Below are 57671 nucleotides of genomic sequence, written 5' to 3' on the forward strand. Positions count from 1 at the left end.
CCGTACGGTAGGTAGAATTCTCCACCCCACAGGAGGGACATACCTTCGCAAAAGGATTACCCGAAGGCGGGGGACGCAACGAACGTTGCCCATAGACAGAAGGGGCTTCCCTTTCCTGGACAGTGGCAGTTTTTTCTTTTTCCTCCCTTTCTTCTTTTTGTATGGCCGTTTTTGGAGTCACAGTAGATTCCATCTGCACCGTTCCCACGGGCAATATGACCGGCATCCCAACCCCCGCAGGATTAATACCAGAAGGATTCGCCAAATTCACATTGATGGTTTGTCCAGAGGCGCTTTTTACTTCTTTATCCTCTTCCGAAGAACCCCGTATAGAACGATGAAGTAATTCTTTATAGATTAAAAGAAGCTCTATTGCTATGAGCAACAAAAAAGCAATCACCGCAATGTTAAAGAATACTTCCATACAATTATTATTCTCCCGGATCTCTAAAAAATCAACCTTCTAGAAGGACGACCATTCTTTTCTTCAGCATAAGAATAGAGAAATGGCTGTTTTTATCCAGGCGGAACATATCTACATACTTTACGGTTGCTTTTTAAAGAGTCGGTATACCTTTAACGTGGGCCGCCCTTATGCGTGTTTCACGTGAAACATCATATATGACAATAAAAAAACAGATATTCAATAATTCCCTAAAAAGGGATAGGGCTAGGGTTTTTATTCCATTCCCTAATCATCGATGTTTTTTGTTTCACGTGAAACAATAGAGAGGTCCCCAGGATTCATACTTTTTGAATAAACCGCCGCTTATTATGTGGGACCAGCTCCGCAGATTACCCCTGCCCTTACCAAAACGATTACCTTATTCCAGGCTCAATACCATCACTTTTTACTAAGGTGGCGCCCATCACCTGGTCGCCACCCCAAGAGATTCCTGCCACCAAACACTTTATTCTTCTTCGTTGGCGATTCTATCCACCCCTATCACAAAATCGGGCCGCTCTATCTGAAGCAAGCGGACGCCCTGGGCAGAACGGCCCATGACAGAAATTTCTTTCGCCGCCAGTTTTATAGACTTTCCCTGGCTCGTAATACACATGATATCATCATCCTCTTTTACGCTCACACAACTCACAATTTCACCGGTTTTTTCAGTAATGGTATACACCCGCTGACCGCCGGTAGCCCGATTATGGGCAGAAAACTCAGCGTATTCCACCCGTTTACCATAACCATACTCGGTAACGATTAGCATCTTTTCTTCATCGTTTACCCGTAAAAGACCAGCAAGTTCATCATCCACATCCAGCTTCATACCGGTAACACCTCGAGAAGAACGACCCATGGGACGAATTTGTTCTTCATGGGTACGAAGGGCCTGCCCTTTACGGGAAATCATCATAATTTCATCGGAACCACCGGTCAAAAGAGCACTCACCAGGGTATCACCCTCATCCAAAGAAATGGCTATTATTCCCCTTGTTTTAGCATTGGAAAATTCACTAGTTTGAACTTTTTTCACAATCCCCCTGGTGGTTGCTAAAAGGAGATAGGTATCATCCCTGAATTCCCGAATATCTACTACCGTCGTTATTTCCTCATTGGGAGAAACCATTAAGAGAGACTTAATGTGCACTCCCTTAGAGGTTCTCGAGCCTTCAGGTATCTCATGGACTTTAAGCCAATAGGCCCGTCCCTTGCTGGTTATAAACATAAGATGGTCATGGGTAGTGGCCACGAACAACTGCTCAATAAAATCTTCCTCTGCTAGCTTAGCGCTGGCCATCCCTTTACCACCCCGCCCTTGACTCTTATACGACGAAACCGGAACCCGCTTGATATACCCAAGATTAGAAATCAGAATAACCATCTCTTCTTTCTGAATAAGATCTTCAATATTTATGCTTTCTATTTCATCGGCCACTATCTCGGTCCGACGGGGATCTCCATATTTTTCTGCGACGCTTCTTAGTTCGTCTTTGATAACCCCCATCAATTTAGCTTTATCTTCCAAAAGGCTCTTAAGATAGCTAATGAGGGTACGAAGCTCTTCCAGCTCTTTTTGTAGTTTCTCTACTTCAAGGCTGGTAAGGCGCCCAAGACGCATATCCACAATGGCCTGCGCCTGAATTTCAGTCAGAACAAAGCGCTGTATTAAATTTGTTTTTGCAAGCTCCACATCTCGAGAGGCCTTAATAATGGCCACCACCTCATCGATATTGGCTAAGGCTATCATGAGCCCTTCCAGAATGTGGGCCCGCTCTTCCGCTTTTTGTAAATCGTACTTCGTGCGGCGAGTAACGACATCCACACGATGCTCTACGTAATACGCTATTAATTCTTTAAGGGACAAGCATTTAGGCCGAAGCCCCACAAGGGCAAGATTGATAACCCCAAAAGTCGATTGCAATGCGGTATGAGAAAAAAGCTGATTTAATACAACTTTTGCTATGGTCCCCTTTTTTAGCTCAATAACGATCCGTAGACCTTCCCGGTCTGATTCGTCTCGAATCTCCGCAATTCCATCGATAACCTTATCTCGCACTAATTCGGCTATTTTTACCAACAGACTCGCCTTATTTACACCATAAGGGATTTCCGTAAAGATTATGCTTTCCTTTCCATTTTTTGCCACTTCGATAGTAAACTTACCCCGAACAACAATCCGGCCCCGACCTGTGGCATAAGCTTCCTTAATCCCCCGTTTTCCGAAAACAATACCGCCGGTGGGGAAATCGGGACCCTTTATGTAGTGCATGAGACCATCAAGACTTATCTCTGGATTGTCAATATATGCACAAATGGCATCCACCACCTCATTAAGATTATGGGGTGGCATATTAGTGGCCATCCCTACGGCGATCCCGCTCGAGCCATTTATAAGGAGGTTAGGAATAGCCGATGGAAGAACACTGGGTTCCTTGAGCGATTCATCGTAATTAGGGACAAAATCGACGGTGTCTTTTTTAAGATCCGCCAGCATCTCGTCGCCAATGCGAGAAAGCTTTGCCTCCGTATACCGGGAAGCCGCCGGGGGATCCCCATCAATGGAACCAAAGTTCCCCTGTCCCTGTACCAGGGGATAGCGAAGCGAAAAATCCTGGGCCATCCGCACCAGTGCATCATAGAGGGACGCATCTCCATGGGGATGGTATTTCCCCATGGCATCTCCCGTAATACGGGCACTTTTTTTTGTGGGACTGTTTGGATGGAGCCCCAGTTCATCCATGGCGTACAATAGTCGGCGATGCACCGGTTTAAGTCCATCCCGTACATCGGGAAGGGCCCGGCTTACAATTACCGACATGGCATAATTGAGATAGGCGGTTTTTACTTCATCCTCTATAGCTATCGGTATTACTTTTCCTTGTTGCTCTTCCATAATCAGGTTCTCCCTTTACACATCCAGGTTAGAAACGGCCAGGGCGTTCTCTTCTATGAATTGACGGCGAGGTTCCACCTCTTCTCCCATGAGAGTGGTGAAAATCCGTTCCGCCTCTACCGCATCATCCATATGCACCTGAATGATATTTCGCCGTTTCGGATCCATGGTGGTTTCCCACAATTGTTCCGGATTCATTTCTCCAAGTCCCTTATACCGTTGAACCGTTATTTTTTCCGGATCTCGACCTGCCTGGGCAAGGATTCTATCTTTTTCTTCATCGTTGTATGCATAAAACACTTTCTTTTCATAGGTAATCTTATACAGGGGAGGCATGGCCAGATACACATGTCCCCGTTCTATGAGTTCCCTCATGTAGCGATAAAAAAAAGTAAGTAACAGGGTACGAATATGGGAACCATCCACATCGGCATCGGCCATGATGATGATTTTGTGGTATCGAATTTTAGAAATATCAAAGGTATCCCCAATACCCGCGCCAATACTGGCAATAATAGGCTGGAGTTTTTCGTTACTAATGATTTTTTCTATCCGGGTTTTTTCAACATTCAGCATTTTCCCCCAGAGGGCAAGAATGGCCTGGAAGGTTCTATCCCTTCCCATTTTTGCAGAACCACCGGCGGAATCTCCCTCTACAATAAAAAGCTCACATTTAGCAGGGTCCTTTTCCGAACAATCAGCGAGCTTCCCCGGGAGCCCTGCGCTTTCCATGACATTTTTCCGTCGAGTAGCATCCCGGGCCTGGCGAGCCGCAATACGGGCCTTTGCCGCCAGAACTGTTTTTTCAAGGATAGCAGCAACGATATCCGGTCGCTGATCTAAGAAAAGCTCTAGCTGTTCGTTTACCAGGGATTCCACTATACCTTTTACTTCAGAATTCCCCAGCTTTCCCTTTGTTTGTCCTTCAAATTGAGGATTAGGAACCTTTACTGACAATACTGCCGTAAGACCTTCCCGGACATCATCGCCCGAAAGACTTTCCTCAAGTTTCTTGGCTAATTTCGATTTTTTTAGGTATTCGTTTAAAGTCCTGGTGAGAGCAGACTTAAACCCCACCAGGTGAGTTCCTCCCTCCCGCGTGTTGATGTCATTAACAAAAGAAAACATCATTTCGTTGTACGTGTCGTTATATTGGATGGCAACCTCTACTTCCACATCATCCCGGGAGCCACTCAGGTAAATAACATCGTTATGTAAGACCTTCTTTCCTTCGTTAAGGTATTGAACAAAGCTAACAATACCCCCTTCAAAAAGAAAGTCATGAACCTTTGGCTGGGTTAAACGTTCATCCCGAATGCTTATTTTGAGCCCCTTATTTAAAAAGGCTAACTCTCGAAGACGATTTGAAAGGGTATCAAAATTGTAGGTTACTGTCTCAAAAATGGTATCGTCCGCTTTAAAGCGAACAATCGTTCCCCGTTTATTACTTTCCCCCACAACTTTGACGGGCTCCTCAGGGACTCCTATACGATATTTTTGATAGTAAATTTTACCATCCCGGTGCACAAAGACCTCACACCAGGTAGAAAGGGCATTTACGACCGAAACCCCTACTCCATGAAGCCCGCCGGAAACCTTATAGGACTTTTTATCAAACTTTCCCCCGGCATGGAGCTTTGTCATGACCAGTTCGAGGGCACTAACACCTTCTGTCGGATGAATGTCGACCGGGATTCCTCGCCCATTATCTTCTACTCGTACGATATCGTTTTTCTCAAGGACCACCAAAATCTCAGTGCAGTGTCCCTGCATGGCCTCATCAACCGAGTTATCCACAACTTCATATACCAGATGATGAAGACCATCGATCCCCGTGGATCCAATGTACATACCAGGGCGTTTCCGTACGGCCTCCAGGCCTTTTAACACCTGAATACTGTGGGCTGAATAACTCGATTCCATCATCTTTCCTTATTATCAACTATAAATATAGGTAGAATATACGTTAAACAAGTATACCCGATTTTACCCCTCAAAGTAAAGGCAAGCTATCATGACCATACACATATCAGTTGTGTATTACTTGTGGATAATATGTTAATTTTTTATTATTGATATATTAAAGAATTAGTTTTACCCCTTATCCTTTCATCTGCTTTTGCGTTATATTTTAAATCTTTTTTATACAAATAATTATAAAAACACCTAAACATATTACAAGGTAGAATTTTACAAAAAACAATGGTATAGTAATGAAAAGGCATTTGCAAATTTCTAAATACTTGTGGATAATATGTGAAAAAGCTACTAATATGTTGTAAGAGCAGGACCATACATGGAGAAGGGAACGTATGTCGACATGGGATTATGAAATTTTCTGGAAAGAAGCTTTAAACCAAATTCGCCAGGAGCTCGGAGAACACGAATTTGCCATGTGGTTTAACATGGAATACCTCCATTCCACAGAAAAAGAGATTGTAGTGGCAGTGCCAAGTTCCTTCTACCGAGACCAGGTAACCATGCGGTACAAAAATCTTATTGAAGGAAAGCTTCATGAACTTGCAGGTAAGGACCTAAAAGTTATCTTTGAAGTTCGTCCAAGAAACAAAGATGTTTCGCCTGCTTCTCAGTCTATTAAAGAAAATGGACACTCTACTAACAACGAGATCTCTTCACCTAAAACCCCTAAAACAGAACAAATCTCTGTCCCAAAAAAGGATCCCCATCCGCAGCTTCGGCAGGATTATACCTTTGACAACTATGTTATTGGCGATAACAACAGCTTCGCGGCCAACGCGGCCATTGCGATAGCCAAAAACCCGGGAGGAGCGTATAACCCATTTCTTGTGTACGGAGGGGTTGGGTTAGGGAAAACCCATCTCATGCAGGCCATTGGGAACTATATTCACCAAAATTCTAACGCCCGGATAATCTATATAACCGCAGAAAACTTTACTAATGAATTTATCCAGGCTATACAGGCTAACAAAACCGCAGCCTTTAAAAACAAATACCGTTTTGTAGACATACTCCTTATCGATGACATTCACTTTTTACAAAAGAAGAACGAAACCCAGGAAGAACTCTTTCACACCTTCAATGCTTTATACGATGCTAACAAACAGATGGTTTTCACGTGTGATAGGCCTGTCTCGGAACTAAAAAATCTTTCGGACCGACTCCGCTCCCGCTTTGAACGGGGTCTTACGGTGGATCTCCAACCTCCAAATTACGAAACCAGATATGCTATTCTCCAAAAAAAGGCAGAAAGCCGGGGTGTGCAAATACCTAAAGAAGTACTTGAACTCATTAGTAGGAACGTAACTTCCAACGTTCGGGACCTTGAAGCAGCCCTTACCAAGCTTATCGCCTACGCTGAACTGGTAGGAAAACCTATAACCATTGAAGTGGCTCAGCAACACCTTAAAGACGTTTTTGCCTCTCCCAAACAAACGAATATGTCTATTGAAGTGATTCAACGGGTAGTGGCAGATTATTTTTCCCTTTCTATAAATGACTTACGAGGTAAAAAACGTACCCAAAACATCGTTCTTGCCCGACAGCTCGCCATGTATATCGGGAGGGAAATAACCGAGTATTCAACTACCGAACTGGGCATGGAGTTTGGCGGCCGAGATCATACAACGGTTATGCATGCTTGCCAAAAGATAGAAGAAAAACTAAGGTCCGATCCTTCTCTGGATCCTATTTTACAAAAACTTATAAGAGACATAAAAGATTATAGCACTAAAAACTAAAAACATGTTAAAATAGAAGGCACAGATTGTGGATAAAAGCCTTCTCTGTGCATAAGTGGATAAGGAGGGGATAGTTATCCAGAGGTGATAAAGAGGGTAATTCTATAATAAAAAAGGAATTATCCAGTTTTCCACTTTTTCACCTTCTCTACTATAACTATTACTAATATATATATATTTAGTAAAGGAGTATCAAAGATGAAGTTTATCTGTGAACGAGATATTCTTGCAAAAGAAATCACCATAGCCCAAGAAATAATCTCTACAAAGAACGCTATTTCTATACTCTCGAATGTCTATCTCGAAACTATAGATTCTTCTCTCCTTATTAGAGCCACTGATATAAAAGTGAGTTTCGAAACCCGGATACCGGTCACTGTGGTAGAAGCAGGGTCTACCACGGTGTTCTGCGATAAACTCCTGGGAATCTTAAGTTCTATTCCTGAAGGGGAAGTAGAATTTGAGGAAAACAACTCAAAGATAACAATTCGTCCTACTTTTAAAAAGATAAAATTTAACTTAAAAAGCATTGCTTCTGATAAATTTCCTGAACTTCCAGAGCCAGGGACAATACCGTTCTTTTCGGTGCCCTTGCGAGATCTGAAAGACATGATAAGCCAGACAATTTTTGCAATCTCCGATGATGAGACCCGCTATTTTATGAACGGTGTATTCTTTGAAAAACAGGATCCCTATGTGGTGATGGTAGCTACCGATGGACGGCGACTTGCATATATTCAAAGAAGTATGGAGGAAGGGATTCCTGATTTTAAAGGTATTATAATACCTCCAAAAATACTTAACCTTATTCTCAAGCGAGCAAGCGATGAGGGAAGCGCCTCTATTGCAGTAACGGAAAAGAACATATTTGTGAAATTTGGGCCTTACCTTTTCTCTTCTGTGCTCATAGAAGGTCAGTTTCCTAACTATCGAAGGGTTATACCGGAGAATCAGGCTCATCATTTTGTCATCAATCGTAAAGAAACATTGGAGGCCCTTAAACGGGTTTCTCTGCTGGTAGAACAAAAGTCAAGAAGAATATATTTGAACGTTAAGCCTGGCGTTCTTTCCTTGCTTTCTGAGGAGAGTGATATCGGAGCGGCCAATGAGGAAATCCCCTGCCAGTACGATGGTGAAGAAGTTTCCATAGCCCTGAACTATCGATACCTCGAAGAACCTCTTAGAGTGATGACTGATGATTCAATTGCGATATACTTTACAGAACCCACAAGGGCTATAACAATTAAATCTTTGCCAGAAAAGGATTTTTTCCATATTGTCATGCCCATGCAGGTTGATCAGTAGATGTTTATTCGAAATGTCCGAGTATTTTCTTTTCGAAATCTTGTAAACCAAGAAGTAGACGTAGAAAAAAAGGATGTCTTTTTAGTAGGAGAAAATGGGCAAGGAAAAACAAATTTTTTGGAGTCCCTGTACTGTTGCGCTTATGGATCTTCATTCAGAAGATGTAAAGATCAGGAAATGATTAAAAGAGGTGAAAACACCTGCGGAGTAGCAGTTGCTATAGAACAGGGCAGGTGTTCTACCATTTCGGTAAAGCTCATCCAGGGTAAAAAGATCATTGAGGTAGATGGCAAAATTTTAAGTCATCGGAGGGACCTTATCCAGTTTTTGCCGGTCATCATATTCTGCCATGAAGACATGGCTTTCATAAAGGGAACACCCGAACAGAGACGCTGGTTTTTTGATCAGGTGATAAGTCTTTGGGATCCCCTTTATCTTGATACGCTTCAGAGATATAAGCAGGTTTTAAAGAACAGAAATTGGCTATTAAGAAACCAGGATACTCGGACATTAGACGCCATAGATTTTCAATTTGTCCAGTATGGTCTGATACTCATAGAAAAACGTCAAAAGGCCGTGGAAAGGTTTTCTCAGGTTTTTTCTGAGTTGTTTTACAAAGTGGCTGGCCTGGAGGGTATTCAGATTCAATACCGGTCTTCATGGAAAGAGGGGGATCAGAACATAATTCTGCGCAATTTAGAGCTTATTAGAAATAAAGAGTTGGATTTCGGCGTAAGTCTCTCGGGTCCTCACCGGGATAGGTATCTTTTTGTTCGCAATTCTGAATCCTTTTCTGAGTACGCTTCCACTGGACAGGTACGACTTTTATCTCTTCTTCTTAGGATAGCTCAGGCCCGGGAATTTACTGAGAAAACAGGTCAACTTCCCATTTTATTGCTCGATGATGTTCTTCTTGAATTAGACCCAGAAAAGCGCAAGAAAATAGCCAGCGTTTTACCCGCCTATGAGCAGGCCTTTTACACGTTTCTTCCTGAGGAGCCCTATGATAGGTATGCAAAAGGTGAAATCCTTGTGTATACTGTGCGGGATGGTGTCTTAGAAAGGAAAGCGTGATATGAAAAAAGCGGCAGAAATTTTATCTGCTTTTTTGGATGATTCTCTCCTTGCAAAAGGACAGCAGTATTCAGCCCTTTTCAATGCCTGGAAAGAGATAGCCGGTGAACAAATTGCAGCTCATTCTAGAATTCGAGAATTTGAAAAGTCTATTATCATCGTGGAAGCGGAGCATCCCGGCTGGATACAGCTCTTACAGACGAAACAACGATATTTTATAGACGCTTTTCAAAAGAAATTCCCTGAACTTCAAATTCGCGGTATCTGTTTTAAGTTAGCCTTTGAAAAAATCTCAAACAAAGAATACGAAGAAAAAGAAAAAAAGATAGATGACGATTCGGAAAATAATGTATTGCAAGAAAATAGTGAGAATTTCCAGAAAAAAGATGATAGACCGGAGACAACATTAAAAGCCCAGGATCTTTCTGCAATGTCAGAAGAGAAAATATATTCTTCAATCAATGAAGATATTTATAAGAATATACATGATAAAGAATTGGTTGAACGTTTGAAACGCCTGGAGAAGGAAATAAAGAAAAGATGGGGAGAATCAAGCAGTTGACCAAAGGCAAGTTCATATTTTATACTGCCTTGCCGTTATATTAGCTAAGGAGATTGTTTCATGAAGCGTACATATCAACCCAGCAAGGTAAAGCGGAACCGGAAATTTGGGTTCCGTGCTCGTATGAAGACCCGGGGTGGACGGCTTGTTCTGAAACGGCGACGGGCAAAAGGGCGGATAAAGTTAACTGTTTCGGATGAGAAGAAGCCGTACTAAATGTGACTGAACTGTCATTTCGTTTTAGAAAATGCGAGCGTTTGAAGGACAAAAAGGAGATCCAGCGACTGTTTAAGGAGGGAAAAAAGTGTTCCTGCGAAGGGGCAAAGCTTTTTTTCCAGGGAAACCATTTATCCCACAATAGAGTTGTTTTTACCTGTGCTCGAAACTACGGAAATGCGGTTCAGCGAAATTATTCCCGGCGTTTAAGCCGGGAAGCCTATCGGCTAATGAAACACCAGCTTTTTTCAGGTTATGATATTGTAGTACTGATATATCCGGGGAAAGACGAATTTCAGGAACGATTGAAGCAACTGCAGGTTTTGTTTAAAAAGGCTGGTTTACTACGGAGAACAGAGTGAAGAAGTTGTTAATGCGCTTGATGATAGGGTTGATCAAAGGGTATCAATACGCTATTTCTCCGCATTTTCCTCCGAGTTGTCGCTATACTCCTACCTGTTCTACCTACGCTCTCACGGCTATTGAGAAATATGGGCCTTTTAAAGGTACATGGTTGGCTATTAAACGTATTCTCCGATGTCATCCTTTTCATCCGGGGGGGTATGATCCCGTTCCCTGAAGAATAATGAGGAATACCTATGAGTGAAGAAAAGCGAGTTCTTTTGGCGGTTAGTCTTTCGGTTGTGGTGATTACCGTAAGCATGATGTTGCAGGTTTATCTTGCTCCGCCCCCGAGTTCCCCGCAGGATTCAGCTGCCCAAACCTCTGGAATCCAGAGCCCAGACGCAATCCAATCAAACGAAACCTTTCAGGCACATAAGGCTGATACAGCAAACGCTTCTCCCCCGATGGATATTCTGTTAGCAGGGACAGCCTCGGAAGAGGTGCAGTTACAGGAAGAACGGGTAGTTATAGAAACGGACCTAGTTCGGGTTGTCCTGAGCAATAAGGGCGGGGATGTGGTTTCTTATAAACTCAAGGAACATCGGGACCACGATGATTTTGTGGAAATGGTTCTGCCGGGAACGGGTGAGTCCCATGCCTTTACGCTAGCCTTTGGTGGTATTGACGCGGTTCCTCGAACGGAGTTTTTTCATATAAATCGCGTGTCAGACAAGATTGTAGAATTCTATCGCGATTATAAGATTCCCGTTTCTAACGGAGAAAAAGAAGGAGTTTTTCGTTTAACTAAGCGGTACGAATTTAAACCCCAGGAATACCTCTTTGAACTTTCCGTCACTATAGATGGGGGATATTCTATTCCCTCTCTTAACTTTAATGGCGCCGCCTATACGTTAGAATTTGGTCCCCAAATAGGTCCCCGTTTTGAAAAGCTTACCCAGAATTATGAGTACCGGAATTATTATGTTTACACCAATGGGAAGCGTAAACAAGAAAAGGTAAATAATAAGAGCCCCACAATTGTAAATGAGCGAATTTCCTGGGCTGCCATAGCAGGAAAATATTTTACGTTTATTGCCATTCCTGATGCTACGCCGTATACCTATGCATTTTCTGCGGTTCCTGTGGCGGGTATGCCGGAAACGTCTCGGTTTTATATTGTACGGCCCGCTCTGAATGGTTCCCGTACTACCGATGTCTATCGATTTTATTTAGGGCCAAAAACTCAAAATGCTCTGGCCCGATATGATCAATCAGATAAAAATAGTTTTAAGTTACGGGATATGAACCTTACCGCCGTAGCTGATACCAGTGGTATTTTGGGGCCCCTTGAGGTAGTTTTGAAGTGGTTTTTACTGTTGTTCTATCGAATTATACCAAATTATGGGGTGGCCATTATTTTCCTCACCATTTTGGTAAAGCTGATATTATTCCCCCTTACCAAAAAGAGTTCCGAATCTACCCTTAGGATGCAAGAGCTGGCCCCAAAAATAAAGGAAATACAAGAAAAATATAAAGATAATCCCAACAAAATGAATCTGGAAATGGCCGAGTTCTACAAAAAAGAAGGGTACAATCCCCTTTCCGGCTGTTTACCCATGTTGCTTCAAATACCGATTTTCTTTGCCATGTACAATCTTTTTAATAACCATTTTGATCTGCGGGGGGCTATGTTTATCCCTGGATGGATCCCCGATCTTTCCCGGCCCGAATCGGTATACAGTTTTGCACCTTACCGAATTCCGCTGTTGAACTGGAGTGATATCCGGTTATTGCCGTTCATTTATCTTGTGTCTCAACTTTTGTATGGAAAGGTTACCCAGACACCGGACCAGCAGTCTAATGCCCAGATGAAAATGATGTTGTATCTGATGCCTATTATGTTCTTCTTTATCCTCTATGAGGTTCCTTCGGGGCTTCTTATTTACTGGATCATGTCTAACCTGTTAACCTTGGTCCAGCAACTGGCTTTGAACAAGTATTTGGCGGCGTACCGGGAACGAATTCGGGCTGCTGTAAAAGAGCCGGTTATAGCACCCCGTCGGAAAAAGAAATAGGATCAGCTGATTTTTACGAGCAATCTTTCTCGCGAGGAGACGCGTATGGTATATGAATTTGAAGGTCGAACCGAAAAAGAGGCGATTGATCGGGCGGCCGCTGAATTAGGACTTGAACGGGACAAGTTCGATGTGGAGATTCTGGAAACCCAGAAGTCGGGTCTTTTTAAGAAGGGGTATGTTCGTATTCGGGTGCATACCAACGAACCAGCCCCGAAGAAGACTGCTCCAGTGGGTAAACCTGTGTACGGTAATCCTGAACCGCAGAATGAGTTTGAACAGCAGCTGGTTACCTTTATCAGTACCCTTATTGAAAAAATGGGCTATCCCGGTAAAGTCATAATACTGTTCAGAGAGGAGCAAAAGATAGGGATAAAGATTGATTCTGAATTTTCTTCCATCCTTATTGGTAAAAAAGGAAAGAATCTGGATGCGATTCAACTGCTGGCAAATATTTACACCAATAAGCTGGGATATGATTCTATGAAGATCATAATTGATGCGGAAAATTATCGCATCCGTCGGGAAGAATCCCTGGTTCGGCTAGCCTATTCTGTAGCTGATAAGGTCCGTGAGACCAAGGGTTCGATTCTTCTTGAACCAATGAATCCCTTTGAGCGGCGCCTGATCCATACCACGTTAAATGATATTGCCGATGTAGAAACCAAAAGTGAAGGAGAGGGTTTATATAAACAGGTGCGGGTTTTCTACAAGGGTGCCCGATAGCACAGTAAGCCAGAGAGTAAGGGAATAGTAGAAGGATCCATACAGTTGAAAAAGCCTTCAAAAATAAACAACGATAGGAATGTAAGCATATTTCTGTAATATGCCTTCAAGGTTTACAGGTAAAAAAAGGGGCTGTTCCCGAAAGGGGCAGCCTTTTTAATTTGAATGAGAGGTTGCCATGAAAAGAAATGTGATTTGTGTTGTTTTATTATTTTTGACTGTTTCTTTTAAAGGTTTTAGTAAAACAAGCGGCGAGTTCCTGGGTAAAGAACTGTATGAAAAGATTAGTTCTCAAGGAAAAATAACCTCTGTTCAAACCAAAAAAATGGATCGATTTTTTAATACCCAGGATGAAAAGCTTACTCCTTTGATTCAATCCATGTTCGAAGGGAAATTTCAGCCAACAGTTATGGTAGAATCCCTCTATCTCTACAAAAAAACAAACCCTAACAACCAGAGACCTTTAAATGAGACAGAAAAAAATCGCCTTTTTAATAGACTAACTGCTCTTAGTACTCTTACAGGGATCCAGTATTATTCAGCGAGCCGAAAAACCATGAGAACCTTGTATGAAGTTTCCTATTGTATTGATCATCCTGAAAGTCGAAAAAAGATCCCCGATCCTTTTTTTCAGGGAATACCTAACAGCGTAACCGTATATGCCTTTCAAAAGGATCTTACCTTCGGAGAAAATGTCTACACCTATCGATTCCAATACGATGGAGAAAATTTTTCTTTTCTTCAGAGAAATGAAACCGTGATGAAATATGGTTTTGTTCCAATAATTGATAAAGGGAACCTCCGAAGTCTTGTGGTGCTCTACGATTGTGACGATGCACTTCTTGTATATATTCTGTCATATGCGCAGGTTGCCCTTCTCCCGGGGATGGAGGCAAAAATAAAAGATTCCTTTGGGAATCGAGCGGACGCTCTCTATAACTGGCTAGTTGGTTCTATAAAAAAGGAAATGCTCTTTTAAGAAAGGATTTTTACAGTACCAGTTTCCTATTCCTAGAGTCTTAGGACCAAATCAGGTTGATCTATCTGAATAGGGTTCTGCTTGAAAAAGTAAAAAGTATGGTTGCTCGTTTTTCCAAAAAATAAAAAGGGGTTACCCCCTTTACAGGATAACCCCTTCCCTTCCCTTGGTTTACTGGAGCAACTGCAGGACTCCCTGGCTTCGCTGATTGGCCTGAGCAAGCATGGCCGTTCCTGCCTGGCTGAGGATCTGGTTCTTGGTATATCCCACCGTTTCCTTCGCCATATCCGTGTCGCGGATCCGTGATTCGGCGGCCTGTAAATTCTCTGCGCCGATATCGATGCCGCGGATGGCGTGTTCAAGTCGGTTCTGGTAGGCACCCAGATCTGCCCGTTGCTTGTTTACTTTTTTGAGGGCCTCATCGAGGGTTCCAATAGCACGGTTTGCACTGTCCGGATCTTCCAGAGTAAGAATAGTGTTGTCACCGGGGTTTCGGACACCAAGACCCTTAGCGGTCATGGTACCGATATACACCCGTTCTCGCTGATCCATGTTTGCCCCAATGTGGAACCACATGGAGGCGGTAACCACGTTTTCGCCCGTTTCTCGGGCAAACCGTCCGGTGAGCATGTTGAGTCCGTTGAACTGAGCATGGGATGCAATGCGGTCAATTTCATCCACGAGCTGAGAAATTTCAACCTGGATTTGCATCCGGTCTTCAGCGGTATAAATACCGTTTGAAGCCTGTACTGCCAGTTCACGCATGCGCTGGATGATGTCCTGAGTTTCCTGCAGGTATCCTTCCGCAGTCTGGATAAATGAGATACCATTAAGCGCATTAGTCGATGCCTGATTCAGACCGCGAATCTGACTGCGCATTTTTTCGGATACCGCTAAACCAGAAGCATCATCACCGGCCCGATTGATCCGCAGACCGCTCGAAAGTTTCTCCATGTTCTTGTCCAGATAGGTTTGGGTAACCCGGAGAGAACGATCTGCATACATGGCACTCAGGTTGTGATTGATGATCATACACGACACTCCTTTGGTGTGTTCGCAATTTTATACAAAGTATAAAATTGCTATGGCCTCCCTGCCATTCTATAAAGCCTGTGCTGGAACCCCCTACCCACCAAAGAGAAGGGGAAAATTCCCTGACGCCCATTCGCAAGAACCCAACGGGTATACGAATAGTTTAACGTCTCTCTTACTATCGGAATGTTCGCAATTTACTTAAGAATTAAGGGGGGTATGATTGCAAAAATTCGGTGGGTCCTTATCCCCGGCGACACCTGGTGCATCCAAGTACGTGTACGTGGGATCGGTTGGGACGTTCAAACATTCGAGCAATAAGGTAATCCTTAGGGGAAAGAATCGCTTTACACACCGGACAGGATCGGTCTACAGAACCTTCCAGGCAATAGGGGCACCCATAGATGTGCATAATCCGGTCGCTATTTCCCATGGCAGGGAATACCGATGACTTTACCCGTTCCCCTTTCATGAGGCGGGTTCCGCAAACTGGACAAGTTCGGGGATCGCCCGCTTTCCCCTTTGTAGAAACCCCACCTTTGGCTTTTTTTCGGGAAAGCGTAAAAAAAAGATTATACCCAAACCAGAGAAGAAGGATAGCAATAAGAACTTGCAGGAATAATTGGACGATGGTAAACATCGGCTACACCTCATCTTCGATTTTACCTTGGCTAAAGCAACAAAAGACGGTATACTTTTTGCGTGTCCATATTATATGTGATTGCCACCCCTATTGGGAACCTGGGAGATATAACTATCCGCGCCCTGGAAACATTAAAGAACGTGGACCTTGTGGCATGCGAGGATACCCGCCAGACCGCTAAACTGCTCCAGCATTATCAAATATCGGTTCCCCTTATCTCATGTCGAGCGCAGAATGAGTTAAAAGTAGCCCCCCGTGTTATATCTATCCTGAATGAAGGGAAGCTTTGTGCCTATCTTTCCGATGCGGGGACCCCAGGAATGAGTGATCCGGGGGCTTTGTTGGTTAGGGCCGTGCTTGAAGCGGGGCATGAGATTATCCCCCTTCCAGGTCCTTCGGCTTTTGCAACCCTGCTGAGTGTAGCCGGGGGGCTTGATAAGACGGTTACCTTTGAGGGTTTTGTATCCCCAAAAGGAGGAAGGCGGCGAACTCGGTTGGAAGAGCTTATGGAACGCAAAGAAGCGTTTGTTCTGTACGAGTCTCCCTTTCGTATAGTAAAGTTATTAGAGGATGTTGCCGATATAGATGGTGAACGATATGTATGCGTAGGCCGAGAAATGACCAAGTATCATGAGGAATACCTGCGGGGAAGGGTTACTGAGGTACTTGAAAAACTCCGGCAGAGGGGTGATCAAAAAGGTGAATTTTCGGTATACATATCTGGAAAGAAAGATAATAAGATATTACAATAAAAGATGCCCCAGAAAAGAACTGGGGGGGAAGGTAGGGGTTGTACCATGATGATTGATAGAATTGGTTCGATAGATCCCGTCCAGGGAAACAAAAAGACAGAAAAACCCTCTCAGGTTCATAAGAATGTTTCGAGTGACTCGGTGTCCCTTTCACACGAAGCAATAGAAAAGGCTGAGTTATATCAGGCCCTGGAGATAGTTTCCTCTGTTCCTGATAGCCGGGCAGAGAAAATTGCGGAGTTGAAAAAGAAAATAAACGATCCCGACTATCTTACCCAGCAGGTGATAGAGAAGACCGCCGATGCCATTATGGAATCGTTGGGTATAAAATAGCATAGATGGTGGATTTTGTTTTTAAATTAGATCCAAAAGTAATCATAGGGACGGACACCATTAATTGGATCAGTAAGGTGATAGAGCCTTATGGTAATCGTGTCATGGTGGTGACCGAACCGGTTCTGTATGAAAATAACGTTATTGATAGGGTAAGCCAGGTCCTTTCGGAAGCAAATATTGAATTCATCGTGTTTGATAATGTTCCACCCCAGGCCACTGCCCAGGTGGCGGAAGAGGTTGCAGAACTGGCTCGCGCTGCCCGATGTTCAGTAATCATCGGTCTAGGTGGAATAAAAACCCAGGCAATCGCAAAAATAGCATCCCTTGTCTTTCCTGCAGGAACCTATTTGTTTGATATTCTGGATAACGAGATCCGGCCTTCTTCTTTTTTGCCTTATGTGGCGGTCCCTACCAGTGGGCGGGATCCCTTTTTATTTGCCAATTCCTGTGTTGCGGTGGATCCTCGGGATCGTTCTGTAAAGCTCGTCGAAACCCCGGAATCTCTCTGTGTGGCTACCATTCTGGATGAAAATGTATCCGAGTCCCTTTCGGAAAAGTTCGCCGCCACCACCGCCTTTGATGGCTTTCTTATCGCCTTTGAGGCCTATCTTTCTACGAAAATAAGTTTCATTGGTGAAGCCCTCCTAGAACGGGCCTTTGTGCTGTATCGACAACTGTTTGATTCTTTTTCCACGAATAAAATGGGGGATTTAGGGAAAATTTCTTCTCAGGCAGGGTTTCTGACTTCCCTGGGGGCTTCAGTCAGTAGCCCCGGGATTGGTACGGCCCTGGCCTATGCTTTAAACGCCCGTTTCCCGGTAGCAAAATCCTGGTGCTCCACGATTTTACTGCCCCATATTATGGAGTTTTTACTATCTGCCCGTCCAGAACGACTTGCCCGTATAGCGGAGTTGATAGGAGAGCCCACTGAGGGCGTTTCGAAATCTGAGGCGGCCCATATGGCTATCGAGGCGATTCGGCGCTGGATGGGGATACTCCAGGTTCCTGCCCGTCTAAAGGATCTTGATTTAGTCCTGGAACGACTTGTCCCGGTGGCCGAAACCGCCCGAGCCCTTCCTTTTGTAGCCTATAGCCCTCGTCCTATTACGGTTGAAGAAACCTATGAGCTTTTAAAAGAAGCGTATTGACCCTATGATTCCTCTTTCCAAATTAGCCCGCCTGCCCCTGCATCAACAATTCCGCAAAATAGAAAAGCAATGTGCCTTTTGGGAAGCCCATCCTGATCACCTGTATTCCCATATCCCATATCTGGAAGAAATGCTAGCCCTGCTTCTGAACCCTTCGGTGTCCTCCGATTCTCAAGAGAAGCGGTTCTCCTCCCGTGAGGAAGAGGGTATTCGTTCTGTCTATCAATACGTGAAAGGGATAAGAAATCTTAGTAGAGCCGAGACAGACAAAAATGCCCTTATTCGGAACGTAAACCAGTTACGGCATATTCTGTTACAGGTTTTAGGTGTTTCTGTGGCGGATTGGGATTTTATGGACCCCGAGGGGAACATTGATGTTTCAAAACGTCGGGTATTCTCAGGGGTGCACCTTTATCTAGATGATGTGCGGTCTCCGTTCAACATTGGCTCCATTTTTAGAACCGCCGAGTCCTTTGGAGTAGAAAAAATCTGGCTTTCTCCATTTTGTGCGGATCCCAATCATTCCCGGGCAGTACGGTCTGCTATGGGGTGTATCGAAATAGTTCCCTGGGAAAGACTTGATAGCCTTGAAAAGAAAAGAATTTTTTTTGATGGATGCCTCAGGGATAGGGTACCTCTTTTTGCTCTTGAAACGGGAGGGACAGCTCTTTCTCGCTTTCCGTTCCCTCAGAAAGGAATCATGATAATAGGCTCAGAGGAATTAGGGGTTTCTCCAGAACTCTTGACACTTGCTGATCGTTCCCTTGGCCGGGTAAGTATTCCTACCCTTGGGGCTAAGGGATCATTAAACGTAGCGGTCGCCACAGGAATTGCTGTGCAGGCCTGGGCCTCTTCTTTGATTAGTGATTCTGGGTTTCCCGTTTAAAGCTTTCGGAGAATCGCTGGAGTAAAAGTTCGATTTGTTTTTCATTCCCGATACCAAACGAAGTAAGAACACTTTTCTCCAATTGATCAAAGGTAATGTTGCCGTTTTCGTATTCGCACAGCATGTTTGCTAAATAGACTGTTTCTACGAGGTCTTTAAACTCTGGCGGAGCTTGGTTGGGTTCATGGTGGAGACGAATGGCGGTGATAAGATTGTCGGGGAAGTTCCATTTTTCTGCAATCATGGCGCCGATTTCTGCATGGTTCATCCCTGCAGCCAGGTCTTCAAAAGTGGCGGCAGGAATTCCCTTTTCAGCGAAAAAACTACGAATTTTCTGCAGTAGGTCGGGGTGGACGGTGGAAAAAATTATCTTCCCCATATCGTGGAGAATCCCCCCCACGTACACATCATCCAGGAGATTCTTATCTTTTCTGAAATTTTTGGCCAGATTATAGGCATAATAAGCGGTCTTGTATGAATGTTCCCACAGCGCCTTTTTGTCTGAGGTGTCTTCTCCGAGAATTTTCTGGGTCCCATAGGAATAAAGGAGATTCTTGATGCCCCGAATACCCACCAGCTTTACTGCTTCGGAAATGCTGTCTACCTTTTTAGAGAGCATGAACTGGGCCGAATTCACTACTTTGAGGAGATCCGCCGTCATGGCAGGATCCATGGAGATATGTCGGGCGATATCTGCCATTTCAGAGCGGGGGTCGTTGATAAGCTTCTGAATAGCCACAATGTTTTCGGGGAACTGAGGAAGGGCGGTAATCTGATCGACGATCGCTTTGGAAAGGATGGATAGATTTTCTACCCTTGTTTTGTCCATGGGGATAGAGATTCGGGCTATGGTTTCGGTTTCTCCTGGGATGATATCAAAGCAATCTTCATCGAGCCCTATTTTTTTGAGCATCAGAATCAGGATTACAAGCCCTAGACCGGCTCCTTCTGAATCATCCAGAACCTGGGTGAGGGCTTCTTCCAGTGTATGGTACTGACGAGAGCGGGCAAGTTTGTCGTGAATTCGAATCAATTCGGTTTTAGTGATGACCACATTGTTTCGTACTTCTAAAATGATGGTATGACCTTTTACCTGAAAGAGTATTTTGATATAAAGGCCCTTTTCTTTCTGGAGCTGCAGGTAGTGGCCAATATTGTTAAAAGTATCCTCTTTAAATGAGGTTATCCCTTCTTTATATTCCTGAGGGATCGTAATATCGAGACCCCGCTCCATAAAGTACACCCGTTTAGTATTGGCCTTTTTTGCGTTAACCGCCAGCTCCCGGATGCAGTAGGCAAGGTAATCCTTAAGATGCTGTTGCCCTAGCTCTTTAAGGAAGGCTTCCAGTACCTGCTCAATGTAGAGTTCTATTTCATGGGGAAGGGTGTAGGTGGTGATGGTAAGCGGCACCCCCGAGATAATCGCTTTTTTGATTCTCGCCTGGTCGATAGTAAGTTCCTGCGTTTGACTGGTGGTAGCCATGGTACTTTCCTTAATCAAGGGCTGTTCTCCTTATGGGCTGCTTCTATCCTTTCTACACTATAAAAGATATTAGCATAATTCGCAAGAATTTTTATTTAGTCTTGGCACTGGGCAATTTTAACCTTGAAGGTAAACTAAAAGTCTCACTGGCCCCTATTTTAGGTTTCAAATGTGTGAATAACCTCAGCCATCCGTCGCAGTTCCTGAGAAACCGCGTAGTTTACGGTTCCTGGGGGGAAATTCCCATTTTTATCCAGCTCTCCGGCGGGATTACCCGTAAGGATTTCTAGAGCCTGATCTATAGTTTCTACCGCATATATATGGAATAGCCCCTGTTGTATTGCTTCTTCTACCCGCTCGTTAAGAATAAGATTCGCAATGTTTCGTTTGGGGATTATCACCCCCTGGGACCCTGTAAGTCCCCGTTTTTCACAAATAGCAAAGAAGCCTTCTACTTTCTCCGAGACTCCACCCACGGGCTGCATATCTCCAAGCTGATTGACACTGCCGGTCATTGCCAGATCCTGTCGGAGGGGGATGCCGCTAATAGCAGAGAGAATAGTGCAGAGCTGAACCGCCGTCGCCGAATCTCCATCAATAGGGGTATACATTTGTTCAAAACAGACACTGGCCGTAATAGAAAGGGGAAAATTGCGGGCATATCGACTCCGGAGATAGCCAGACAGAATAAGCACCGCCTTGTCGAAAATTTCTCCGGAAAGCCCCGATTCTCCTTCGATATTGATGACTCCTCCATCACCGGGAGCAACCCGGGCGGAGACCACCACCGGAATCCCATAGGCGTAGTATCCCCGGTCGTGGACAGCGATACCATTAGCTTTCCCTACGGCGGTTCCTTCAAGCTGGATGATAATCTCGTCAGAGAGAATCATGGCCTGCAGGGTTTCTTCCGGCAGGTTGTAGAAATTCTGTTTTTGTTCCAGGGTATACCGGACTGTTTTGCTATCAATAGTTGCATACCCCTGTCGGCTTGCATACCAGCTGGCTTCCCGCAAGAGGTCTACCACCAGAGAAAACTGGGTGCTGAGCTTCTGACGATGTTCTGCCTGGCGGGCACTCCACCGAAGTATGGCACAGAGTCCTTCGCTTGTAAGAGGGAGTAGGTGTTCTTCATGAACAACCCGTTGTAAGAACGAACAGTAAAGTTGTTCTGTTTCGGGGAGCCGGGGCATAGTATTGCTAAATTCGGCACAGATTTTAAAAAGTTTTTGAAAATCCGGGTCCTGTTGGTAGAGAACATCATAGGTCATTTCCCCACCCATCAAAATGACTTTGACATCTATTTCGATCGGTTCTGGTTTGATTATAGAAGGGGGACTATAGGGGTTGGGTTGATTCTGAATCTCCGCAATGCCGCTCTGGAGAACCCGTTTAAGGTAGGTCCAGCTTTCTTCTTCGTCGAGAATATCCTCTGCCCGGAGTACAAGGATTCCCCCCGCGGCCTGAAGCAGACTCCCGGAGCGGATCCGGAGATAGGCCGTACGGAGGTCTTCCTGGCCGCTCAGGGGACTTTCGATACTTCCAAACAAATTGGGTAAGGTCGGTCGGTTTTCGAATATAACAGGAAGTTCGGTGGTGGTACTACGATCGACGATGATGTTTATCCCATAGCGGGAAAGAAGGGACGTATGAGAACGACGGGAGTTCTGTTCTTGTCCGCCCCGATCTTTTAAAAACAAAGAAAGATGGGAAAGAATGTCTTCTTGAAGGGTGGTAATCCACTGGTTGATTTTGGGTGAAGGGTACGTTTCTTTTAGCCGGCCAAGGACCGTTTCTATAGGATGGCGAAGCATTTCCCGGGTGAGTTCTGTAATTTTTTGATCAACCGTAAGGCGGGACTGCCGGAGATCTTCAAAGATATGCCGCATCCGATCCATTAAGCCATAGTATTGTTCTCGAAGGGTATTCCATTCTTGAGGAGAAACCTCGCCACTCGCAACCTGACTTTGGAGCTCTTCGAAAGATATAGGCTTCCCTTCTTTTACAGGAAGGAGTTCGGTGCTCTGTTCTTCTCCATCGTTAATCTGTACTATCTGAAAACCCGCAGTAGTTGCCTCTTGTTCAAACATACTCAGACGGCGATTCTCTTCTTGTTCAAAGGAAGAAAGGAGCAGGCCCTTTTTGTTTTTGAATTCTTCGCTTTCACTGTGTACAAGGATGATCCTTTTGATTTCTTCTATGGTATTATGGAGATCCTGCTTGAACTCCCGGGCTTTTCCTCGAGGAAAGGTTAACAGGATAGGTTCGGTGGGGTTGGTGAAATTAGATACGTACGCGTAATCCCGCAGATGTTCTAGGGAAGGTTTATATTGGGAAAGGGCCCGTAAAAGGGCGGTACGTCGTCCTGTTCCGGGGGCGCCTTGAATGTATACATTGTAGCCCTTTGCTTTTATTCCTAATCCAAGGGATAAGGCGGCAAGGGCTTTGCCCTGCCCTATGATGGTTGCATCAGAGGCCGGGGGAAGGTTTTCTATTTTTATAGGAAGAATAGAGAAGCGGATCTCTTCTGGTGATAATTCATAAGGTTGTGTGCTCATTATCAAGTTGCTCCTTCTATTGTTATTCCCACGTTATTTTACTAATATATGATATACTGATACAGAGGTTAAACTTTTTGCAATAAGCCGGTAATGGCGCCGGAGGAAGGAGGAAAACATGATTGCGGCGGAAGATATAAATGGCAAGATATTGTTCCAGGATGGGGATCATCAATTTATTTGGCTGGGGGCCGATCCTGAAGCAGTTTCGGGGGTAGTTCAAACTAATCAATATCTTATTATAGAAAAAGGGCGGGGAATGCTGTTGGATCCGGGTGGGGTCCATCTCTTTGCCCGGGTGGTGGCCGTGGTAAGCCGCTATATTTCGCTAGACAAAATAGAGGCAATCTTTTTTTCTCATCAGGATCCGGATGTTTCATCTGGTATTGCTCTCTGGTTGGGGGTTACGTCGGCTAAAATATATGTAAGTAGTCTCTGGCTACGGTTTCTTCCCCATTTTGGGATTGTGGACCAAAGCCGGGTAATAGGTATCGAAGAGCATGGAAATACCTATAAGCTAGCAGGAAGTAGTACCATACAATTTATTCCGGCCCATTTCTTGCATTCTACCGGTAATTATTCTGCCTTTGATGAAAAATCCCGGATTCTGTTTTCGGGAGATGTGGGGGCTGCGGTGTTTCCTCCCGGAAAAGAACAGTTGTTTATTGAAGATTTTGACCAGGCCCTTCCCTATGTGGAGCCCTTTCATAAACGATACATGGCCTCTAATCGGGCCGCTCTCCAATGGATAAAGCGGGTTCGTCCCCTTAACCCCATTATGCTCGCTGCCCAGCATGGAGGGGTGTATAAGGGAAAGGGGGTTACCGAGTTTCTTGATTGGTTTGAGCGGCTTTCATGCGGTATCGATATCATAGAAACCATTTATAAATAGGGGCCTGCCATGGAAAGTATGCCGTTTGATAACAACTACGTTGCTATCCGTCATTTTGCAAAGGGATACCACAAAAGTGTGGTCCTGAATTCGGTAACCTTAAAATCCCTGGATATCATTAACTATAATCTGGAACGTATCGGTACGAGCCTTTCGGCTATTGTGGCGGCCTTTGAAGAGATTCGGGCCACAAGCCAGAACACCTCCCAAAACGCCGATAAAATTGATTCAATGATGGATAAGATCCTGAATAAAAACGCCGTTACGGGAGAAGAGATTTCAAAACGAGTAGAAGATATTAATAAGGCCGCCGATGGGGCCAATAGAATAGCAACCCTATTCCAAGAACTAGAAGAAAAAGCAAAAAGCATTGCCTCCGTTACCGGTTCTATCCAGGATGTTTCGGACCGGACCAATATCCTTGCTATCAATGCTTCAATAGAAGCTGCCCGGGCTGGTTCGGTGGGTAAGGGCTTTCGCATCATTGCCAATGAGGTTCGAACGCTGGCGGGTCAAACCGGGGATTTTGCAAAAACTATCGAAAAAACTATCAACGAGTTCGATGGGGTAGTAAAGGATATAACCGCCGAAATTCAGGGCTTTGTAACCATGCTGGAATCTTTTCGAAGGTCCTTTACCACCGTTCTGGAAAGTTTCCGGGCTAATGCGCAGAGTATCGATGAAGCGGGCGCCTTCTTGAATCAGATTTCAGGGTCTATCCGGGAAGAAACCCTGGCCCTTACGGAGGGCCTCAATTCTCTTGAAGCGGTTTCCTCTTCATTAAAAGATAGTCGGGTGGTATTCAATGCGCTCCTTAAGACCTATATGAACCTTGATAAGCTGCTCGAAAAAGGGGAAAACCATTAAAAATGGATTTGATTCTCGTAGAAAGTATTGTGATTCTTTGTGCTTTTCTCACGTTGATACGCCCTTTCGTTAAGTCCTTTCAGGATATTGAAGGAACCCATTTTCTTTCATTTTTTGGCTCCCTTCTTCTGATACTCATTTTTGTGGTGTATGGTTTTCGACCTGAGCTTGTTCCGCTGAGTATATTTGTCTTTTTTTTATTTCTTACGGATATCCCGGGTATTATTCGAATATGGCGTCACTTAAAGTACGATGATTATGGAGAGGGTTCCCTAGTCCTGCGCGGTCTAGCCCTGCTTGTGCTGGTAGGGGTAAGCTTTATAGCGATTCGGTATGCGCCATTTTCTGAACAAAAATCGGATTTTGCGTCGCTTTTTACGAAAAAACAACTCCCCACTACAAGTGATATTAATCTTTTTGTTAAGGAGGCCATCCCGACTGCGCCCGTAGTTTTAGTGGCCCCCCCGGTGGTAGGCTCGGCAGAAAGTCTCTCTTCTCTTCTTACAATCCTCTGTGAGCGGGGCTTTACGGTAGTGACCTTTAGACAGGAATCGGTGGACCTTTTCCCGTTCCTATCGGGATCGTTAAAAGACCGAAGACGACAGGGAAACCTTTTACAAATAGGAAGTGCCCTTTTATTGGGAGAACACTGGAGTGTGGCTAATCAATTAGGGAAGGAATTAGTGAAAAAGCGGGAGGCGGCTTTAAAAGCGGTTTTTCCCTGGGTGTATCAGCAATATGTGCTTCGGCAGGAAGGACTTGAGGTTCCCTTTTTTTGTATTGCCTATGATGTTTCGGCAGAGGCCATAGAAAACCTGTTCCTCAGAGGAGAAATAGGAGTTTCTCGGACAGGACCCCTGATGGGTGGTTCAGAAAAGGTTGAACTGCCCCACGAGGAAAAAAATCAAAGCGAGGTAGCCGTGGTACCCCCCTCCGAGGAAAAGGGAAAAACCTCTTTTTTGAGGGCCCTTGTATTAGTAGAAAAAACGACCTTTACTTCGTATGTTTTTGAAAATCTGGATGATCAAGAAAGCAATAATAAGTGGCAAAATGTCTTTAAATCCTTCTCATTTGGTGTAAAAAAGGAAAGGCAAGAACAGAAGGAATTACCCATACCGGTTTTATTTGCAGTTTCTGATAGGATTACGTCCGAAAAGGTCCGTCACTCCCGGTATTTCTTTGTGGAAGAAAACATGGCTCAAAATTCATATCCCCGGCTCCTGGTGGCGGTGGAAGGGGCTGGCGTATTTGATTATTCGGATATAGTTCAATTCTATCCTTTGCTTGAACTGTTTTTTCAGGGTACGGGTAAACGGGTTATCACAGCGGGATATTATCCAGAAACGCTGGGGAACCTCATAGGGAATTTTTTTGTTAATTTCCTGGTTCCCCCCTGGATTGAGGGCATACAAAAAGTGCCTGTTTATGGTAAAACTTTTGTAGAAACAAATCGGTGGTGGAAACAACCGGGAAAGGAGCTCATAGGAATACCATGAATACCTGCGAACTGGATCGGTATTTTCGATCATTTTTAAATCTGGAGAATTTTAGTGGTATCGATGACTCGTTGAATGGTCTTCAGGTAGATAATGATGGGAAGGACATCAATAAAATCGCCTTTGCGGTGGATGCCTGCCAGGAAAGTTTTCAGTTAGCCGCTCAGCGGGGCGCAGGCTTGCTGTTTGTTCATCATGGTCTTTTCTGGGGTAAGCCCCTTGCGGTAAAAGGTAGTTTGCGGTCCCGCCTGGAGATTCTTTTAAAACATAATGTGGCATTGTATGCGGTGCATCTTCCCCTGGATCAACATCCGGAGGTGGGGAATAACGCCGCTTTAAGTCAGCTTCTTGGTCTCGAAAACCTAGAACCTTTTGGCTCGTATCATGGCAAGAAAATAGGCTATAAGGGTGTTTTTTCGAAACCCATTACTATCGAAGAGGCGGTGCAGCGAATTAGTTTTATGAATAGACCGCCCCTGGGGGTGTATCCCTTTGGAAATCGAGAAATTCATTCCTGTGGGGTTGTGTCTGGCGGTGCCCCCTGGGAAGCCCTTGAGGCAATCGATGAAGGGTTGGATTTGTATATAACCGGAGAGATGTCTCACAGCCTGTACCACTATGCGTGGGAAGGAAAATTAAACATGATAGCTGGCGGTCACTATTCTACGGAAGTCTGGGGGGTGAAGAAGGTGATGGAGAAGGTGGCCCATGATACGGGCCTGGAAGTGGAATTCTTAGATATTCCCACGGGCTTATAATTTAAAAGGAGTGATGGAGATGCACCTAGGGCAACGGAGTTTCTTGCGAGAAAAACTAATACCTCTTATACTTGGCGCTTTTGTGATTCTGGCGGACCAGATAAGCAAAGCAATAATTGTGCACTATTGGCCCAAAGAAGGAACTTTTATTACGGATGTCTTTAATAACGGCTTTTTGTGGATTATCCATGTGCGCAATAAAGCCATAGCCTTTAGTATTGGGGAAGGGTTACCAGACCTCTGGCGTACCCTCTTATTTATTTTATTCCCCTTAGTTGTACTTGCTCTTTTATTGGCGTATTACTTTAAAACTGATGAATTCACCTTTTTCCAGCGCTGGTGTGTGGCCGGTATTATCGGGGGCGGACTGGGAAACCTTATCGATAGAATTGTACGCCCCGCCGGGGTGGTAGACTTTGTAAGTGTAAATGTATATGGTTTTTTAGGTTTTTCTCGCTGGCCCACCTTTAATGTGGCCGATGCTACGGTGGTGGTATGTGGGATTCTGTTACTGGGGTCTATGCTTTTTAAGCCCCAACCTCGTAAGGGAGAAGCCTCATGAATAAGAAAGCAAATACCATTTTTTTTATGTTAGGGGCAACTATTTTTAATGTGGTAATAACCGTTGTTTCTTTTGTCATACTATTAGTGATTTACGGGAAATGGATAGTACCCCTCTTACCCGCTGAGTCTGCCCCGATGGGGTTACCCCTTGTGTTTGTGGGAGCCATCGTTGTTTCTTTTGTGGTTTATCGACGTGCCCTCAAGTGGTTTATGAAGCGGGTAGATGTGGATAAACATTTCGATCCCCTTTTCAGAAGTAAAAGGTCGGTACGGCGAGACTAAGGATGGGGATATCGCTGGGTAAACTAAAGGAGATCAGTAGCCATCCGAAAGGGCCCGGTTGATATCCCGTTGATAGAGTTCCTGATAGATGAAACTGCGGGTCTTAAGTTTTTCTTTTATGGGTTGGGCAAAGGGAATGTAGCGCCAGAAAATCCCCCGAACTTCCTTGTCGAGTTTCTGAATTGCGTCACTTTCTTTAGTTATCCAGAGAATATAATCCTGGATAAAGTATTCTTTTACATCGCCCTTAAGCTTTTGAGCCTGGAACCACTGATAGTAGTTCCCTGTAAGCCCTTCTTCCATCCAGTAGTAAGAAGCCTTTTCTTTTGCCACCTGCCAGCGAAGGTCTCCCACCGCCGTAAGGAGCGCCAGGGTCAGACTTTTAGGATACATTGGGATTGCAAGGCGGGCCCGACTCGTGGCTCGATTGTACCGATCAAAGGGTTCCCAGCAGATACCGTAATCTCCATAGGTAGGTATAAGGATAAAATACGGGACGATTCGGTGGAGTTTGTTTTTATAGCTCCGACAGAAAGCTTCAGGATCTATAGATTCTAACCAGGCGAGCTGTTTTATAAGGTTTTCCCGGGTCGCAATATCGTTGGGACCACTACGGAAATACTCCCGGGTAAGGATAGGAAAGTGGTTCCCTTGTCGGCCAATGGTCATTTTGGCCATCTGGCGGACTGTGTCAAATTCAGTGTCTATAGCGCGAATATCGACTGCCACATCGGCTCCCGCTGCCCGGACCTTTTCTTCCAGGGTGTGCACATCTGCTTCGGCCTGGGAGTATTCTTTCATAAACTCCGATAATTCCCGGTCCGATTTGGCAATACTTTTAAGCAGTTCTTGAATATCGGTAAAGATTCGTTTTTGTGCTTCTGAATATGTAGAAAACACATTAGCTAATCCCGGTACGGGGGCATGGTCGCATAGCTGTTGGCATCGCTGAAGGAGGGTCTGTTCTAAGCGGGACCGTTCATCACTTTTGGCCCGCAGTAACCCCAGGGCTGCATCTCGCTTACCTACTGCCTTGTCCAAAAGCTGTTTTAGCCGTAGTTGTTCATTGGTTTTGGCCACCCGTACTTCGTCGGTGGTAGAATTTTTTATGACCCCCGTACCGATAGCTTTGAACCATTCATCAAGATAGTAAATGGGTTGGCCCCACTCATTGTTAAGAAGAATTTTCCCAAACAAGTCCCGGTCTTCAGGGGTAAGAAAGGTGGGATGTAAAATACCGTACCGTAAAAGAAATTGTTTGGCCAGGGGGAGCTTACCGGGAGTTCGCCGAGCGATCCCTGAAAGGAAGTCCCAGTAGGCGGTCACAATTTGTTGACGGTATACTCCCCGGTCCTTTGGGTCTTTGGTGGTTAGGTATTTTTGTAAAATGGTGTGGAGCCGTTGGGCCTTATCGCCTTCGCCGGAAAGGGCCTGCTTGTAGTATTCCGGGTCATTAAGGATAGGGTTGGGGGCTGCTTCGTATTGCCTGGTGATTTCTGGAAAGCTTTGCTGGGTTAAATCAACCTGATCTGCTTCCCCTGCTTCAATTTCTTCTTCCCCAAAAAGGGATTTAAAGTCCGGTGTTCCCGAAGACTTTTGAGGGGTAGAATTGTTTAGATTGAGGATATTAGCAAGTTCTGGATCCAGATCTCCTTCAAACATGGCATACAACTTGTTTAATTTTTTGATGATGGAGGTGAGGGGAATTGAACCCCTGACCTTTTGAATGCCATTCAAACGCTCTAGCCAACTGAGCTACACCCCCATATGGTTACTTCAAAAGGATATATGCACTATACTTAAAACAAACCGAGATGTCAAGGTAACAAGAGAAATAATGGGGGTATTCGTGGGATGATTGTGAGTGTGAGCAGGAGAACCGATATTCCCCGTTTTTATTGGGATGATTTTATCAAGGCCCTTGAGCGAGGATGGGTTGAGGTGACGAATCCCTTTAACCAGGCCCAGCGCCGGATTGTCTCCTTACAGCCCTCTGCGGTTGATGCCCTGGTTTTCTGGACCCGGGATCCTGAGCGGATCCTCGCTGATGCCCTCTGGCTCGAAAAAAGGGGCTTCTGGTTTTATGTGATGGTCACCATCACGGGGTACCCTTCGCTTCTGGAGCCGAACCAACCAAAAGAGGAGGCTTTGTTTTTTTCGCTGGAAAGGCTTTCTCAGTTGCTGGGAAAAGAGCGGATTATATGGCGCTATGATCCCGTTTTCCTTTCAAATATTACCAATTATCAGTTTCATCAAGACAATTTTTCTCGTCTTTGTATGGTAATGGGCAATCTGGTGCAGCGAGTAGTTATTAGTTTGTACGATCCCTACAAAAAAGCGCAGAAACGGCTTCAACAATGTGAAGCAAAGGGGCTTGAGGTTTTTCCCCTCTATACTTCAGAGGGGGAAAACCCACAAGGGGAACTACAGGAACTGTTGGGGTATTTTCGGGATTGTGCCGTAATGAATGGGCTTGATATTCGCAGTTGTGCTGAAGGTCCCTGGATGGAAGCGCTAGGAATAGGGCCAAACGCGTGTATTGATGGGGACCTCATAAAACGATTGGCTGGTTGCGAGGGAAAGGTTATAAAAAAAGATCCCTATCAGCGGCCGGGGTGTCGTTGTGTTTCCAGCGTAGATATCGGTCGCTATGGAACCTGTCAGGCCCGCTGTGTGTATTGTTATGCCTGGTAAGAGGAGGATGGGTTATGAAAATTCCCGCCGATTGGCATCCCAGCAATCCCCGATTTCGGTCCTTCTATGGGTGGGACGAACAGGCAGGACGATGGGAACTTTCCCTGGTTCCTGTGGATGATGGCGATTTTGTGGCCTGTCATTATTTTACTGCTGCTCAGTCTGGAAAAGAACCAAAGGGAACCCTCTTTATTATCCATGGATATCTTGAACACACGGCCCTTCGCATGCCCCTCATTCTGGAAGCCCTCCGGGCAGGATGGGATGTGGTGGGGATGGATCTTTTGGGACATGGTTTTTCTACCGGGCCTGTGGCGGATATTGATTCATTTAATCGATATGGAAGGGCCTTTCGTGAGGTTCTTCGTTTTCGGGAATGGAAAAAACCCTGGCGTTTTGCAGGACATTCAACGGGGTGTGCCACGGCTCTCCTCTGTATAAAAGAGATAGGCAATCCTTTTGAATGGGTCTTGCTTGAGGCGCCGGTGATTCGGACCTTTCTGTGGCAGCCCACAATGGTGGCAAAACGCTTACTCCGGGGCGCTATAAATACCTTACCCCGACGGCATGCAGGGATGGCCCGCAATAAGACCTTTTATCGCCTTTTGTTTAAGGATCCCCTGTATATCGGTGAGGCACCGGTGCATTGGTTTGATGCCCTTGAACAGTATGAGGCGGATAGCCGCAACTGGGGGAAAATAGGAGGTTATTTTTTAATTCTTCAAGGCACAGCAGATACGGTGCTGGATTGGAATTATAACATTCGTTTCTTGCGCGATCACCTTCCGGAATCGGAAATTGTGTTGATTAAAGGAGGGCATCACCATTTGCTGCGAGATGAGGGGCCAGCAGGGAAAGAGGCCCGAGAGGCGGTTCGGCAACGCTGGTAGATGAAGGGGCTTGCAGAAACAATTTTTATGTATTGTGTTGCTTCTCTGGTTTCAGGCCCGGGAGATCCCACTGCGGAGGTATTTTGGTAGGTCTTCCCTGGGAATCGACAAAAGCCCAGTGAACCCGGGCCTGGCAAATCAGGTCCTGTCCCCGATATATTTCCTGGGCCATTACACCGCTTACCGCTCCTTTTTTTTCTGGCCAGGAGATTATTGTAAGTTCGTCATCGAGGTAGGCGCTTTTTTTATAGTCAATTTCTATGCGGGCCACATACAGACCGTAGCCCGACTGAATTACTTCAAGGTAATTAAAACCTACTGCTCTAAGGTATTCATGGCGGGCATATTCCAGGTAGTTAAGATATACCGCGTTATTTACATGGCCATAGGCATCACATTCATAGGTCCGAACCCGGAGCGTACAGCTATGTTTCATGGTCCTATTGTAAAAAGGTGGCATAAAATCATCAAGATGTTATTAAAAAGGGTATTGTCCCTTAGGGATGAATACTGTATATATATGCAGATTTGTTGAAATTATATGTAATTTCTCACCCTTCTTTGGGAAAGGGGCAACGTGGAGTAAAAGGAGGATTTTTCATGTGGGGAACGATTAGCGCCTTTGTGGTGTACTTAGGGGCCATGGTTGTTATTGGTGCCCTCTATGTGAAGCAAACGGGGAGTGTGTCGGATTTTTTCCTCGGCGGTCGACGCTTAGGGCCCTTTACGGCGGCTATCAGCGCAGAAGCCTCGGATATGTCGAGCTGGCTCCTGATGGGACTGCCTGGGGTGGCATATCTTTTTGGAATTCAAGAGGCCCTCTGGACGGCGGTAGGTTTGGCGGTAGGCACCTATCTTAACTGGCTTCTCGTGGCCCGGCGCCTGAGAAAATATACCTTTCATGCGGGGGATGCGATTACCATCCCCGAGTTTCTGAAGAATCGGTATAAGGACGCTTCCCATGTTTTGCCGGTGGTTTCTGCTATTTTTATTTTGATCTTTTTCGGAATATATACCGCCAGTGGTTTTGTGGCGGTGGGAAAGCTCTTTAGTTCTGTTTTTGGTCTACCCTATATTCTTTCAGTTTTAATTGGGGTTCTTGTAATTCTGGCATACACCTTACTGGGTGGGTTCCTGGCGGTATGCAGTACCGATGTCGTTCAGGGGCTTCTTATGTTTTTTGCGTTAGTGATAGCTCCCATTGGAGCTACCCTAGCCTTGGGTGGCCCTGGGGTAGTGGCGGAACGTATAGCCACTTTGGGAGAAACCTATATGAACCCCTTCGTGGATCCTTCAGGGAAGCCCCTTTCACTGCTTGTCTTGCTTTCTACCCTTTCCTGGGGGCTTGGCTATTTTGGGATGCCCCATATTTTGGTGCGATTTATGGCGGTTCGCTCTGATAAAGATATGGTTATCTCTCGGCGGGTGGCCATGGTATGGGTTATCATTGCCATGGGTGCGGCTATTCTGGTGGGACTCGTAGGCCGGGTGTATGTGCAGCCGGTGTTAGAAGGTGCTAGCTCAGAAACGGTGTTTATTAAAATGATTAGTGGCCTCTTCCCCTCTTTTATTGCAGGGATTTTCCTTTGTGCCATTTTGGCAGCTACAATGAGCACCGCCGATTCTCAGCTTCTGGTTACGGCTTCCGCCATTGCAAAGGATTTTTATCAACCCCTCTTAAGAAAAAATGCATCTGAGAAGGAAATCGTCTTAGTGAGCCGCCTTACTATTTTGATTGTTGCCCTCGTGGCCTTTTTTATGGCCCTTAATCCTAACTCAAGTATATTCCGCCTGGTAAGCTATGCCTGGGCAGGTTTTGGGGCGACCTTTGGTCCCATTATGCTTTTTTCTCTTTTCTGGAAACGGACTACCCGGAATGGAGCCCTGGCGGGCCTTATTGTGGGGGGCCTTACGACGATTATCTGGAAACAACTTTCGGGGGGTATTTTTGATTTGTATGAGTTGCTTCCAGGTTTTATTATCGGAAGCTTGGCTATCCTTGTGGCCAGTCTGTTAGATAATCCTCCGAGCAAAGAAATTGAACAGGAATTCGAATTTGTTCACAGTACCAAATAAACTGTTTGAGTATTGCCCCCACTGTGGGAAATCCACTCCGGAGTTTAAGGGGGGACACTATGTTCTCTGCTCATCCTGTGGGTTTCAATATTTTCATAACGTAGCCACCGCAGTGGGGGCCCTGCTCATCATTGATAACAAGCTTTTGCTCCTGGAGCGGGCCCAGGAGCCCCGGGCAGGGAAACTTGCCCTGCCGGGGGGCTTTGTGGATCCCGGGGAATCTCTGGAAGAAGCACTGCGACGGGAATGTCAAGAAGAAGTAGGCCTTATCCTTGAAGAGGAACCCTTACAATTTGTGGCATCTTTCCCTAACCAGTACCTGTATAAAGAGGTGTGGTATAACACCTGCGATGTGTTTTTTCGGATTTTTCTTAGCCGGGAAAAGATAGCCTCTCTTAAAGCAGACCCTGCTGAAGTCCGGAGTCTCCGCTGGATAGAGGTGGATAAGATTCCCGTAGAAGAGCTTGCCTTTGAATCTTCCCGGAAGGCGATAGAATATCTCAAGAAAGGGTGTTGAGGGTTCAAAAAAGCAGGTTTATACTAGCCCTGTGAAACGGCTTTTAATTATTTCTTTATTTGTTTTTGGTTTTCTTTCGCTTCTCACCCTTTCATTTTCTATCAGTTTAATGTTGGGTCTGGGACTTCGAGATTCCCTTATCGATTCCCAGAACCCTCGGTATCATTTTTCGGTATACTTACCTGATGCGGAAAACTCTTTTTTTGCTTCTATCAAGAAAGGAATGGAAAAGGGGGCTGGCGAATACCATGTGGCCATTTCGTATCATTCTATCAATCCCGTAAAGCTTGAACTGCAATATGCTTCTTATACCGGGGTAGATGGAATAATAGTGTGCCCTTATCTTGATGATGCCTTTGCAAAAGCCCAGATCGAAAAAATTTCAAGCCGGGCTATCCCGGTGGTTTTGATTAATCACATGATTGCCCCTGATCAGCCCTGGCCCTATGTAGGGCCAAACAGTTTTGATATGGGCAAAAAAATAGGCTCCCGCCTGAGAACGGTAGACGGCCCCCTGATACCAGCCATTGTGTATAGCGAGAAATCTCCGGGGATTTACGCGGAACGGGAATTGTTAGAGATGGGGCTTACCCTTGCGGTAGGGAATCGGCTCACTCATCCGGTGTACCGTTTGTATACTACCACAAACCCCCTGGATGCGGAACGGATCGTGTATCGTTTAAGTCGGGAACATCCTTCCGTTAATATTCTCATATTTACGGATGCTCGGGATACGATAGCGGCTACCCAGGCCCTGATAGACATGAATTTAGTGGGCAAAGTGCGAATTATTGGTTTTGGAGAAGAAGATGCGATTCTTGATTTTATTCAAAAAGGGGTCATAGAAGCTACGATAATAATCAATCCTGAAAAAATAGGATACGAAGCTATCCGTTCCCTTTATGAATTAAAAGCAGGGGGATATACCTCTACCTCGGTGGATACCGGGATAGAACTTGTTGGCGGAGTTCGTAAATGAAAAAGGGAGTGGGTAATTCCTTTAGGGTTCAGATGGTTATCAGCGTTTTTGGTGTTTTTGCGCTTTTAGTGGTTTCTACTACCTATATTTTATTTTCTACTATTCGTATTCAGTCAATCATCGAAGAAAGTTTTGAAAAAGAACGGTACTTAAAATCAATCCAGGAGGCCCTACAAAAGTACCAGGGACCGCTTTTAGAATATTTATCCAGCAGGTCTTCCAATGCCTTAGCGCAGCATCTTATAGAATCGCAGAATCTTAAGGATCGCTTACCCGACAATTTCCCTATTCTGAAAGATCCGGGGGCTTTGCGAGAACGGGAATTATATATACTTATCCAATCATACCTGGAGCTTGCCGAAAAAGCGGTGGAATTAAAACGGGGAAGGAACATCGAAGCCTATATCACCCTGTATGATGAGTTATCAAATCTTCTCACCTATATTAATAATGAAATAGAACGAATTAATTCTGAGCGTTTTAGAAATCAAATTGATCAGTTTGGGATTTACATAAATCATTCTCGCAATATTTTACAATGGAATTTGCTTTTTATTATTTGTATTTCACTCTTTTCGATTTCTTTGTTGTTGCGATCGGTGGAAAAAATGACCGCCCCGATGGTGCACCTTTCTGCTATGGCCAGTGAGCTTTCATCAGGGAATTTTGCTATTGAAGATATCAAGATGAGTTCGATCCATGAGATAGACCGGGTGGTGGCTGCCTTTAACCAGATGAAACATGAAATTGGCCATTACATCGAAGAAATTAAGTTGCAGGAAACGATAAAGCAGGAGTATTTACAGGAACGAATGCGGAACTTAAAAATGCAGGAACTCCTTCGCAGAATGGAAATTTATACCCTTCAATCTCAGATGAATCCCCACTTTCTGTTTAATACCCTGAACACGGGGGTGCAGCTGGCTATTATCGAGGGAGCCGAACGGACCAGTGAATTTATGGAGAATTTGGCGCTCCTGTTTCGTCATAACATTAAAAACAAGGAGAGTCTTGTTCCTTTACGCTATGAAATAGAGGGATTACAATATTATTTTTATATACTTAAAATTCGTTTTTCTCATACGCTGCACCTGGTTCTTGATTACCCGGAAGATATTCTTGATGCCTATAAAGTGCCTGTTTCAATATTACAACCCTTGGTGGAAAATAGCATAGTTCATGCCTTTAAGAGTAAGGAAGATCAAAAGGAAATTATTGTCCGGGTAGAAAAAGATGCGGATTATATAATCCTTAACGTGATTGATAATGGGTGCGGTATGTCAGAGGATACCATCTATAAGCTTTTACATCCACTTCCAATCGAAGAATCTTCTACTCGTATTATGGGGCTTGAAAATGTTATCCAACGTCTTCGTTTTTATTACCCTGAAGAACCGGAAGTTATTTCTATTAAAAGTAGTCCCGGAGAAGGTACCCATATCACCATAAAAATCCCGAGAGGAAAAGAGCCATGTATCGAGTATTAATTGTGGATGACGAGGAACCCGTCCTGGAAAGTTTTTCCATGCTGTTGGAAAAAGAGTCTCCTGCTTTTGCTGTAGCAGGAAAAGCCAGGACAGGATACGAAGCGCTTCGTCTTATCCATGAATTACGGCCTGATGTGGTTTTCATGGATATTAATATTCCAGGTATTGATGGGATTAAAGTAATTGAAGAAGTCCACCTGGTGGTGCCTGAAACGGTTTTTATTCTTTCTACGGCCTATGAACGTTTTGATCTTGCCCAGCGAGCTTTACCGTTGGGGGTTTTTGCATACCTTGTAAAACCGATTTCCAGAAAAATTTTTCAACAAACCCTTGATGCGGTAAGGCACCATCTGGAAAAGCGACAGAATCAAGGTATGCAAAAAAATATCAATCTCTTAGAACGCCAGTTTATGTCAGAAATAATCTGGAAACCCATGAAAGAAGAAGAATGGGAACATTATAAAGAGCTTTTTAGTCTGGTGTCGGAAAAGGGTTTTGTTGGTATTGTAGAAATTGAAAAGTCGGCTAATGAAATAGGTGAAAAGATAATTCAAAAATTATTAATCCACCATCGTTGTTTATTTATTATTCAGACCCATCGACTTGTTTTTCTTGTGCCTGAGTCAGTAGATCTTGCTCTTTTTAAAAGGGAATTCATTCGAATTTTAGAAGAGCTTGAGGTAGATTCCCTTCTGATGTATGGGATCGGTAACGTATACTCGGGCCCAGAAATTTACAAATCCTGTGCCGAGGCTCTGGAAGAGATTCGAAAAAATAAAAAAAACAAAGATGTTTTCATGAAAGAAAGAATAAAATTTCTAGAGATTCGCAGAAAAATAGGTATTGCTCCTCTGGAAGAAATTCAAGGATTGGTTTCTGATTTATGGGTAGAAATAAATTCTGCCTATCCTTTTGATGTGGCAAAAGCAAAAATAGCTTCGTTTTTTACTCTTCTTATTGATGATTGCAGCAGCGTTTTTAAAGGACAAGAAGATATAGTTGTTCCCTTTTTTCCTGTAGAAGAGATAATGAAGATTCAAGATGATAGGGAATGGTACCAATGGAGCGCCCTTTCGGTGCCAAAATTGTATCATTGTTTTTCTTTAAACCGTAAGGTACATTTTCCGCTTCCTTTAGTTAAGGCACTCAATTATATTAATGAGCATTTTACCGAGCCGCTCCAATTATCCTCTGTGGCAGAAGAAGTACAGGTTTCTCCTGCGTATTTAAGCCGTCTTTTTTCAGACTTTCTTCAATCTAATTTTGTGGATTATGTAACCCAGTTACGGATGGATCGGGCGGAAACACTTTTAAAAACCACTGCTTTAAGTATTAAAGAGATTGCTTTTCAGGTTGGTTATCAGGACCCTAATTATTTCAGTAAAATTTTTAAGAAAATCAAGGGTGTTTCACCGTCTACGTTTGGGAGGGAAGAGCAAGAAAACAAACAAAATGTGGAATGAAAGGAGGGGCAAATGAAACAGTGTAGATGGCTTTGGAAGATTGGTGTGACCGTATTATTAGTAGTATCTCTGGTTATTTCTTGTGATAAACAAAAGGACCATAATAAAGAAAAAAAATTGGTAATAGGTTTTTCGGTTGCTACTGATACCTTTATCCTTGAACGCTGGAATAAGGATGTTAAAATATTTAGTGGGGCTGCGCGAGATTTAGGGGCAGATGTTATTGTGCAACTTTCTGCGGGAGGCACAAAAGAACAGATAGCCCAGATTAAATATCTTATTCAACGGCGCATCAATGCCCTGGTGGTGATCGCCCACGACATGGAAATGATAGCAGGGGTTATAAAACAGGCAAAGGATGAGGGGATTCCGGTGATTGCCTATGACCGGATGATTTTAGGAATACCCATAGATGCCTATGTATCCTTTGATAATGTGGAGGTAGGTCGTTTATTTGCCCGAGCCCTGACTCGAGCAGTTCCTCGAGGAAATTATCTCATTGTCAATGGATCGGTGCGGGATAATAATAGTTATCTTGTGAATCAGGGTGTTTACGAAATTCTTAATCCCTTTATAAAGACGGGCCAGATAAAGATTGTACGGGATATCTGGCTTGATGAATGGAGTTATGATGAGGCCCTGGAAAAAATCGGCAAAGTCTTTGAGGAAACCACCAGTATTGATGCAGTTTCCTGTGGAAACGACCAGATTGCCAGTGCGGCTATCCAGAATCTGGCAGAGCGCCGCCTGGCAGGAAAGGTGGCAGTGGTGGGCCAGGATGCGGACCTTATTTCCTGTCAGCGGGTGGTGGAGGGTACCCAGCTTATGACGGTGTATAAACCTATTGCCCGGCTTGCAAGCCGGGCGGCCTATCTTGCGGTATCCCTGGCAAAGAAAGAAATTCCCTCTCCACCGGATACCTATATGGATAATAAAAGCGGAACTCCAATCCCTTCGTACATAGAAAAACCTATCGCGGTATATAAACACAATATGGATGAAACGGTCATAAGAGATGGATTTCATTCTAGTTCTGATGTGTATCGAAATATCGTAGAAGTAAAAAATTGACATCAAAATATTCTAGAAGAGAGGTATTAAAAAGGACGTGATATGAAGAGAGTACAGAAAAATATCAAAATTTTCCCGTATACGGAATTTAAAAGTGACCGCTACACTATGCATACATATTATACCAAGGAGGTATGAGCGGTATGAAAAAATTTGTAGCCCTACTAGGGATCCTCCTATTAGGAGGATCGATGGTGTTTGCGTCCGGGTCCCAACAAGGATCTGGAACAGGGGGGGGTGCTCCCCTAATTGGTATTGCTATGCCAGAAACCCATGTGGAACGGTGGCAAAAGGATGGGGCTGATCTTAAGGCCTTCGCTGAAGCAAAAGGGTATCGGGCAGTAGTTACCTATGGCGATGCGGACCAGAGCAAGCAGAATCAACAAATCCAGGATATGCTTACCAAAGGGGCAAAGCTCCTGATCATCGGTAATATCAATGAAGGGGTTATTTCGGTAGTAGCCGATGCGGCCCGGGAAAAGGTCCCTGTCATTGCCTATGACCGCCTTATTCTGGGGTCGGGAGATTATGAGTATTACATTACCTTTGATAACTTTAAGGTTGGTGTTCTTCAAGGGAAGGCTCTGGAAAAGGCATTGAATCTTGCCTCTGCTACAAAAGACAAGCCGAAGATTATCACCCTCTTTGCAGGATCTCCGACGGATAACAACTCGAAAATGTTCTTTGATGGGGCCATGAGTGTGCTTAAACCCTATGTAGAGAAGGGAGTACTCCAGATCGTCGGACCTGCGCCCTTAAGTTCTGCTGATACGGCTAACTTTACCCGGATTACCACCGAAAACTGGCGGGCCGATATTGCCAAGGCTCGGATGGAAAACCTGCTTAATAATGATGCCAAGAATGTGGTATTGGATGGTATTCTTGCCCCCAACGATACCCTTGCTCGGGCAATCATCGAAGCCTGTTCTTCCGATGCAAAGTATGCGGGCGGCAAGTTGCCGGTGGTAACTGGCCAGGATGGAGAACTTGCCTCTATCAAGTACATTAAAGATGGTAAGCAGTACATGACGGTCTTTAAAGACACTCGTATGTTAGCCAAGGCTGCCATCGAATTGGCCGATGCGATCCTCAAGGGCCAGACCCCCAATATCCCCGGTGCCCGGTTGGATACCACTACCTATAATACTGGGAAGAAAGCTGTAAAATCTTACCTGCTCGAACCAGTGGAGGTGACCAAAGAAAATTACAAGAAAATAATGATCGATAGTGGATATTACAAGGCTTCGGATATTGAATAATAGGTTTTAAATCAGCCTCTAGGATACTGGATGGGGACCCGAAAAGGTTCCCATCCAGTTTGTGCATGGTAGGAGAGGATAAGTATCTAAAGGAACGCCGGTTATGAGTGATTATATATTAGAGATTAAGAATCTGACAAAAGACTTTCCCGGCGTACGGGCGCTGGATAACGTAAGTTTAAAAGTAAAACGAGGAGAAATTCATTCTATCTGTGGAGAAAACGGGGCAGGAAAATCCACGTTAATGAGTGTTATTAGTGGAGTATATCCCAAAGGAAGCTATGAAGGGAAAGTTTTTTTTAAAGGGACCGAAACCCACTATCATAGTGTAAAAGACAGCGAACGGGATGGACTTGCTATCATTCATCAAGAATTGGCCTTAAGCCCCTATCTTTCCATTTACGAAAACATTTTTCTTGGACACATGAAAACCCGTTTTGGAATTATTAATTGGAATAAATATATTAAGGAGTCTCGTCGTTATCTTGAGCAGGTTGGCTTACATGAAAATCCGGCAACTATTGTTAGTAAGATGGGTGTGGGAAAACAGCAGCTTGTAGAGATTGCCCGGGCCCTTTCCAAGAAAGTAGAACTTTTAATTCTAGATGAACCCACTTCCTCTTTAAATGACGAAGAGAGTGAAAAGCTGCTTCAATTAATCAAGCAATTAAAAACGCAGGGTATTACCTGCATTATGATATCTCACAAGCTGAATGAAGTATTAGAGATAGCCGACACGGTTACCGTTTTACGGGATGGTAAATCTATTTCTACCTATGACGTGAAGCAGGATCAGCTTACTGAATCACGGTTAATCCGTGATATGGTGGGGAGGGATCTCACCACCCGTTTCCCGGAACGGGAGCATAAGGTCGGTGAAATAGTGATGGAAGTAAAAAACTGGTCTGTGTATCACCCCGACTATCACAGTATTAAAGTGGTGGATTCGGCTTCTTTTTATGTGCGAAAAGGTGAAATTGTGGCCTTTTGTGGACCCATGGGGGCAGGCCGTACCGAACTGATGATGAGCCTTTATGGCCAATCGTATGGGTCCCGATCAGAAGGAGAATTATACCTTTTTGGGAAAAAAGTGGAACTCCGTTCGCCCCGGGAAGCAATCCAGGCAGGTCTGGGATATGTTTCGGAGGATAGAAAAAATCTGGGTCTTATTCTTATTCAGGATGTAAAAAGTAATATATCTATTTCGAGTTTGCCCAAATTGTCCCGTTTTGGGGTTGTAAACAGCCATGAGGAAATATCGGCAGCGGAGCACTACAAAGAGGAGTTACGAATTAAAACTCCTTCGATCATGCAATTGACGCGGAATCTTTCAGGAGGAAACCAGCAAAAGGTGGCGCTAAGTAAATGCCTTCTGGCGGATCCTGAAATATTTATTGTCGATGAACCAACCCGGGGAATCGATGTAGGGGCTAAATCGGAAATTTATCATATCCTCACTGATATTGTTCAGAAAGGTAAAAGTATAATTCTTGTTACCTCCGAATTGCCTGAAGCGATAGGACTTGCAGATCGAATCTACGTTATGAATGAGGGATGTATTAAAGGGATGCTTACTCGGGAAGAGGCAACCCAGGAAAAAATCATGCATATTGCATTGCTTAACTAAGGAGTTATTATGGCACAGGGAACAGTTCGAAGTATGAATCTTCGCAACATGATCAAACAGAATATTCGAAATTACTCGATGGTTATGATGCTGGCGGTCATAATGATTGCCTTTGCATTTTTAACCGATGGGGTCAATCTTAATTCCCGGAATTTCACCAATATTATTATTCAAAATAGTTATATTTTGCTTCTTGCGGTAGGAATGATCCTTGTGATAATCGTGGGCAATATTGATCTCTCGGTTGGCTCGGTGGTGGCTTTTATTGGCGCGATCAGTGCCATGTTGTATAACAGTGGTATTGGTCTTTTCTGGACGGTGCTGCTGAGTATCATAGTAGGCCTTTTGATTGGGGTGTTTCAGGGAGCCTGGATTGCTTATGCAAAAATCCCTGCCTTTATTGTAACCCTTGCAGGCATGATGCTTTTCCGAGGGCTCACCTATATTATCACCAATGTAAGCCCTATCGCTATAAAGGATGATGAATTTAAACAACTTGCCAGTGGAATGGTGAATATCGATGCTCTGACGGTAAATAATGTGTATTACACCGCTATTGTTGTGGGAGCAGTAGTGTACCTGTTGTACATCCTGTCGGAGATTATTGGGCGACGCAGCAAAATTAAATACGGATTCGAAGTTCCTCCTATAGGAGTGTTTCTTTTTAAAATTATCATTATTGGCCTTTTGATAATGGGGCTGAGTCAACGTTTTTCTACCTATCGGGGCATCCCCACAGTAGTGCTTGTTCTGGGAGTAACAATTCTTCTTTTTAGTTTTATTACCAATAATACCGTTATTGGACGATACATTTATGCGGTGGGTGGTAATGCCCGTTCGGCCAAACTTTCGGGGATAAATTCGGAACTGGTCGTTTTTGTGGTTCATGTTATCATGGGGGGGATTTGTGGTCTTGCGGCGGTTATCTTTACCGGGTATATGAACTCTGCATTGCCCCAGGCGGGCGTAAACTTTGAATTGGATGCCATATCGGCCTGCTTTATCGGTGGGGCCTCTACATCGGGTGGTATCGGTACGGTTATAGGGGCTATTGTAGGTGGTTTAGTTATGGCCGCCATTAACAATGGGATGTCCCTCATGAATATTCAAGCTCCCTGGCAGTATGTGGTAAAAGCTCTCGTCTTGCTCCTGGCGGTCTACTATGATATTTATACTCGCCGAAAGACCGGCCTTGGATGATCAAATAGTTTGTGCACAATAACTACGATGCGGTATGAATGAGGGGGAAGGTAGTCTCTCCCCCTCATTTTTTATTCTAAAAAATGTAGAAGGAAATAAGAAAACGACTGAATGGCTGTTTTTAGGTATGAGTACTAGTTATTCATTAGGTAATGAAAAGATTTTGGTAATCCTTCTAGGGATTGGGAGAATTTTTCTTCTTAAAAACTTTTGCTAATAGAAGAAAGAGTGGGTTTTTCTGTACCACGGAGGAAGGGCTTCCAAAGGTATGGGCTATCATCTGCTGGGTAATCTGCTGGATTTCTTCTTTAGGGAGGGGAACCTGCTGTTCCTCGAGTGCTGCAAGCCAGCCTGTCCAGCCAAGGCGATCAGGACCGGCGATTCCGTATCGACGGGCTTTTTTAACGAAGCGACGAGCTCTGGCTCGAATTTGGTTAAAAGGTGTTGTGCGGATCCGGAACCACAGGACCAGGCTGCTCAAAGCAAAAAGAAAAACTATGAAAAGTGCTAGGTAATAAAGAGGAGCCCACTCTTGTTCTTTACCAGAAGGAGTCCCCTCCGAAGTGTTGTATTGGTTTGTGTGAATGCTATCTTGTGTGGCTACTTCTTCTGGAAGGTTCTGTGCAGGGGTTGGATCAAAACGAAGCCACTGACCATCAATGAATACTTCGGTCCATGCGTGGGCATTTGTTCCCCGAATCTCTCCAGACCCCTTCTCGTCAAGATAAATCCGATAACCTTCCACAAGACGGGCGGGAATTCCCCGTTCTCGGGCAAGGGCGACGAGAGCACTGGCGAAATGCAAACAGTACCCCCTTTTTTCTTCGGAAAGAAAACGTTCGATCGTTTGAATGATCGGTCCCCCTTTGGTTTCTTCCGAGTAGATATAGTTTTTCTTTAGAAAAGAGGTCATCTCTTGAACGACCTGTACGGAATCAGAAGAATGTTCCCATTGTTGAACAAGACGCCGAATTATACCTTGCGGGTCGGGAAGGGGCTCCAGAAAATCTTCTGGTTTCCCCACAGTATAGCCCGCTGGTATGCCATGATAAAGGGTATTTGATGTGGGAGTATACATCACGTAAAATTCGGTGTGTTTTTTAATGGGGCTAGGAAATAAAAGCCCCCCGCTCATAAGAAGCTGAGTAAATCCCTGGGCCCTTGATATAAATTTCTGGTTTTCTGTTTCGCTTTTGTCTAGATTCTTTAGAATTTCGGAGGTGAGGTAGATGCCGTTAGCTTCTGCAGGAAGGGGGAGCACCTGAAAAAAATCGCTGGTTAATGTTAGCTTTAACAGGAGGCTATTTTCTCTGAGAACAGAAGGTTTCTCTTGTAATAGCCGAAATGAAGCTTCTGATGGAGTAACATAAAAAGGAACCCAGCCTTCATCGGAAAAACTCCGGTATATATGGGTAGCAAGATAAAGTTCCGTGTTTGCCGGTCCTTGTATTTGATAGAGCGGGAGTGGAGAAAGAATAAGACGGGGAGGAAACTCTCCACTGTTTATAGAGGTCCCATATCCTGGTATTTCAAGAAGAAGGGGAAGATCCGGGAAATATCGATATACCAGCGGGGTAAGATCTACAATAGAAATGGGAGAAGGGTTTTTTACAAGAAAGAACAAATTTCCACTTAGTAAGATAAGAAGAACGGGGAAAAAGGAAATAAGTAAAGAAAAGAATATACGTTTGAAAAAATAAAAAGGATTTTTTGTTTTTTTCATGATTATAAAGGTGAGGGTAATAAAAGTTCCTATTCCAGCAAAAAACCACCCAATCGGAAAATTGAAGAGAATCGCTGCGATTAAACCTGCGGTAGTGAAAAAAGCACTCAAGGCTGATAGTGGGCCCGTGTAAACATACAAAAGGGCACTTCCGTGAGTAAGCACCCCAATAAGGAGAACCGCAAAATATGAAAAAAATCCTTCTGCCTGACCCTGGCGAACCATATCAAACCATAACTCTGCCTGGGAACGGCGACTAACATTAATAAGAATTAAGAAAATACCTATCCAGATAAAGGCGATAGAAAAGACAAGAAAAGAGAGAATTGTTTTAATGCGTAAATGCTTTGTTTCTGTTATCCATAAAGAAAGGGTTGTTATCAGCACACTGGAAAGGGCTGGTAAAAACCAGGGGCCCTGCGCTTTAAGGTACCAGGCAAGGAATACCAGAGGGAGGTCCGCCAGTGCCAAAAGAAGTATTAGCTTGCTTGAGAAAAAAAAGATTTTCTTAAAAAGCTTCCAGTTCATCAAAAATATCTTTCCATCCTTCTGGTCCAAGATTGCTGTTTACTACCTGTAAAACTCCATTTTTGCGAAAAGGGTAAAGGGCTTCTTTCGATTTTTCGGCAAGCATTTTGTAGGTGCTATACAAAGAGGGAGGACTGAACAGAACGCAATGGGTATTTTTCTCTGATCGTACTCGCTGTTCGATGTGAGTATACAGATCAACCTGGATAAGGGGATCTTCTTCCCACAGGGACTGCAGGGTTACTAATAACACAGTATAATCTCCGGTAAAGGCAGTAAAGGGGAAACGAGGGTCGGTAAAGGATATCCCCGTTGAAATCTGATAAAGATAATCAAAGTCTTTTCTTTCCATTATAGGGTAGGTAGTTTCTGCGTTTCCCAACACCAACTCGGCGGGGATCCCCCTCTCTATCATATGGTTCAGAAGAGAAAAGATAAAGCTTATCGCTCCATCTTCGGCTAGAAGCCTTTCTTCTGAAAGGATTCCCTGGGATAGGGGCCTCTGATCCAGGACAATTTTTAGAAAACGGCCAGAGGCTTTACCATACTGATATCGACAGGGAACCCCGGTGCTTGCAAAACGCTTCCAGGCAATGTACCGATCTCCTTCTCCATCCCGAAGGGGGATAAGGTTTTCAAAAACCCCTACCTCTTCTGTAAATCCCCCATACAATACCGATTGTTCTCCTGAACTAGAAAAAAAGGTGTCTATGGAAGATGGCAGCCTGTGAATTTCAGGATATACATAAAAGATTTTCGGTTCCGCGATGTATGAAAGTTCGATAATTCCCAGCATATCCCGGAATATCAGTCGACGAATACCTACTGAGTATACCCCTCGATACTGACAGTAAAAGGTAAACTCAGTTTTTTGATTCTCATGGGGCAATAATATACATCCCTGTAACCCTTCATAAAAAAAGGTTTCCAATCCAGGACCGGTATAGGAGAATTCGTATCGGATAAGGGTAGTGGGAAGGAAACCTTCATTATGAATAACCAGTGAATAACGAACCGGTTCTCCACGGACAGGATGGTCGGTAGAAAAATCCTGATGAAACCCAAAGTGGGCGTAGGTATAAAAAAGCTGGAACAAGGATCCCCCTACTAAAGATACGGGGATGAACAATAAAATTCCTGAGTAGGGACCCACAAGCCCCTGGAGACTATTAAAGAGGGCCAGAATAAAAAATAGTACCATAATGACGGGCAAAGAAAGGCGGACCTGGAGCATGTTACAGTCCCGTTGGTTTTGGGATACTCTGTACAATAGTTCGTACTACCTGTTCTGGGCCTTTCCCTGAAAGTCGCACCTGGGAACTTACCGTAAGTCTGTGGACCAATACGGGAATGGCTATGGCCTCTACATCCTCAGGGATAACGAAGCTTCGACCTTCCATATAGGCCCTTCCGCGAGCGGCCTGTTGCAGGAACAACGCTGCCCGAGGGCTTGCGCCCAGCCGAATGTCTGGATGGTTTCTGGTGGCCCTGCAAAGAGAAACGATATACTGTTGAATTACGGGGGTTACCAGAACTTTTTGTACCTGCTGCCGAATTCGATTAATTTCCTCGATAGTTGTAATGGGGTTGATTGTTTCAATACCTTTGGGCCCTTGCCAGCGTTCTAATAAAAGTACCTCGTCCTTTTCAGCGGGATACCCAATAGAAAAAAATAGCCCAAATCGATCGAGCTCTGCTTCGGGTAGGGGAAAGGTTCCCACAAAGTTCTGAGGATTCTGGGTGGCTATTACAAAAAAAGGTTGAGGGAGGGGGATCGTTTTCCCATCAAGGGTGATCTGTTCTTCCTGCATGGCTTCGAGGAACGCTGCCTGGGTGCGGGGAGAGGCCCGATTCAATTCGTCGGCCAGAACAAAGTGGGCCATGATAGGCCCCTGTTTGAATACAAATTTCCGGCCTTCTTGATCCCAGATGTTTACGCCGAGAATATCGGCAGGAAGGAGATCGGGGGTACATTGGATACGGGCAAAATCGAGTCCCGTCGCGCGGGCAAGGGCCATGGCAAGGGTAGATTTGCCAACCCCCGGGATGTCTTCTATCAGAACATGGAGTCCGCTGATAAGTCCCAACATTGCGAGACGAACAATCCGGAGGTCTCCCACAAAAATTTGAAGGACTTCTTTTTCAATTCTTTGTAGGATTTCTAGTTGTTTCTCAATCTCTGTGTTTTTGTTGTCCATGATTTGCCTCTGTTTAGTGTATCACAATTTTACATTTTTTGAAGTTAAGGCTCTTGTATAAAAAAATAAGAATGCTTATAAAAATACATAATTTCTTAAAAAAGGTTAGGTAAAAATAATCATGGGAGGAAAAATGAAATATTCCATTCGCAAAAAGATGTATCTGTGGCTATTACTGCCTGTCATGGTACTCCTGGCTCTTATTGGTTCGATAACCTTTGGAGTAACCCGGCTTATCACCGAAAAAATAATAAAGGATTCGGCCCTTGAAACCGCTGTTCATGCCACCCAGCGGATAGATGTGGTTTTTAAGAATTACCGAACGCGGGTAGAACAACTTGCGCGGGATCCCCGTATTTCATCTCTGGACTGGAACCGCTTTATGGAAGTAGCGGTAGAAGAAAAGGCCTATGATAGCTTCCTGGAGGGACTTATTCTGGTATACCCTGATGGAAGTGCCCGTAGCTCCGATGGTCAGTATTTACAGGTGAATGATAGGGATTACTATCAAGAAATCTTCTCTCGTCAAAAAAGCGTTGTTATGAGTAATGCTATCATTTCCAAAACATCGGGGAACCCTGTGATTGTTGCAGGAACAGCTATAAAAGATCGGTATGCCCAGAGTACCAAAGCAATGATAGGTCTCCTCATAGATTTAAATTATCTTTCACGGATTTTTACCCTTACGAGCGATAAAAGTACCACTAATATCTTAGTAGATGGAAAAGGCCTCATAGTTTACCACCCTGATTCGCAGGTGCGGATGCGTCTTAAGATTACCGAAGCGGATGCGGCTGGCTATCGGGGACTTAAACTGGTAGGCCGGAGGATGATTAATGGAGAACAGGGGGAAAGTGTTTTTTGGGGACCCGACAAGAAGTTGTATCATATTTTCTTTATGCCCCTAGAAAGTCTTGCTGGGTGGAGTTATGGCATTATTATTCCTGAAAAAGACCTCTTACAACCGGCAGAGCAAATTCTCTGGTTTGTGGGATTCGCCTTTGTGGGGCTTTCTTTAGTTCTTGCTTTTCTTATATTTATGGCAAGTGCTTTTGTGAGTAAACCTATCCGAGCAACCAGGGAAGCCATCGAGCTCCTTGCCCAGGGCGAAGGAGATCTGCGACACCGACTTTCTATTCATACCCAGGATGAACTGGAAGAGATGGGACAAAAATTGAATCTGTTTCTGGATCTTATTCATACGATTGTACGTTCTGTAAAGATGACCATACAGGAAATGCATACACTGGGAGAAGAATTGCGGGCAAATGCGGTCCAAACTACCGCTGGAGCCCATCAAATTGCCGGTAATAGTGCCAATGTGAAGGACCGACTTCTCCAACAGTCCGCTGGTATTACCGAAACACTGGCTACCACTGAGCAGATTTCTCGTAATATTCAATCTTTTTTGCAGATGATTGAAACCCAGAATAACCATTTGAAAGAGGTTTCCAGGGCTATCGAAGAGGTTGTTGCAAGCATCACGGTGGTAACATTGAAAACTGTCCAGAATCACGAAGCGGTTGCTCAGCTTTCGCAGGAAGCTGCTACCGGCAAGGATCTTCTTAACGAAGTAGAAAAACTCATTCTAAGAATTAATCAGACTAGCGAGAACATGATGGAGGCCAATACGATTATAGCTACTATTGCGAGTCAAACTAATTTGCTCTCCATGAATGCGGCTATAGAGGCGGCTCATGCGGGAGAAGCTGGAAGGGGTTTTGCGGTGGTGGCCGAGGAAATTCGAAAACTTGCGGAAAATGCTAATGAACAGAGCAAAACTATTGCCCAGGTTCTCCGGACTGTAAAAGAACTTATCGAGGCCGCAGTGGAGTACACCGGTCAGGCACAACAGAAGTATGGAGTTATTTTTGAAGGAATTAAAGCGGTGGGGGATCAGGAGTTGGAAGTAAAAAATGCCATGACCGGTCAAGAACAGGAATCCCGGCAGGTTTTACTTGCGTTAAAAGAATTAAATCATATTACCAGTGAAATCCGCTCTGGTTCAGAAGAAATTCGGCTGGGAAGCCAGGCGATCTTAGAAGAAATGCGGCGAATTATGCAAGGGACAGCTGAGATTGAGGCTGCCTCAAAAGAAAATGCCGATGGAGCCAGGGAGATTCTCCAGGCCATGGAACATCTAGAAACCCTGAGTACTCGAAATACGGAAGCTCTTGCTGAACTAGATCAATTGGTCGGAAAGTTTACGGTTTAAGATTCAGAAATTGAAGTTCCGGGAGGGCCCTATCGAAAGAGGAAAAAAATGGGCCCCCTCTGAACTCAATATTTTTTGCCAATGCGGCGGTCAGATAAGAATAAAAACCGAAAAAAAGACACATTTTTTGTCTCTTATCCTTGAATACTGATAAGGTGCCTTCTATAATATAGACAATCATACAAAAACTGTAATGGAGGCACCTCATATGAAAGTTAAATTAACAATTCAAAAACGCATGTATTTATTTTTATTGGCTCCTGTTTTTGTGATTCTCTGCGGTGTAGGCTTTTTTTCTTACTCTACGGCCTTGCAAGCCGATGCTCAGTTAATTACCGATTATACGGGACATATAGCAGAGCATGTACAGGAAAATACGGATGCTTTTTTTGTTACTTATATTGAACGGGCCCTGCATCTAGCCCGAAACCCCTTTATCGTAAAAATGAATCTGGAAGAAGTTGTTCCCTACCTGGCTCAAGAAAAGGCTCTGGATAGCAATATGGCAGCCCTTTTTATAGGGCTCCCCGATGGGAGTGTAACCTATTCCGACGGAAACCGTACCAACCTGGCTGAACGGGACTACTACAAGCAGATTTTCCAGGAAAAAAAGCCCTTTGTGGTAAGCAATCCCCTTATCTCAAAAAGCACGGGAAAACCGGTCGTTGTTGTGGCAGCGGGGATTTACGAAAAGGGTGTCTCTACCCCCAAAGGGATTATCGCCTTTTCCCTTGACCTGCAGAAGGTAAGTACTATTACGGAACTTAACCTGGGAGAAGGTATTTATAGCTTTGTAGCCGACAATAAAGGCACCATTGTGGTGCATCCCAATGCGGGTTTTGTAATGAAGTTGAATCTCCTTACCTCAGAACAGGAAGGCTTCCGAGGGCTTGAGCCCCTGGCCCAGCGCATGGTTGCTGGAGAAATAGGTATCGGCCGCTATGTAGATAATCAGGGGGTTAAAAAGCTCTTCTTTTTTAGGCCCCTCAAAAGTCTTCCAGGCTGGAGCTTTGCCATTGTACTTCCCGAACAGGTATTGGTTCGGTCAGCCCAGAGGGTGATGTGGTCAGTGGTTCTCAGTTATGCTGGTCTTGCGATGTTGCTCGGCGTGCTTATCTTTATAGTAAGCCGCTTTATCAGTCGTTCGGCCCAGGAGGCCCGCCATGCCGTGGCAGACCTTGCCCGGGGCGAGGGAGACCTTACCCGGCGCATCCATATCCGTAGCCGGGATGAACTTGGCGAAATGGCAGAGCATATCAATAAATTTCTGGATCTGGTGCATACTATTGTGACTTCTATTCGCACAATCGTAAAAGATATGCGCCTTCTGGGAGAAGAATTGCAGAGCAACACGGTAGAATCGGCGGCCTCTGCAAAGCAAATTGCGGCTAATACCAAACACATTCAGGATCAACTGATAAGCCAATCCGCAGGGGTAAGCGAAACTTTGGCCACGGTAGAACAGATAAACCGCAATATTCAATCTTTCCTTCAAATGATTGAAACCCAGACCACCAGTCTTGGTCAGGCTTCCAGTGCCATCGAAGAAATGGTGGCTAATATCGCATCGGTGGCCCAAAGCATTAATCGAAATCAGGAAACCCTTCAGAACCTGGTTCGTGATTCGGATCAGGGTAAGGAACTTTTGAATACGGTTGAATCGGTAATCCACGAAATAGAAAAAGCGAGCGAAGGCATGATGGAAGCCAATACAATTATAGCTACCATTGCAAGCCAGACCAATTTGCTTTCCATGAATGCGGCTATCGAAGCGGCCCATGCGGGAGAAGCCGGTAAGGGCTTTGCAGTGGTGGCTGAAGAAATTCGAAAGCTTGCGGAAAATGCGAATGATCAAAGTAAGTCCATCGCCCAGGTACTCCAGAATGTTAAGGACCTGGTAGAACAGGCGGTTCAGTCTACTACGGAAGCCCAGAACAAAATTGATAGTGTCTTTGTTGGTATTAAGCGGGTAGAAAACCAGGAACTGGAAGTAAAACATGCTATGGATGAGCAACAAGAGGGGTCTCAACAGGTTCTGGAAGCTATGAAAGAGCTTAACCATATTACCAGTGAAATTCGATCGGGTTCGGAAGAAATTCGTATTGGAAGCCAGACCATCCTTGAAGAAATGGGGCGCCTTATGAAAGGAACCCAGGATATCGAAGAAGCTACCCATGAGATGGCCCGGGGCTCCGATGAAATTGCCCAGGCCATGGAGCACATCAGTGGCCTTACGGGTAAAAACACCGAGGCCCTCCATCGTCTGGATAGTCTTGTGGCAAAGTTTAAGATAGAATAAGAGGGGAGCATACAGGATAGGGAAGAGGGGCGGGGCTCTCCAGGGGCCCCTAGAAACAAATCCCGGGGGTAGGGCCTTTTCGGTATGATTTATCTCGTGGAAGACAATCCGCAGATTCGAGAAGTGGTCAGTGAGTACTTAAAAATAAAAGAGTATCAGGTCCGGGAATTCGAGGGGGTCTCGGGGGTTCTAGAATCGATGCAACAGCACCGGCCAGACCTTTGTATTCTTGATGTGGCCCTTCCTGATGGCAATGGATTTGCCTTGGCAAAAGCGATACGGCAACAATATCCAGGGGTGCCTTTTATTTTTCTTACTGCCCGGGAAAGTGAATCCGACAGGATCCTTGGTTTTGAAATTGGCGCTGACGATTATGTGGTAAAACCCTTTTCACCCCGGGAACTGGTCTTACGGGTAGAAGCGATACTTCGGCGTTCTCAATCTCAGAAAGGGAATCAGGGAGCCCGTACCCGCTGGTATCTGGAAAGCGATGTTCTGGAAATTGATGAGGTTAGCCAAAAGGTGTTGATAAATGGCTCGGAGTGTCTTCTTACCAGTGCGGAGTGGAAAATCCTTTCTTATTTGGGCCGGCATCCTGGCCAGGTGTTTTCCCGGGAGCAGCTCTTGGGGGCCTGCCTTGAGTATTATTATACGGGCTCGGAACGAACAATCGATACCCATATCAAAAATATTCGGCACAAATTGGGAAAAGAAGGATGGATAGAAACTCGCCGGGGCTTTGGGTATCGCTTTGCCGGTAAGGTGGCGGACTCCTCTCAATGAAAAGGTTCTCTTTTAAACTCAGTGGTAGGATTTTTCAAAGGGTTCCCCGCTTAAAAGGCAAGAGTCTGTTCATTCAAACCTTGTTGGGTTTTTCCGTTGCCAGCCTTATGGTACTGGGACTTTTTACCCTCCTGCTTTCCTGGGGGATTTCTTCCTCCGTAAAAGGATGGAACGAATCGGTAAATGCCTCCATTCGACGGGATACCCGGGACCTTCTCGAAAACCTATATCGTACTAAGGGCCTTCTTACAACGGTAGATATCGAACATGCGGTAGCACCACTTATCAATCCAAATATTTACCTCTATGTAGAAGATGCCCTAGGAAATCTTTTATACCTCTATCGGCAAGGTGAGCAAATACGGCCAGGTTCAGATCCGGGACAGGGGAAGAATTTCTTACGCCGTCACGGAAATACTGTTACGCTTGAAACCCTCGATATTCAGGGAAAGATTGTCGCCCGTTTTGCCGCTGGGACCTTTGGGTTTAATGCATCTGAATCGAATGCCCGTTTTTTATCTACCCTGACCCAAACCCTCTGGATAGGATTGGGAATATCTCTTGGGATATCTCTGGGTATCGCCTATGGTTTTTCAAGAATCCTGGCCCGTCAGGGGCGTATTGTGGCCCAGGGGTTAATTGCGATCAAAGCAGGCAAGCGGGATGTTACTTTCCCTGCTGATCTGGTAGAGGAACTCCATACAATTGCCCAAACGGCTCAGCAACTACAAGAGCGGTTAACCAGGGAAGAGGACCTCCGTAAGCAATGGACCGCTGATATTGCCCATGACCTGCGAACCCCTCTTAGTAGTTTACGCGGCCAGTTAGAAGGGATTATTGATGGGGTATTACCTGTAAGTAACGAACGGCTCTCCCATCTTTACCATGAAGTATTGCGGCTCCAGCAATTGGTTCAGGATCTTGCAGAGCTGAGCCGGATAGAGGCTCCTGAATTTAAGCCCCAGTACCACACCATTCACTGTGAATCCCTTTTTTCCGAACTTCTTTCCCGCTTTGATATTCCTGCCCGCGAAAGGGGTTTTACTCTTACCGGAAAATGGGACCTTCCTTCTTTTGAAGGGGATGAAAAACTTCTTCTTCGTGCTTTAAGTAATCTTGTACATAATGCCCTTCTCTATGGTACGCCGGGACTACTTCAGCTATTTTTTACTAAAGAAAAGGAGGGAATTTCTATTTCCGTTTGTAATCAGGGGACTATCGCAGAGGAGCATATTCCATACCTTTTTCAACGTTCTTACCGGGCCGATGCCGCCCGGAGAACTGAAGGTTCCGGTTTGGGGCTTGCGATTGTAAAGGCTGTGGCGCAAGCCCATGGAGGAACCGTGGAATTTAAAAATACTCCCCAAGGAACCAGTGTGTTTACCCTCTATCTTCACAAAAAAAACACAGAATCTCCCTAAAAATTTGCATAAGCAGATAATACAATTAACATGAAAAGCCAAACAGGGCGATTTTTATACAGCCTTGTTAATTTTGGGGAGGTGCTGATATGCCAGCAAAGAAAAAGGGCGTGGCTTCAAAACTACGGTTGGGAATTCAACTCATGTTTTTGCTTCTTATTACGCTTATTAGCGTGAACCATGGATTGTCTGAAACGGGAATCCAAATTCCCTTTATAGGTAATCCATCGTTACATGGGATTTGTCCCTTTGGTGGAGTGGTGTCTCTCTATCAACTTGTTACCACGGGGAGTCTTGTACAAAAAGTACATGAAGCTTCAGTAGTGCTCATGGCTCTTGTGTTCTTCCTGGCTGTTCTTTTTGGTCCCGTATTTTGTGGCTGGGTATGTCCCATGGGGACGGTGCAGGAACTTATCGGTAAACTGGGAAAAAAGCTCTTTAAGAAACGGTATAATCATTTTGTTCCCTCTCGTCTGGATGGTTACCTCCGGTTCTTACGGTACGGCGTATTGGTGTGGGTTGTGTATGTTACGGCCACTTCCATGAAACTGGTGTTTTCTGATGTGGATCCCTATTACGCTCTTTTTAACTTCTGGACCGGTGAAGTGCCCCTTACGGCGTTGATTATCCTGGGGCTTACTTTAATAGCCTCTCTTTTTATTGAACGGCCCTTCTGTAAGTATGCCTGTCCCTACGGCGCCCTCCTGGGAATTTTTAATATCTTCCGTATTTTTGGAATTAAACGGAATCAGAATACCTGTATTAACTGTAAGGCCTGCGATCGGGCATGTCCCATGAACATATCTGTTTCTACGAGTACAACCGTTCGTCACCATCAGTGTATTACCTGTCTTCAGTGCACCTCTGAAACGGCCTGTCCTGTGCCTGCTACGGTAGAACTTATGGCAGGGAATTTTTCTTTAGAAGCCAAGGGGGCGCAAAAAGTGTCCACAGAAGGGGGTGCCCAATGAAGGTTTTTGTAAAATCATACGTGTTGGTGGGAATTATAGTTGGAACCCTAGTAATCGGTATAGGAGGGGCTAAAGCCCTCGGGTGGTGGATTACGGCTTCGCAAAAGGTGGCCAAGAAGATCACCACCGGGGATTTTGCGGGAATGAGTGACCCCGCGGATCTTCGAGGATCCTATACCTTTGCGGATATGGAAAAAAATTATGGGGTCCCTGTTTCTGTTCTTGCCCAGGCTTTTGGATATACCGATGTGCCTGATCCTTCTCTCATTAAAGCAAAGGATATTGAAGGCCGCTATGGAACCATGGGAGATAAGGAAATTGGTACCGATTCGGTGCGGCTCTTTGTTGCCCTGTATACGGGTATCCCGTACACTCCAAAAGAAGAAAGTACCGGTATCCTGGATACGGCGATAAAGGTGCTCCGGGACTTAAGTAAGCTTACGGATGAACAAATAGCCCAGCTACAACCCCGCCTGGTGGTTACCCAGGAGCAGAACACTGAATCGCCCGCCTCTGCGAGCGATCCAAAGGTTCCTGAAACTAAAACGTCCGATTCAGGAGAAACGGGGGTCCCTCAGAAAGTGCCTGCGGCAACCACCAATGTTGACCAAACTCAACCGGTTGCGGCCACCAAAGGAACGGGTTCGGATGGACAAAGTGTATCTTCTACTGCAGTATCGAATTCCCAGACTCAGCGAACCTCCCCTGCTACCGAAGCAACCCATACACCCCTTCCCCAGACAAGCTCAGAAAATCTTATTCGGGGAAAAACTACCTTTGCAGAGGTTTTAGCCTGGGGTGTTTCAAAAGCTCAAATAGAGCAGGTGTTGGGTAAACCGATGCCACCCGAACAAACGGTTATTCGGGATTGGTGCCTTGCGGAAGGACTGGAATTCAGTACTGTCCGGGATGCGCTACAAAAATTAAAACCTTAGGGAAGGGAAAGACTGGGTTTTATCTTTAAAATAACTTAATAACTTACATTACTCCCATGTAACCCCAGGGCGTTTGTGCCGCTGGGGATTTTCTTAATGGGACGATTCTTTGAAGAAGGGCCCCCGTTAAAGTGAAAGAGTCCTTTTTGTGTCTTGTTGCCGCCGCTGGGGTGTTTATCTGGGTGGTTTGTATAGAAAAACATAAAAAACCTGTGATACAGTTACACAACGTATTTCCTAATTTTGTGGAGGACCTATCATGAAATCAGAGAAAGAACCCATATTAGACAAGAAAATGGCGATTCTGTTTATAGTTCTTTTCGGCGTGATAAGCCTTTTTGCGGATATGAACTATGAGGGTGGCCGCAGTGTGGTGGGCCAGTACCTTAAACTCCTGGGAACCAGTGCCTTTGCCCTGGGGCTTGCGGCGGGCCTTGGAGAATTTGTGGGATATGCCCTCCGGTTTGTCTCTGGTTCTATCGCCGATAAAACAAGGAAATACTGGCTTTTAATCATCCTGGGGTATACCATCGGCCTTACCTCTCTTCCTATGATGGCCTTTTTTAGTGGCTGGCAACTGGCTATTATCTTCCTTTTTTTAGAGAGGGTAGGCAAGGCCATTCGTAAGCCCGCGGTAGATGCGGTGCTTTCCTTTGCCTCTAAACAGACCGGCAGTGGTTTCGGGTTTGGACTCCACGAAGCCATGGACCAGTTAGGGGCTTTCCTGGGGCCAGCCCTTTTTTCTCTTCTTTTGTTTACCACAAAAAACGGAGAGTCCCTAGCGGGATACCGAAAAGGGCTACTCCTATTGTTTATTCCGGCGGGTATTGCGGTAGGAACCGCCATAGTGGCCCGTTTTTTGTTCCCCCATCCTCAAAAATTTGAATTAAAAACGGTCCGATCCGTCTTAGGGACAACCGGTTACAGTCGGGAATACTGGATTATTGTGGCGGCGGCGGCCCTCTTAGCTATGGGAATCACCGACTTTCCCCTTATTGGGCTTCACCTTAAAAAGACGAATGGTTTTGTGGAAGAGGCCATACCTCTTTTGTATGCCGGGGCCATGGCAGTGGATGCGGCGGCGGCCATCGTGTTTGGGTTCCTCTATGATCGTTTTGGATTGAAAGCCCTTTTAGGGCTCTTTGTGGTAGAAGTGTTTACCGCTCCTCTTATTTTTATGGGGAATATTCCGCTTATTCTGGCAGGTATGGTGTTGTGGGGAATCAGTGTGGGAACCCAGGAATCGATTCTGAGGGCCGCCATTGGCGATTGGGTTGATGAATCGGTTCGAGG

The 57671-nt window shown here is 44.8% G+C and carries 50 protein-coding genes and 1 tRNA gene (2 of these 51 running past the window's edge); 38 read left to right on the plus strand and 13 right to left on the minus strand.

Going from position 1 to position 57671, the window contains the following annotated elements:
- The 3 genes from C5O22_RS04845 to gyrB form a co-directional block, all read right to left on the minus strand.
- A protein-coding gene (locus C5O22_RS04845) for a zinc finger Ran-binding domain-containing protein (RefSeq protein ID WP_132780072.1) crosses the window boundary here: on the minus strand, nt 1-424 show its 5' portion. 29 nt of this gene lie to the left of the window's left edge; only the first 424 of its 453 coding nucleotides appear in the window; the start codon lies at nt 422-424; its stop codon lies off the left edge, out of view.
- 487 nt (nt 425-911) lie between these two features.
- Complete coding sequence (gene gyrA / locus C5O22_RS04850) at nt 912-3344, minus strand: DNA topoisomerase (ATP-hydrolyzing) subunit A (RefSeq protein ID WP_132780073.1); 2433 nt, start codon at nt 3342-3344, stop codon at nt 912-914.
- Between the two features lie 15 nt (nt 3345-3359).
- Nucleotides 3360-5267 carry a DNA topoisomerase (ATP-hydrolyzing) subunit B gene (gene gyrB, locus C5O22_RS04855; protein ID WP_132780156.1) on the minus strand — a complete coding sequence of 636 codons (1908 nt, stop codon included), beginning with the start codon at nt 5265-5267 and terminating at the stop codon, nt 3360-3362.
- Between the two features lie 389 nt (nt 5268-5656).
- Here gyrB and dnaA point away from each other — a divergent pair, with 389 nt between their 5' ends.
- The 10 genes from dnaA to C5O22_RS04905 all read left to right on the plus strand — a co-directional run bounded on the left by dnaA (nt 5657) and on the right by C5O22_RS04905 (nt 14345).
- Entirely contained in the window at nt 5657-7063 is a 1407-nt protein-coding gene (gene dnaA, locus C5O22_RS04860) for a chromosomal replication initiator protein DnaA (protein ID WP_132780074.1), read from the plus strand.
- Nucleotides 7064-7261: 198 nt separating this feature from the next.
- Nucleotides 7262-8368, plus strand: a complete 1107-nt coding sequence (gene dnaN / locus C5O22_RS04865) for a DNA polymerase III subunit beta (RefSeq protein ID WP_132780075.1) — start codon at nt 7262-7264, stop codon at nt 8366-8368.
- Entirely contained in the window at nt 8369-9442 is a 1074-nt protein-coding gene (gene recF, locus C5O22_RS04870) for a DNA replication/repair protein RecF (protein WP_132780076.1), read from the plus strand. It begins immediately after the preceding gene.
- A 1-nt stretch (nt 9443) separates the two neighbouring features.
- Nucleotides 9444-10004 (plus strand): DciA family protein, encoded by a 561-nt coding sequence (locus C5O22_RS04875; protein ID WP_132780077.1) that lies wholly within the window; start codon nt 9444-9446, stop codon nt 10002-10004.
- 60 nt (nt 10005-10064) lie between these two features.
- Nucleotides 10065-10220 carry a 50S ribosomal protein L34 gene (rpmH, locus tag C5O22_RS04880; RefSeq protein WP_132780078.1) on the plus strand — a complete coding sequence of 52 codons (156 nt, stop codon included), beginning with the start codon at nt 10065-10067 and terminating at the stop codon, nt 10218-10220.
- 2 nt (nt 10221-10222) lie between these two features.
- Entirely contained in the window at nt 10223-10582 is a 360-nt protein-coding gene (rnpA, locus tag C5O22_RS04885; protein ID WP_486389486.1) for a ribonuclease P protein component, read from the plus strand.
- Nucleotides 10579-10800 (plus strand): membrane protein insertion efficiency factor YidD, encoded by a 222-nt coding sequence (gene yidD, locus C5O22_RS04890; RefSeq protein ID WP_243692869.1) that lies wholly within the window; start codon nt 10579-10581, stop codon nt 10798-10800. The genes rnpA and yidD overlap by 4 nt, the downstream gene beginning before the upstream one ends.
- 19 nt (nt 10801-10819) lie before the next feature.
- The gene (yidC, locus tag C5O22_RS04895; RefSeq protein WP_132780079.1) at nt 10820-12640 is read left to right on the plus strand and encodes a membrane protein insertase YidC; all 1821 of its coding nucleotides are present in this window, start codon (nt 10820-10822) and stop codon (nt 12638-12640) included.
- 45 nt (nt 12641-12685) lie between these two features.
- Nucleotides 12686-13366 carry an RNA-binding cell elongation regulator Jag/EloR gene (gene jag / locus C5O22_RS04900; protein ID WP_132780080.1) on the plus strand — a complete coding sequence of 227 codons (681 nt, stop codon included), beginning with the start codon at nt 12686-12688 and terminating at the stop codon, nt 13364-13366.
- A 178-nt stretch (nt 13367-13544) separates the two neighbouring features.
- Complete coding sequence (locus C5O22_RS04905) at nt 13545-14345, plus strand: DUF6675 family protein (RefSeq protein ID WP_132780081.1); 801 nt, start codon at nt 13545-13547, stop codon at nt 14343-14345.
- Between the two features lie 171 nt (nt 14346-14516).
- Here the strand turns inward: C5O22_RS04905 and C5O22_RS04910 are convergent, their stop codons facing one another.
- Together C5O22_RS04910 and C5O22_RS04915 are read right to left on the minus strand one after the other, a co-directional pair.
- Entirely contained in the window at nt 14517-15377 is an 861-nt protein-coding gene (locus tag C5O22_RS04910) for a flagellin N-terminal helical domain-containing protein (RefSeq protein ID WP_132780082.1), read from the minus strand.
- 244 nt (nt 15378-15621) lie between these two features.
- Nucleotides 15622-16017, minus strand: coding sequence for a hypothetical protein (locus C5O22_RS04915; RefSeq protein ID WP_132780083.1), 396 nt, complete (start codon nt 16015-16017; stop codon nt 15622-15624).
- Nucleotides 16018-16079: 62 nt separating this feature from the next.
- Here C5O22_RS04915 and rsmI point away from each other — a divergent pair, with 62 nt between their 5' ends.
- The 4 genes from rsmI to C5O22_RS04935 are packed head-to-tail and all read left to right on the plus strand — an operon-like array spanning nt 16080 to nt 19142.
- Entirely contained in the window at nt 16080-16772 is a 693-nt protein-coding gene (rsmI, locus tag C5O22_RS04920; protein WP_132780084.1) for a 16S rRNA (cytidine(1402)-2'-O)-methyltransferase, read from the plus strand.
- A 45-nt stretch (nt 16773-16817) separates the two neighbouring features.
- On the plus strand, nt 16818-17105 hold the full coding sequence (locus tag C5O22_RS04925; protein ID WP_132780085.1) for a flagellar biosynthesis anti-sigma factor FlgM: 288 nt from the start codon (nt 16818-16820) through the stop codon (nt 17103-17105).
- Nucleotides 17106-17110: 5 nt separating this feature from the next.
- Complete coding sequence (locus C5O22_RS04930) at nt 17111-18256, plus strand: iron-containing alcohol dehydrogenase (RefSeq protein WP_132780086.1); 1146 nt, start codon at nt 17111-17113, stop codon at nt 18254-18256.
- 4 nt (nt 18257-18260) lie between these two features.
- Nucleotides 18261-19142 carry a TrmH family RNA methyltransferase gene (locus C5O22_RS04935; protein ID WP_132780087.1) on the plus strand — a complete coding sequence of 294 codons (882 nt, stop codon included), beginning with the start codon at nt 18261-18263 and terminating at the stop codon, nt 19140-19142.
- Here the strand turns inward: C5O22_RS04935 and C5O22_RS04940 are convergent.
- Nucleotides 19117-20625, minus strand: coding sequence for an HDOD domain-containing protein (locus tag C5O22_RS04940; protein WP_132780159.1), 1509 nt, complete (start codon nt 20623-20625; stop codon nt 19117-19119). The genes C5O22_RS04935 and C5O22_RS04940 overlap by 26 nt on opposite strands.
- A 158-nt stretch (nt 20626-20783) precedes the next feature.
- Nucleotides 20784-23183: a Lon protease family protein gene (locus C5O22_RS04945; protein ID WP_132780088.1), complete on the minus strand. Its 2400-nt coding sequence runs from the start codon at nt 23181-23183 to the stop codon at nt 20784-20786.
- Nucleotides 23184-23304: 121 nt separating this feature from the next.
- Here C5O22_RS04945 and C5O22_RS04950 point away from each other — a divergent pair, with 121 nt between their 5' ends.
- Genes C5O22_RS04950 through C5O22_RS04975 form a run of 6 tightly spaced genes read left to right on the plus strand, consistent with a single transcriptional unit; the run spans nt 23305 to nt 28042 of the window.
- A complete protein-coding gene (locus C5O22_RS04950; RefSeq protein ID WP_486389487.1) occupies nt 23305-24075 on the plus strand; it encodes an oxygen-binding di-iron domain-containing protein in 771 nt (256 codons plus the stop codon).
- 9 nt (nt 24076-24084) lie between these two features.
- Complete coding sequence (locus C5O22_RS04955) at nt 24085-24942, plus strand: methyl-accepting chemotaxis protein (RefSeq protein ID WP_132780090.1); 858 nt, start codon at nt 24085-24087, stop codon at nt 24940-24942.
- A gap of 2 nt (nt 24943-24944) precedes the next feature.
- Nucleotides 24945-26438, plus strand: a complete 1494-nt coding sequence (locus C5O22_RS04960) for a hypothetical protein (RefSeq protein WP_132780091.1) — start codon at nt 24945-24947, stop codon at nt 26436-26438.
- Nucleotides 26435-27196, plus strand: coding sequence for a Nif3-like dinuclear metal center hexameric protein (locus tag C5O22_RS04965; protein ID WP_132780092.1), 762 nt, complete (start codon nt 26435-26437; stop codon nt 27194-27196). Before C5O22_RS04960 ends, C5O22_RS04965 begins: the two co-directional genes overlap by 4 nt.
- 19 nt (nt 27197-27215) lie before the next feature.
- Nucleotides 27216-27758, plus strand: coding sequence for a signal peptidase II (gene lspA, locus C5O22_RS04970; RefSeq protein ID WP_132780093.1), 543 nt, complete (start codon nt 27216-27218; stop codon nt 27756-27758).
- Nucleotides 27755-28042 (plus strand): leader peptide processing enzyme, encoded by a 288-nt coding sequence (locus tag C5O22_RS04975; RefSeq protein WP_132780094.1) that lies wholly within the window; start codon nt 27755-27757, stop codon nt 28040-28042. The genes lspA and C5O22_RS04975 overlap by 4 nt, the downstream gene beginning before the upstream one ends.
- 33 nt (nt 28043-28075) lie before the next feature.
- Here the strand turns inward: C5O22_RS04975 and C5O22_RS04980 are convergent, their stop codons facing one another.
- Nucleotides 28076-29704: a hypothetical protein gene (locus tag C5O22_RS04980; RefSeq protein WP_132780095.1), complete on the minus strand. Its 1629-nt coding sequence runs from the start codon at nt 29702-29704 to the stop codon at nt 28076-28078.
- Nucleotides 29705-29733: 29 nt separating this feature from the next.
- Nucleotides 29734-29807 (minus strand) — tRNA-Ala (locus C5O22_RS04985).
- Between the two features lie 89 nt (nt 29808-29896).
- Here C5O22_RS04985 and C5O22_RS04990 point away from each other — a divergent pair.
- Both C5O22_RS04990 and C5O22_RS04995 read left to right on the plus strand, forming a co-directional pair.
- A complete protein-coding gene (locus C5O22_RS04990; RefSeq protein WP_132780096.1) occupies nt 29897-30736 on the plus strand; it encodes a DUF1848 domain-containing protein in 840 nt (279 codons plus the stop codon).
- A 14-nt stretch (nt 30737-30750) separates the two neighbouring features.
- Nucleotides 30751-31626, plus strand: coding sequence for an alpha/beta fold hydrolase (locus C5O22_RS04995; RefSeq protein WP_132780097.1), 876 nt, complete (start codon nt 30751-30753; stop codon nt 31624-31626).
- A 25-nt stretch (nt 31627-31651) separates the two neighbouring features.
- On the opposite strand, the gene C5O22_RS05000 is transcribed toward C5O22_RS04995, so the two are convergent.
- Nucleotides 31652-32062 (minus strand): acyl-CoA thioesterase, encoded by a 411-nt coding sequence (locus tag C5O22_RS05000; protein ID WP_132780098.1) that lies wholly within the window; start codon nt 32060-32062, stop codon nt 31652-31654.
- 164 nt (nt 32063-32226) lie between these two features.
- On the opposite strand from C5O22_RS05000, the gene putP reads away from it, so the two are divergent.
- The 9 genes from putP to mmsB all read left to right on the plus strand — a co-directional run bounded on the left by putP (nt 32227) and on the right by mmsB (nt 43305).
- Nucleotides 32227-33702 carry a sodium/proline symporter PutP gene (putP, locus tag C5O22_RS05005; RefSeq protein WP_132780099.1) on the plus strand — a complete coding sequence of 492 codons (1476 nt, stop codon included), beginning with the start codon at nt 32227-32229 and terminating at the stop codon, nt 33700-33702.
- A complete protein-coding gene (locus tag C5O22_RS05010; RefSeq protein ID WP_165910407.1) occupies nt 33683-34219 on the plus strand; it encodes an NUDIX hydrolase in 537 nt (178 codons plus the stop codon). Before putP ends, C5O22_RS05010 begins: the two co-directional genes overlap by 20 nt.
- A 31-nt stretch (nt 34220-34250) precedes the next feature.
- Nucleotides 34251-35198 (plus strand): sugar ABC transporter substrate-binding protein, encoded by a 948-nt coding sequence (locus C5O22_RS05015; protein ID WP_243692870.1) that lies wholly within the window; start codon nt 34251-34253, stop codon nt 35196-35198.
- Nucleotides 35195-36685, plus strand: coding sequence for a sensor histidine kinase (locus tag C5O22_RS05020; protein ID WP_132780101.1), 1491 nt, complete (start codon nt 35195-35197; stop codon nt 36683-36685). The genes C5O22_RS05015 and C5O22_RS05020 overlap by 4 nt, the downstream gene beginning before the upstream one ends.
- On the plus strand, nt 36670-38148 hold the full coding sequence (locus C5O22_RS05025) for a response regulator transcription factor (protein WP_132780102.1): 1479 nt from the start codon (nt 36670-36672) through the stop codon (nt 38146-38148). The genes C5O22_RS05020 and C5O22_RS05025 overlap by 16 nt, the downstream gene beginning before the upstream one ends.
- A gap of 12 nt (nt 38149-38160) precedes the next feature.
- Complete coding sequence (locus C5O22_RS05030) at nt 38161-39219, plus strand: substrate-binding domain-containing protein (RefSeq protein ID WP_132780103.1); 1059 nt, start codon at nt 38161-38163, stop codon at nt 39217-39219.
- Nucleotides 39220-39362: 143 nt separating this feature from the next.
- A complete protein-coding gene (locus tag C5O22_RS05035; RefSeq protein ID WP_132780104.1) occupies nt 39363-40478 on the plus strand; it encodes a sugar ABC transporter substrate-binding protein in 1116 nt (371 codons plus the stop codon).
- A 103-nt stretch (nt 40479-40581) separates the two neighbouring features.
- The gene (locus C5O22_RS05040) at nt 40582-42105 is read left to right on the plus strand and encodes an ATP-binding cassette domain-containing protein (protein ID WP_132780105.1); all 1524 of its coding nucleotides are present in this window, start codon (nt 40582-40584) and stop codon (nt 42103-42105) included.
- A gap of 9 nt (nt 42106-42114) precedes the next feature.
- Nucleotides 42115-43305, plus strand: coding sequence for a multiple monosaccharide ABC transporter permease (gene mmsB / locus C5O22_RS05045; protein ID WP_132780106.1), 1191 nt, complete (start codon nt 42115-42117; stop codon nt 43303-43305).
- A gap of 175 nt (nt 43306-43480) precedes the next feature.
- Here mmsB and C5O22_RS05050 read toward each other — a convergent pair whose 3' ends face one another.
- Genes C5O22_RS05050 through C5O22_RS05060 form a run of 3 tightly spaced genes read right to left on the minus strand, consistent with a single transcriptional unit; the run spans nt 43481 to nt 47754 of the window.
- Nucleotides 43481-45556 (minus strand): transglutaminase domain-containing protein, encoded by a 2076-nt coding sequence (locus C5O22_RS05050; RefSeq protein WP_132780107.1) that lies wholly within the window; start codon nt 45554-45556, stop codon nt 43481-43483.
- Nucleotides 45537-46790 (minus strand): DUF58 domain-containing protein, encoded by a 1254-nt coding sequence (locus C5O22_RS05055; RefSeq protein ID WP_132780108.1) that lies wholly within the window; start codon nt 46788-46790, stop codon nt 45537-45539. Before C5O22_RS05055 ends, C5O22_RS05050 begins: the two co-directional genes overlap by 20 nt.
- Before the next feature lies 1 nt (nt 46791).
- On the minus strand, nt 46792-47754 hold the full coding sequence (locus C5O22_RS05060; protein ID WP_132780109.1) for an AAA family ATPase: 963 nt from the start codon (nt 47752-47754) through the stop codon (nt 46792-46794).
- A 133-nt stretch (nt 47755-47887) separates the two neighbouring features.
- Here C5O22_RS05060 and C5O22_RS05065 point away from each other — a divergent pair, with 133 nt between their 5' ends.
- The 7 genes from C5O22_RS05065 to C5O22_RS05095 all read left to right on the plus strand — a co-directional run.
- A complete protein-coding gene (locus C5O22_RS05065; RefSeq protein ID WP_165910408.1) occupies nt 47888-49969 on the plus strand; it encodes a methyl-accepting chemotaxis protein in 2082 nt (693 codons plus the stop codon).
- 208 nt (nt 49970-50177) lie between these two features.
- The gene (locus C5O22_RS05070; RefSeq protein WP_165910409.1) at nt 50178-52268 is read left to right on the plus strand and encodes a methyl-accepting chemotaxis protein; all 2091 of its coding nucleotides are present in this window, start codon (nt 50178-50180) and stop codon (nt 52266-52268) included.
- A gap of 84 nt (nt 52269-52352) precedes the next feature.
- On the plus strand, nt 52353-53051 hold the full coding sequence (locus C5O22_RS05075) for a response regulator transcription factor (RefSeq protein ID WP_132780112.1): 699 nt from the start codon (nt 52353-52355) through the stop codon (nt 53049-53051).
- The gene (locus tag C5O22_RS05080; protein WP_132780113.1) at nt 53048-54472 is read left to right on the plus strand and encodes a sensor histidine kinase; all 1425 of its coding nucleotides are present in this window, start codon (nt 53048-53050) and stop codon (nt 54470-54472) included. The genes C5O22_RS05075 and C5O22_RS05080 overlap by 4 nt, the downstream gene beginning before the upstream one ends.
- A gap of 89 nt (nt 54473-54561) precedes the next feature.
- Nucleotides 54562-55443 (plus strand): 4Fe-4S binding protein, encoded by an 882-nt coding sequence (locus C5O22_RS05085; RefSeq protein WP_132780114.1) that lies wholly within the window; start codon nt 54562-54564, stop codon nt 55441-55443.
- On the plus strand, nt 55440-56378 hold the full coding sequence (locus C5O22_RS05090) for a hypothetical protein (protein ID WP_132780115.1): 939 nt from the start codon (nt 55440-55442) through the stop codon (nt 56376-56378). The genes C5O22_RS05085 and C5O22_RS05090 overlap by 4 nt, the downstream gene beginning before the upstream one ends.
- 259 nt (nt 56379-56637) lie before the next feature.
- Nucleotides 56638-57671, plus strand: the 5' portion of a protein-coding gene (locus C5O22_RS05095; RefSeq protein ID WP_132780116.1) for an MFS transporter. It continues 193 nt past the right edge of the window; only the first 1034 of its 1227 coding nucleotides appear in the window; its start codon is at nt 56638-56640; the stop codon falls past the right edge of the window.

This window comes from Treponema sp. J25 (assembly GCF_004343725.1).
Taxonomy (GTDB): domain Bacteria; phylum Spirochaetota; class Spirochaetia; order Treponematales; family Breznakiellaceae; genus J25.

Excerpts from the sequence above, each read along its gene's own strand:
- rpmH (WP_132780078.1), top strand. The coding sequence starts at position 10,065 with ATGAAGCGTACATATCAACCCAGCAAGGTAAAGCGGAACCGGAAATTT.
- lspA (WP_132780093.1), top strand. The coding sequence starts at position 27,216 with ATGCACCTAGGGCAACGGAGTTTCTTGCGAGAAAAACTAATACCTCTT.
- C5O22_RS04995 (WP_132780097.1), top strand. The coding sequence starts at position 30,751 with ATGAAAATTCCCGCCGATTGGCATCCCAGCAATCCCCGATTTCGGTCC.
- C5O22_RS04925 (WP_132780085.1), top strand. The coding sequence starts at position 16,818 with ATGATGATTGATAGAATTGGTTCGATAGATCCCGTCCAGGGAAACAAA.
- gyrB (WP_132780156.1), bottom strand. The coding sequence starts at position 5,267 with ATGGAATCGAGTTATTCAGCCCACAGTATTCAGGTGTTAAAAGGCCTG.
- C5O22_RS05020 (WP_132780101.1), top strand. The coding sequence starts at position 35,195 with ATGAAAAAGGGAGTGGGTAATTCCTTTAGGGTTCAGATGGTTATCAGC.
- C5O22_RS05055 (WP_132780108.1), bottom strand. The coding sequence starts at position 46,790 with ATGCTCCAGGTCCGCCTTTCTTTGCCCGTCATTATGGTACTATTTTTT.
- C5O22_RS05060 (WP_132780109.1), bottom strand. The coding sequence starts at position 47,754 with ATGGACAACAAAAACACAGAGATTGAGAAACAACTAGAAATCCTACAA.
- C5O22_RS05085 (WP_132780114.1), top strand. The coding sequence starts at position 54,562 with ATGCCAGCAAAGAAAAAGGGCGTGGCTTCAAAACTACGGTTGGGAATT.
- C5O22_RS05030 (WP_132780103.1), top strand. The coding sequence starts at position 38,161 with ATGAAACAGTGTAGATGGCTTTGGAAGATTGGTGTGACCGTATTATTA.
- yidC (WP_132780079.1), top strand. The coding sequence starts at position 10,820 with ATGAGTGAAGAAAAGCGAGTTCTTTTGGCGGTTAGTCTTTCGGTTGTG.
- C5O22_RS05065 (WP_165910408.1), top strand. The coding sequence starts at position 47,888 with ATGAAATATTCCATTCGCAAAAAGATGTATCTGTGGCTATTACTGCCT.
- recF (WP_132780076.1), top strand. The coding sequence starts at position 8,369 with ATGTTTATTCGAAATGTCCGAGTATTTTCTTTTCGAAATCTTGTAAAC.
- C5O22_RS05000 (WP_132780098.1), bottom strand. The coding sequence starts at position 32,062 with ATGAAACATAGCTGTACGCTCCGGGTTCGGACCTATGAATGTGATGCC.
- C5O22_RS04960 (WP_132780091.1), top strand. The coding sequence starts at position 24,945 with ATGGATTTGATTCTCGTAGAAAGTATTGTGATTCTTTGTGCTTTTCTC.
- C5O22_RS05090 (WP_132780115.1), top strand. The coding sequence starts at position 55,440 with ATGAAGGTTTTTGTAAAATCATACGTGTTGGTGGGAATTATAGTTGGA.
- C5O22_RS04910 (WP_132780082.1), bottom strand. The coding sequence starts at position 15,377 with ATGATCATCAATCACAACCTGAGTGCCATGTATGCAGATCGTTCTCTC.
- C5O22_RS05070 (WP_165910409.1), top strand. The coding sequence starts at position 50,178 with ATGAAAGTTAAATTAACAATTCAAAAACGCATGTATTTATTTTTATTG.
- C5O22_RS04975 (WP_132780094.1), top strand. The coding sequence starts at position 27,755 with ATGAATAAGAAAGCAAATACCATTTTTTTTATGTTAGGGGCAACTATT.
- C5O22_RS04875 (WP_132780077.1), top strand. The coding sequence starts at position 9,444 with ATGAAAAAAGCGGCAGAAATTTTATCTGCTTTTTTGGATGATTCTCTC.
- mmsB (WP_132780106.1), top strand. The coding sequence starts at position 42,115 with ATGGCACAGGGAACAGTTCGAAGTATGAATCTTCGCAACATGATCAAA.
- jag (WP_132780080.1), top strand. The coding sequence starts at position 12,686 with ATGGTATATGAATTTGAAGGTCGAACCGAAAAAGAGGCGATTGATCGG.
- dnaN (WP_132780075.1), top strand. The coding sequence starts at position 7,262 with ATGAAGTTTATCTGTGAACGAGATATTCTTGCAAAAGAAATCACCATA.
- C5O22_RS04930 (WP_132780086.1), top strand. The coding sequence starts at position 17,111 with ATGGTGGATTTTGTTTTTAAATTAGATCCAAAAGTAATCATAGGGACG.
- C5O22_RS05040 (WP_132780105.1), top strand. The coding sequence starts at position 40,582 with ATGAGTGATTATATATTAGAGATTAAGAATCTGACAAAAGACTTTCCC.
- C5O22_RS05050 (WP_132780107.1), bottom strand. The coding sequence starts at position 45,556 with ATGAACTGGAAGCTTTTTAAGAAAATCTTTTTTTTCTCAAGCAAGCTA.
- putP (WP_132780099.1), top strand. The coding sequence starts at position 32,227 with ATGTGGGGAACGATTAGCGCCTTTGTGGTGTACTTAGGGGCCATGGTT.
- C5O22_RS04905 (WP_132780081.1), top strand. The coding sequence starts at position 13,545 with ATGAAAAGAAATGTGATTTGTGTTGTTTTATTATTTTTGACTGTTTCT.
- C5O22_RS05075 (WP_132780112.1), top strand. The coding sequence starts at position 52,353 with ATGATTTATCTCGTGGAAGACAATCCGCAGATTCGAGAAGTGGTCAGT.
- C5O22_RS04980 (WP_132780095.1), bottom strand. The coding sequence starts at position 29,704 with ATGTTTGAAGGAGATCTGGATCCAGAACTTGCTAATATCCTCAATCTA.
- C5O22_RS05080 (WP_132780113.1), top strand. The coding sequence starts at position 53,048 with ATGAAAAGGTTCTCTTTTAAACTCAGTGGTAGGATTTTTCAAAGGGTT.
- C5O22_RS04965 (WP_132780092.1), top strand. The coding sequence starts at position 26,435 with ATGAATACCTGCGAACTGGATCGGTATTTTCGATCATTTTTAAATCTG.
- C5O22_RS04915 (WP_132780083.1), bottom strand. The coding sequence starts at position 16,017 with ATGTTTACCATCGTCCAATTATTCCTGCAAGTTCTTATTGCTATCCTT.
- C5O22_RS04945 (WP_132780088.1), bottom strand. The coding sequence starts at position 23,183 with ATGAGCACACAACCTTATGAATTATCACCAGAAGAGATCCGCTTCTCT.
- dnaA (WP_132780074.1), top strand. The coding sequence starts at position 5,657 with ATGTCGACATGGGATTATGAAATTTTCTGGAAAGAAGCTTTAAACCAA.
- C5O22_RS04955 (WP_132780090.1), top strand. The coding sequence starts at position 24,085 with ATGGAAAGTATGCCGTTTGATAACAACTACGTTGCTATCCGTCATTTT.
- C5O22_RS05035 (WP_132780104.1), top strand. The coding sequence starts at position 39,363 with ATGAAAAAATTTGTAGCCCTACTAGGGATCCTCCTATTAGGAGGATCG.
- C5O22_RS05025 (WP_132780102.1), top strand. The coding sequence starts at position 36,670 with ATGTATCGAGTATTAATTGTGGATGACGAGGAACCCGTCCTGGAAAGT.
- C5O22_RS04940 (WP_132780159.1), bottom strand. The coding sequence starts at position 20,625 with ATGGCTACCACCAGTCAAACGCAGGAACTTACTATCGACCAGGCGAGA.
- C5O22_RS04990 (WP_132780096.1), top strand. The coding sequence starts at position 29,897 with ATGATTGTGAGTGTGAGCAGGAGAACCGATATTCCCCGTTTTTATTGG.
- gyrA (WP_132780073.1), bottom strand. The coding sequence starts at position 3,344 with ATGGAAGAGCAACAAGGAAAAGTAATACCGATAGCTATAGAGGATGAA.
- C5O22_RS04935 (WP_132780087.1), top strand. The coding sequence starts at position 18,261 with ATGATTCCTCTTTCCAAATTAGCCCGCCTGCCCCTGCATCAACAATTC.